This is a genomic window from Arthrobacter sp. 05T423 (assembly GCF_056396245.1).
The window spans coordinates 1-55,443 of record NZ_JBFTLC010000034.1; the positions used below are offsets into that span (position 1 = coordinate 1).

Annotated in this window: 49 protein-coding genes and 2 pseudogenes; 26 read left to right on the plus strand and 25 right to left on the minus strand. The window is 66.7% G+C overall.

Translation table 11 applies throughout. The features are described 5' to 3' along the window. The 3 genes and pseudogenes from AC1DFE_RS19830 to AC1DFE_RS19840 all read right to left on the minus strand — a co-directional run. A pseudogene (locus AC1DFE_RS19830) lies at positions 1-211 on the minus strand (HNH endonuclease signature motif containing protein); the annotation flags it as partial. 402 nt (positions 212-613) lie between these two features. Continuing rightward, positions 614-1,474 (minus strand): NAD-dependent epimerase/dehydratase family protein, encoded by an 861-nt coding sequence (locus tag AC1DFE_RS19835; RefSeq protein WP_476907576.1) that lies wholly within the window; start codon positions 1,472-1,474, stop codon positions 614-616. An 8-nt stretch (positions 1,475-1,482) separates the two neighbouring features. Then, a complete protein-coding gene (locus AC1DFE_RS19840) occupies positions 1,483-2,448 on the minus strand; it encodes an MSMEG_6728 family protein (RefSeq protein ID WP_476907577.1) in 966 nt (321 codons plus the stop codon). Between the two features lie 265 nt (positions 2,449-2,713). Here AC1DFE_RS19840 and AC1DFE_RS19845 point away from each other — a divergent pair, with 265 nt between their 5' ends. Next, complete coding sequence (locus AC1DFE_RS19845) at positions 2,714-3,238, plus strand: hypothetical protein (protein WP_476907624.1); 525 nt, start codon at positions 2,714-2,716, stop codon at positions 3,236-3,238. A 273-nt stretch (positions 3,239-3,511) separates the two neighbouring features. Here AC1DFE_RS19845 and AC1DFE_RS19850 read toward each other — a convergent pair whose 3' ends face one another. Together AC1DFE_RS19850 and AC1DFE_RS19855 are read right to left on the minus strand one after the other, a co-directional pair. Next, positions 3,512-4,192, minus strand: coding sequence for a transglycosylase family protein (locus AC1DFE_RS19850; protein ID WP_476907578.1), 681 nt, complete (start codon positions 4,190-4,192; stop codon positions 3,512-3,514). 299 nt (positions 4,193-4,491) lie between these two features. Further along, complete coding sequence (locus tag AC1DFE_RS19855; RefSeq protein WP_476907579.1) at positions 4,492-7,143, minus strand: excinuclease ABC subunit UvrA; 2,652 nt, start codon at positions 7,141-7,143, stop codon at positions 4,492-4,494. Positions 7,144-7,311: 168 nt separating this feature from the next. On the opposite strand from AC1DFE_RS19855, the gene AC1DFE_RS19860 reads away from it, so the two are divergent. Then, the gene (locus AC1DFE_RS19860; protein WP_476907625.1) at positions 7,312-8,280 is read left to right on the plus strand and encodes an adenosine deaminase; all 969 of its coding nucleotides are present in this window, start codon (positions 7,312-7,314) and stop codon (positions 8,278-8,280) included. A gap of 11 nt (positions 8,281-8,291) precedes the next feature. On the opposite strand, the gene AC1DFE_RS19865 is transcribed toward AC1DFE_RS19860, so the two are convergent. Beyond that, positions 8,292-9,119: a CPBP family intramembrane glutamic endopeptidase gene (locus tag AC1DFE_RS19865; RefSeq protein WP_476907580.1), complete on the minus strand. Its 828-nt coding sequence runs from the start codon at positions 9,117-9,119 to the stop codon at positions 8,292-8,294. A 209-nt stretch (positions 9,120-9,328) separates the two neighbouring features. On the opposite strand from AC1DFE_RS19865, the gene AC1DFE_RS19870 reads away from it, so the two are divergent. Next, positions 9,329-11,650, plus strand: a complete 2,322-nt coding sequence (locus tag AC1DFE_RS19870; protein ID WP_476907581.1) for an FdhF/YdeP family oxidoreductase — start codon at positions 9,329-9,331, stop codon at positions 11,648-11,650. Positions 11,651-11,704: 54 nt separating this feature from the next. Here the strand turns inward: AC1DFE_RS19870 and AC1DFE_RS19875 are convergent, their stop codons facing one another. The 3 genes from AC1DFE_RS19875 to AC1DFE_RS19885 form a co-directional block, all read right to left on the minus strand. After that, positions 11,705-12,070 (minus strand): DUF6457 domain-containing protein, encoded by a 366-nt coding sequence (locus tag AC1DFE_RS19875; RefSeq protein WP_476907582.1) that lies wholly within the window; start codon positions 12,068-12,070, stop codon positions 11,705-11,707. 78 nt (positions 12,071-12,148) lie between these two features. Then, complete coding sequence (locus AC1DFE_RS19880) at positions 12,149-13,123, minus strand: aldo/keto reductase (protein ID WP_476907583.1); 975 nt, start codon at positions 13,121-13,123, stop codon at positions 12,149-12,151. Between the two features lie 214 nt (positions 13,124-13,337). Beyond that, a complete protein-coding gene (locus AC1DFE_RS19885; protein WP_476907584.1) occupies positions 13,338-14,231 on the minus strand; it encodes a glucose 1-dehydrogenase in 894 nt (297 codons plus the stop codon). Positions 14,232-14,536: 305 nt separating this feature from the next. On the opposite strand from AC1DFE_RS19885, the gene AC1DFE_RS19890 reads away from it, so the two are divergent. Beyond that, a complete protein-coding gene (locus AC1DFE_RS19890; RefSeq protein ID WP_476907585.1) occupies positions 14,537-14,836 on the plus strand; it encodes a DUF2630 family protein in 300 nt (99 codons plus the stop codon). Between the two features lie 204 nt (positions 14,837-15,040). Here the strand turns inward: AC1DFE_RS19890 and AC1DFE_RS19895 are convergent, their stop codons facing one another. Beyond that, positions 15,041-15,340, minus strand: a complete 300-nt coding sequence (locus AC1DFE_RS19895) for a hypothetical protein (protein WP_476907586.1) — start codon at positions 15,338-15,340, stop codon at positions 15,041-15,043. Between the two features lie 280 nt (positions 15,341-15,620). Between AC1DFE_RS19895 and AC1DFE_RS19900 the strand changes: the two genes are divergently transcribed. The 3 genes from AC1DFE_RS19900 (at position 15,621) to AC1DFE_RS19910 (ending at position 17,899) form a co-directional block, all read left to right on the plus strand. Continuing rightward, complete coding sequence (locus tag AC1DFE_RS19900; RefSeq protein ID WP_476907587.1) at positions 15,621-16,484, plus strand: pullulanase X25 domain-containing protein; 864 nt, start codon at positions 15,621-15,623, stop codon at positions 16,482-16,484. Between the two features lie 319 nt (positions 16,485-16,803). Beyond that, positions 16,804-17,526 (plus strand): hypothetical protein, encoded by a 723-nt coding sequence (locus tag AC1DFE_RS19905; protein ID WP_476907588.1) that lies wholly within the window; start codon positions 16,804-16,806, stop codon positions 17,524-17,526. Between the two features lie 70 nt (positions 17,527-17,596). Further along, the gene (locus tag AC1DFE_RS19910; protein ID WP_476907589.1) at positions 17,597-17,899 is read left to right on the plus strand and encodes an acylphosphatase; all 303 of its coding nucleotides are present in this window, start codon (positions 17,597-17,599) and stop codon (positions 17,897-17,899) included. Positions 17,900-17,914: 15 nt separating this feature from the next. Here AC1DFE_RS19910 and AC1DFE_RS19915 read toward each other — a convergent pair whose 3' ends face one another. Together AC1DFE_RS19915 and AC1DFE_RS19920 are read right to left on the minus strand one after the other, a co-directional pair. Further along, positions 17,915-21,718, minus strand: a complete 3,804-nt coding sequence (locus tag AC1DFE_RS19915) for a TM0106 family RecB-like putative nuclease (RefSeq protein WP_476907590.1) — start codon at positions 21,716-21,718, stop codon at positions 17,915-17,917. 152 nt (positions 21,719-21,870) lie between these two features. Next, positions 21,871-22,155 carry a DUF1540 domain-containing protein gene (locus AC1DFE_RS19920; RefSeq protein WP_476907591.1) on the minus strand — a complete coding sequence of 95 codons (285 nt, stop codon included), beginning with the start codon at positions 22,153-22,155 and terminating at the stop codon, positions 21,871-21,873. Positions 22,156-22,464: 309 nt separating this feature from the next. Between AC1DFE_RS19920 and fdhA the strand changes: the two genes are divergently transcribed. Both fdhA and AC1DFE_RS19930 read left to right on the plus strand, forming a co-directional pair. After that, positions 22,465-23,676, plus strand: a complete 1,212-nt coding sequence (gene fdhA / locus AC1DFE_RS19925; RefSeq protein WP_476907592.1) for a formaldehyde dehydrogenase, glutathione-independent — start codon at positions 22,465-22,467, stop codon at positions 23,674-23,676. A 132-nt stretch (positions 23,677-23,808) separates the two neighbouring features. Beyond that, positions 23,809-24,108, plus strand: coding sequence for a hypothetical protein (locus tag AC1DFE_RS19930; protein ID WP_476907593.1), 300 nt, complete (start codon positions 23,809-23,811; stop codon positions 24,106-24,108). Between the two features lie 41 nt (positions 24,109-24,149). On the opposite strand, the gene AC1DFE_RS19935 is transcribed toward AC1DFE_RS19930, so the two are convergent. Further along, positions 24,150-24,887, minus strand: coding sequence for an HNH endonuclease family protein (locus AC1DFE_RS19935; RefSeq protein ID WP_476907594.1), 738 nt, complete (start codon positions 24,885-24,887; stop codon positions 24,150-24,152). A 360-nt stretch (positions 24,888-25,247) separates the two neighbouring features. On the opposite strand from AC1DFE_RS19935, the gene AC1DFE_RS19940 reads away from it, so the two are divergent. Further along, complete coding sequence (locus AC1DFE_RS19940; RefSeq protein WP_476907595.1) at positions 25,248-25,793, plus strand: YceI family protein; 546 nt, start codon at positions 25,248-25,250, stop codon at positions 25,791-25,793. A 46-nt stretch (positions 25,794-25,839) separates the two neighbouring features. Here the strand turns inward: AC1DFE_RS19940 and AC1DFE_RS19945 are convergent, their stop codons facing one another. Continuing rightward, positions 25,840-26,571: a GntR family transcriptional regulator gene (locus AC1DFE_RS19945; RefSeq protein WP_476907596.1), complete on the minus strand. Its 732-nt coding sequence runs from the start codon at positions 26,569-26,571 to the stop codon at positions 25,840-25,842. A 151-nt stretch (positions 26,572-26,722) separates the two neighbouring features. Here AC1DFE_RS19945 and AC1DFE_RS19950 point away from each other — a divergent pair, with 151 nt between their 5' ends. The 7 genes from AC1DFE_RS19950 to AC1DFE_RS19980 all read left to right on the plus strand — a co-directional run bounded on the left by AC1DFE_RS19950 (position 26,723) and on the right by AC1DFE_RS19980 (position 33,954). Next, positions 26,723-28,144: an MFS transporter gene (locus AC1DFE_RS19950; RefSeq protein ID WP_476907597.1), complete on the plus strand. Its 1,422-nt coding sequence runs from the start codon at positions 26,723-26,725 to the stop codon at positions 28,142-28,144. Next, entirely contained in the window at positions 28,141-29,166 is a 1,026-nt protein-coding gene (locus tag AC1DFE_RS19955) for an L-idonate 5-dehydrogenase (RefSeq protein WP_476907598.1), read from the plus strand. The genes AC1DFE_RS19950 and AC1DFE_RS19955 overlap by 4 nt, the downstream gene beginning before the upstream one ends. Before the next feature lie 93 nt (positions 29,167-29,259). After that, positions 29,260-30,471, plus strand: coding sequence for a D-mannonate dehydratase ManD (gene manD, locus AC1DFE_RS19960; RefSeq protein ID WP_476907599.1), 1,212 nt, complete (start codon positions 29,260-29,262; stop codon positions 30,469-30,471). Positions 30,472-30,509: 38 nt separating this feature from the next. Further along, on the plus strand, positions 30,510-31,436 hold the full coding sequence (locus tag AC1DFE_RS19965; protein ID WP_476907626.1) for a PfkB family carbohydrate kinase: 927 nt from the start codon (positions 30,510-30,512) through the stop codon (positions 31,434-31,436). Between the two features lie 137 nt (positions 31,437-31,573). Further along, positions 31,574-32,959 (plus strand): mannitol dehydrogenase family protein, encoded by a 1,386-nt coding sequence (locus AC1DFE_RS19970; RefSeq protein ID WP_476907600.1) that lies wholly within the window; start codon positions 31,574-31,576, stop codon positions 32,957-32,959. Next, on the plus strand, positions 32,952-33,656 hold the full coding sequence (gene eda / locus AC1DFE_RS19975; protein WP_476907601.1) for a bifunctional 4-hydroxy-2-oxoglutarate aldolase/2-dehydro-3-deoxy-phosphogluconate aldolase: 705 nt from the start codon (positions 32,952-32,954) through the stop codon (positions 33,654-33,656). The genes AC1DFE_RS19970 and eda overlap by 8 nt, the downstream gene beginning before the upstream one ends. A 100-nt stretch (positions 33,657-33,756) precedes the next feature. After that, positions 33,757-33,954: a hypothetical protein gene (locus tag AC1DFE_RS19980; protein WP_476907602.1), complete on the plus strand. Its 198-nt coding sequence runs from the start codon at positions 33,757-33,759 to the stop codon at positions 33,952-33,954. A gap of 54 nt (positions 33,955-34,008) precedes the next feature. Here the strand turns inward: AC1DFE_RS19980 and AC1DFE_RS19985 are convergent, their stop codons facing one another. Further along, positions 34,009-34,764 carry an ArsR/SmtB family transcription factor gene (locus AC1DFE_RS19985; RefSeq protein ID WP_476907627.1) on the minus strand — a complete coding sequence of 252 codons (756 nt, stop codon included), beginning with the start codon at positions 34,762-34,764 and terminating at the stop codon, positions 34,009-34,011. A gap of 115 nt (positions 34,765-34,879) precedes the next feature. On the opposite strand from AC1DFE_RS19985, the gene AC1DFE_RS19990 reads away from it, so the two are divergent. Further along, the gene (locus tag AC1DFE_RS19990) at positions 34,880-35,182 is read left to right on the plus strand and encodes a putative quinol monooxygenase (protein ID WP_476907603.1); all 303 of its coding nucleotides are present in this window, start codon (positions 34,880-34,882) and stop codon (positions 35,180-35,182) included. A gap of 48 nt (positions 35,183-35,230) precedes the next feature. Here the strand turns inward: AC1DFE_RS19990 and AC1DFE_RS19995 are convergent, their stop codons facing one another. Then, on the minus strand, positions 35,231-36,904 hold the full coding sequence (locus AC1DFE_RS19995) for a thiamine pyrophosphate-binding protein (protein ID WP_476907604.1): 1,674 nt from the start codon (positions 36,902-36,904) through the stop codon (positions 35,231-35,233). A 119-nt stretch (positions 36,905-37,023) separates the two neighbouring features. Then, on the minus strand, positions 37,024-37,527 hold the full coding sequence (locus AC1DFE_RS20000) for an Lrp/AsnC family transcriptional regulator (RefSeq protein ID WP_476907605.1): 504 nt from the start codon (positions 37,525-37,527) through the stop codon (positions 37,024-37,026). Between the two features lie 93 nt (positions 37,528-37,620). On the opposite strand from AC1DFE_RS20000, the gene hisC reads away from it, so the two are divergent. Then, positions 37,621-38,730: a histidinol-phosphate transaminase gene (hisC, locus tag AC1DFE_RS20005; RefSeq protein ID WP_476907606.1), complete on the plus strand. Its 1,110-nt coding sequence runs from the start codon at positions 37,621-37,623 to the stop codon at positions 38,728-38,730. Positions 38,731-38,784: 54 nt separating this feature from the next. Then, complete coding sequence (locus tag AC1DFE_RS20010; protein WP_476907607.1) at positions 38,785-40,215, plus strand: amino acid permease; 1,431 nt, start codon at positions 38,785-38,787, stop codon at positions 40,213-40,215. A gap of 59 nt (positions 40,216-40,274) precedes the next feature. Here AC1DFE_RS20010 and AC1DFE_RS20015 read toward each other — a convergent pair whose 3' ends face one another. Both AC1DFE_RS20015 and AC1DFE_RS20020 read right to left on the minus strand, forming a co-directional pair. Beyond that, a complete protein-coding gene (locus AC1DFE_RS20015) occupies positions 40,275-40,583 on the minus strand; it encodes a hypothetical protein (RefSeq protein WP_476907608.1) in 309 nt (102 codons plus the stop codon). Positions 40,584-40,822: 239 nt separating this feature from the next. Then, complete coding sequence (locus AC1DFE_RS20020; RefSeq protein ID WP_476907609.1) at positions 40,823-41,842, minus strand: AsnC family transcriptional regulator; 1,020 nt, start codon at positions 41,840-41,842, stop codon at positions 40,823-40,825. A 107-nt stretch (positions 41,843-41,949) separates the two neighbouring features. Here AC1DFE_RS20020 and AC1DFE_RS20025 point away from each other — a divergent pair, with 107 nt between their 5' ends. Both AC1DFE_RS20025 and AC1DFE_RS20030 read left to right on the plus strand, forming a co-directional pair. Beyond that, positions 41,950-43,371 carry an MFS transporter gene (locus tag AC1DFE_RS20025; RefSeq protein ID WP_476907610.1) on the plus strand — a complete coding sequence of 474 codons (1,422 nt, stop codon included), beginning with the start codon at positions 41,950-41,952 and terminating at the stop codon, positions 43,369-43,371. Further along, entirely contained in the window at positions 43,368-44,678 is a 1,311-nt protein-coding gene (locus AC1DFE_RS20030) for a M20 family metallopeptidase (RefSeq protein WP_476907611.1), read from the plus strand. The genes AC1DFE_RS20025 and AC1DFE_RS20030 overlap by 4 nt, the downstream gene beginning before the upstream one ends. Here AC1DFE_RS20030 and AC1DFE_RS20035 read toward each other — a convergent pair. Further along, entirely contained in the window at positions 44,593-46,365 is a 1,773-nt protein-coding gene (locus tag AC1DFE_RS20035; protein WP_476907612.1) for a RecQ family ATP-dependent DNA helicase, read from the minus strand. The genes AC1DFE_RS20030 and AC1DFE_RS20035 overlap by 86 nt on opposite strands. Positions 46,366-46,506: 141 nt before the next feature. Further along, entirely contained in the window at positions 46,507-46,812 is a 306-nt protein-coding gene (locus AC1DFE_RS20040; protein WP_476907613.1) for a YegP family protein, read from the minus strand. 492 nt (positions 46,813-47,304) lie between these two features. Between AC1DFE_RS20040 and AC1DFE_RS20045 the strand changes: the two genes are divergently transcribed. After that, positions 47,305-48,384: a TM2 domain-containing protein gene (locus AC1DFE_RS20045; protein ID WP_476907614.1), complete on the plus strand. Its 1,080-nt coding sequence runs from the start codon at positions 47,305-47,307 to the stop codon at positions 48,382-48,384. A 79-nt stretch (positions 48,385-48,463) separates the two neighbouring features. Here AC1DFE_RS20045 and AC1DFE_RS20050 read toward each other — a convergent pair whose 3' ends face one another. The 3 genes and pseudogenes from AC1DFE_RS20050 to AC1DFE_RS20060 all read right to left on the minus strand — a co-directional run. Beyond that, the gene (locus AC1DFE_RS20050; protein ID WP_476907615.1) at positions 48,464-49,168 is read right to left on the minus strand and encodes a haloacid dehalogenase type II; all 705 of its coding nucleotides are present in this window, start codon (positions 49,166-49,168) and stop codon (positions 48,464-48,466) included. A 215-nt stretch (positions 49,169-49,383) separates the two neighbouring features. Further along, on the minus strand, positions 49,384-50,448 hold the full coding sequence (locus tag AC1DFE_RS20055) for a glycerophosphodiester phosphodiesterase family protein (protein WP_476907616.1): 1,065 nt from the start codon (positions 50,446-50,448) through the stop codon (positions 49,384-49,386). Further along, positions 50,441-50,992 (minus strand): annotated as a pseudogene (locus AC1DFE_RS20060) (ISL3 family transposase); the annotation flags it as partial. The gene AC1DFE_RS20055 and the pseudogene AC1DFE_RS20060, both read right to left, overlap by 8 nt. A 156-nt stretch (positions 50,993-51,148) precedes the next feature. Between AC1DFE_RS20060 and AC1DFE_RS20065 the strand changes: the two are divergent. The 3 genes from AC1DFE_RS20065 to AC1DFE_RS20075 are packed head-to-tail and all read left to right on the plus strand — an operon-like array spanning position 51,149 to position 54,308. Then, on the plus strand, positions 51,149-52,372 hold the full coding sequence (locus tag AC1DFE_RS20065) for a site-specific integrase (protein ID WP_476907617.1): 1,224 nt from the start codon (positions 51,149-51,151) through the stop codon (positions 52,370-52,372). Continuing rightward, a complete protein-coding gene (locus AC1DFE_RS20070; RefSeq protein ID WP_476907618.1) occupies positions 52,369-53,325 on the plus strand; it encodes a tyrosine-type recombinase/integrase in 957 nt (318 codons plus the stop codon). Before AC1DFE_RS20065 ends, AC1DFE_RS20070 begins: the two co-directional genes overlap by 4 nt. Then, positions 53,322-54,308 carry a tyrosine-type recombinase/integrase gene (locus AC1DFE_RS20075; protein WP_476907619.1) on the plus strand — a complete coding sequence of 329 codons (987 nt, stop codon included), beginning with the start codon at positions 53,322-53,324 and terminating at the stop codon, positions 54,306-54,308. The genes AC1DFE_RS20070 and AC1DFE_RS20075 overlap by 4 nt, the downstream gene beginning before the upstream one ends. Before the next feature lies 1 nt (position 54,309). Here AC1DFE_RS20075 and AC1DFE_RS20080 read toward each other — a convergent pair whose 3' ends face one another. Continuing rightward, entirely contained in the window at positions 54,310-55,170 is an 861-nt protein-coding gene (locus tag AC1DFE_RS20080) for a transposase (RefSeq protein WP_476907620.1), read from the minus strand. Between the last annotated feature and the right edge of the window lie 273 nt (positions 55,171-55,443).

The window sequence follows — 55,443 nt, forward strand, 5'->3', positions numbered from 1 at the left end:
CGGCCGCGCGGCTGGCGGAACCGGCGGCGTTGATCGCCTCGGTCCGTGTCCGGTCCACCGCCGAGGCGGCCTGGAGCTGAAGGTACTCGATCCGGCGGGAGAGCTCCTCGGTGAGCTCCGCGAAATCGGCTGCCTGAAGGAAGTTGGCTCCGGCCAGCTCCTCCGGTGCCGAAGTGATCGCGGAGTCCAGCAGCGCCAGGGCCGCTTCCAAATCAGTGGTTGCCAGCGCCGGGCACCCCAGCAAAGCAGGTGCAGGCCCAGCTGATGCCGAACCTGGCATTCCGAAAGGCGAAGTGACAGAACCGGAGCCAGCGGCAGCAGCGCCGTCGGACACCCAAGCGTTTACAGGGACACCGGAAAGGGAGCCCGAGGAGGGAACGCTGCGAAGCCCGCGGCCGCGCAGCTGAGCAGCGGCACTAAAGCCGGTGACATCCGTCCCGGCTGAGCTATCCGCTCCGTGCTCCCCAAAGGCTTCCATAGGAAAACTATCTCAACGGGCTCTGACATTTTTAGGGGTGATTAGGGCCACCGAGGACGAAAAGTAAAAAGTTTTTGAACAAACTTTTGGCCCCCGGGTACACATGCGATCCCCCTTCCTACAGCGGTGTCCGTGTCAGGGGTGGCGCACTCCGGCGCCTGCAAGAATGTCGCGGTAGCCCTCACGGAAAGTCGGGTACTTGAACGAAAATCCTGTTCCTCGAAGCAGTGCATTGCTGCACCGCTTGTTGCCGCCGCGCGCGTCACCCGCGTCACCAGTTGGCGGAACGTCCAAGCCCAATTCAACCGCCAGGAAGCGCAGGACGTCGCCCAATTCGGCCGGATCATTGTCCACACCGAGATACACCGGGGCCGGCGCGTCGGGCATGCTGAGCACGTGCACGATGGCACCCGCGGCGTCGTCCCGGTGGATGCGGTTAGTGAATCGTGGCTGGTCCGGAACGACGGCTACGCCGGTACGGACCTGGTCTATGAGCCTGGTCCGCCCCGGTCCGTAGATTCCGCCAAGCCGGAGCACGATAGGTGAGGTGCCGGTTCCGTCGAGCCGCTTCAGCAGGAGTTCCTCAGCCCCACGCAGGACGCGGCCCGAGAATCCCCCGGGTTCCGGCGTCGTGCTTTCATCGATCCATCCGCCTCCGGCGTCGCCATGTACGGCCGTGGACGACACGAAAAGGACACGTTCGGGTGCAACGCGGTCGCGCTCAAGTGCGTCCAGAACATGCGCTACGCCGTCCAGATAGGCGCTTTGGTATGCCCCTTCTGTCGGCGCATCCGCGGCCACAGCAATGACGACTGCGGTTGTGTCGGCCGGGACAAGCGGCAGTTCAGCGGTGCCTAAGTTCGCGGCGACGCCCTCGATCTCAGCCGGCAGCTTGCCTGGTGAGCGGCGCCAGCCAACCACGCGATGCCCGGCGGCGGCGAACCGCAGACCCACCTCCGTGCCGAGGTCGCCACAGCCGGCGAGAAGTATTGTCATGGCAAGGCTCAGAGCGCCGGAACGGGGAAGAAGACGCGCGGGTCCTGCAGCAGCGCCGGGTAATCGAACGCTGACCGGTCGATGATGTCGGTGACCTTGAAGTTGCGGCCGAAGCGGCCGTCCTCGAGCGTGATGGGACGGCCCAGGACCATTCCGACGGCGAACTTGCTGCCGCCGTCGAACGGGACCGCAACCGGCGACTTGCCGGGAAGCGTTGAGAAGGCAGCCTCCTGGCGCTGGCGCTTGCGGGACGGCTTCTTGACCAGCGGCTTGGCCGGCGCTTTCCGGGCCACCTTGGATGGACGGCGCGAGCTTTCCTTCGCGTAGACGAACTGGTAGTCGCCGTCGGCATCCCCTGCGCCAGCACCGGTAGAATCGGCGCCAGCGCCAGCCGAATCACCAGCAGCGGCAGAACCCTGCGCCGCCCGCCCCACGGGAGGCAGCCCAACCTTATCCAGCTGCTCGGGATCACCGTGTCCGACGTGCTCGCGGAGGATCCAGAGAATGTCGCCCTCGGGATCCTCCGGCAGGAACTCGTGCCTTGGCTCCGGCCAGACGTACTCCAGCCCATGCTCGGTGCCGGGGAAGACCTCTTCGTAGAAGCGCGGATCCTTGCGGATCAGGTTGGAGCGGTGGCTCAGGTGGAAGTCCGGATCGCCGAGCCACGGCGGAAGCACAATCTTGGCGGCGTAATCGGGATGCGCGGCCTGTGGTGCAAACTCGCGGATGTTGTCCCGGGTGGTGTCGTCGAAGCCGCGCTTGGTCCATTCGTCCACCATGGCCAGGCCGTACAGGGTGAGGGCAGGAACGTGCCCCATCCACATACGGATGGCGGGGTGTGACTGCCATCCGTATTCCGGGATGACCAGCGCGCGGAGTGTCTGCAGCGCTTCTACGCGCTGCTTGCCCAGGCGGGGAGTGTCCAGCGCGGCCGCGCTTTGCCGGAAATCGGGATAGGGAAGGAAGGTTTGCATCCCATCAGTCTGCCGTCCCTGGCGCGATGTGCCAATTGAAGTGCCGGACGGCACACGGAGTCGCCAAAATGGACAGCCGGGTGTTCACATAGTGGACCTGTGCATACAGAAGGGTGATTAACCCACTAAGATATCCGAAACCTCAACAGCGTCTGGAAGCCAACTCATGACTCTTACCTCCCCCGAGCCCCTGTCCTCCGCCCCCGCGGAAGCGAATTCACACACGTCACAGGAGCCTCAACTGTTCGTCCCGAAGTACGGCCAAATGCTGGGCGCCGACGCGAACGGGATCCTCGTTCTTGACGAGTTTACGCTGGACCCGGCCGCTGCGCGCAAGGACCAGCACCGGTTCCGCACTGCGCTTGCTTCCGTTGCGCTGACCCTGCGCCGGCTCGTCGCCCTGCGCGTTTTCATTGCAGTGGTGGCCGTCGCCAACCTGCCGCTCTTCCTGATGTCCACTGGCTGGTGGATCTACGCGGTCTCGCTGGCCTTGGTAGTAGGCGTCCACGCTGCCGTGAACTGGCTGAACAAGCACGAGCCGCGCGTCAAGCAGCGCCACGAGCTCGAGCTGCACCTGCACCGCGAACGCAGCGACAACTACCGGAAGGTGCGCGACGCCGTGAAATTCGTCGTGGACAGCCCTGCCCGCGTCAACGAGCACCTCTACCTCGAGCTGCTGCACGCCAAGCGCGTTGCACTGCACCTCGCGTCCGGCACGGTGGCCCTCCTGGACACCAGCGACGACGCCGCCTGGAAGGTGCGCATCGTCCGGGAACTTCCCGCGGCCTAAGGACATTCACGGGCGGTTCCTGCCGTCACGCTGTAGGGATCAAATAACGTCGCCGGGCGTCCCCACTTAGGGGGCGCCCGGCGTCACTTAGGGGGCGCCCGGCGTCGTCGTTTCTGGAGTCAAGTACATAAAGCGCCTGACAACCTAAGCGCCTGAAACAAGCAGGCCCGCCACCAGAATGCCGGACACAGAAACGCCGGGCGGCCCCCGAAAGGGGACCGCCCGGCGTCGAGCTTCTTAGGCAGTGCCGCTAAAACGGCCCGACCGGTCAGACTATGCAGGCAACTGCAGGACCTGGCCCACGAACACGAGGTTCGGGTTGCTGACGGTGTCAGCATTGGCGTCGGCGAGGTGCTGCCAGCCGCCCTGGATGCCGAGCTTGTCGGCGATCTTGCTCAGGGTGTCGCCGTCCTGGACGGTGTAGGTCTCGCCGCTTACCGCGATGGCGGCGGCGTGACGGGCCTGGACGGGAGCCTGGGCCGGTGCTGCGGCCACGGGAGCCTGGGCGACCGGAGCGGTCTGAACCGTGGCCTGCACAGGTGCGGCCTGGATGGTCGTGCTCTGGGGCAGGATCTGCGGTGCAGGAGCGCCGCCGCCGCCGTTCAGGCCAAGCTTGGCGGAGCAGGCGGGCCATGCGCCCCAGCCCTGGCTGGCCTGGACCTTTTCGGCCACGGCGATCTGCTGGGCGCGGGAAGCGCCCTGGGGGGAGCCCGTTCCGCCGAAGGCAGCCCAGGTCTGCGGGGTGAACTGCAGGCCGCCGGAGAAGCCGTTGCCGGTGCTGGTGGACCAGTTGCCGCCGCTCTCGCACTGGGCAAGGGCGTCCCAGGTGGAGCCGCTCGTGGCGGTGGGCGCTGCGGCGTTGGCCGCGGTGGCGGAGAGTGCCAAGGTTGCGGCAGAAACGGCGGCCAGGGTGACTCCACGGCGCGCGGCAGTGCTGAAGGTCGATTTTTTCATTTGGGATGCTCCTGAGGCCACCCGCGCTCGGTCCGTCCCCGGACGTTGTCGCGCTACTGCCCGCCCCTGACGAACTAGAGGTCATTTCGGTATCCGCCGGCCGGGCAGTAACTGGTGGTGGCGGCACCGGGCATTCATGGGCCCGCGTCGCGCGGGCATGTATCCCACCCTAAAGGTGTCGCGCGCCGTTATCAAATCGAGATAATTATTGACACTCGAGCGGCTTTAAGGGCAGCCCGGCAACGGCGCATGACCACAAAAGCCGGCAGGACGGGGATTCGCGGGGCCCTTATCCCGCCCTATGAAGTGAGGGCGGATGCCAGATACTTTGCCGTCCGGCTGTCGGGGGAACCGGCGACGGCGGTTGGCGTTCCTGTTGCGACGATCTTGCCGCCGGCGTCTCCGCCGGCCGGTCCGAGGTCGATGACCCAGTCTGCGGCCGCCACGACATCCATTTCGTGTTCCACCACGACCACCGTGTTCCCCGCGTCCACGAGCCGGTGGAGCTGGGCCATGAGGAGCCGGACATCAGCCGGATGCAGCCCGGTTGTGGGCTCGTCCAGCAGGTACAGCGTGTGGCCGCGGCGTGCCCGCTGCAGTTCCGTGGCGAGTTTGATGCGCTGGGCCTCGCCGCCGGACAGCTCGGTGGCGGGCTGTCCGAGCCGCAGGTAGCCCAGCCCGACTTCGCGGAGTGTCTGCAGGCTGCGGGCGGCTGAGGGTACGTCCGCGAGGAAGTCGGCCGCGGCGTCCACCGTCATGCGCAGGACGTCGGCCACTGTCTCGCCGCGGTAGGTCACTTCAAGGGTTTCGGGGTTGTAGCGTGAACCGCCGCATTCCGGGCAGGGGCCGTAGCTGCCGGGCAGGAACAGCAGTTCGACGGCGACGAATCCCTCGCCCTGGCAAGTTTCGCAGCGGCCGCCGGCCACGTTGAAGGAGAAGCGTCCGGCTCCGTATCCCCGGGCCCGGGCCTCGTCCGTGGCGGCGAACTCCTTGCGCACGGCGTCGAACAGTCCGGTGTACGTGGCCAGGTTGGACCGGGGCGTGCGGCCGATCGGTTTCTGGTCCACCGTCACCAGCCGGTCCACGTGGTGCAGTCCTGTCACAGTGCCGACGCTCAGCGGGGTGCCGGGGTCGCCGGCGTCCACGAGCTGGTCCTCATCGGTGCCGGCCAGCTCCGTGCCGACGGACTCTGCACCGGCGGCGCGGTTGCCGTGGAGTTCCGTTCCGACCACCCCGGCCAGGACGTGGCTGACCAGGGTCGACTTGCCCGAGCCGGAGACTCCGGTGACCGCGGTCAGGACCTGCAGCGGGAAGGAGGCGTCGAGGCCACGGAGGTTGTGGCGCGTGATGTCGTTCAGTTCCAGCCATCCAGCGGGTTCCCGACGGCGGCCGGTCCACTCGCTGCCGTCGGGCTCGCCGCCGTCCGGAGCACTGGAACCGTCCGGGACGAGGAACGGTCGCGTGACGGAGGCTTCGACGTCGGCAAGACCGGCGACGGGGCCGCTGTAGAGCACTTCTCCGCCGCCTTCTCCTGCCCGCGGCCCCACGTCGACGAGCCAGTCGGCGCGGCGCACGATGTCCATGTTGTGCTCCACCACGAACACGGAGTTGCCCGCAGACTTCAGCTGCTCCAGCACGGCCAGGAGGGGCTCGGCGTCGGCGGGGTGCAGGCCTGCCGAGGGCTCGTCCAGCACGTAGACCACGCCGAACAGGCCGGAGCGGAGCTGGGTGGCGATCCGGAGGCGCTGCATTTCGCCCGGGGAGAGGGTGGGCGTCGAGCGGCCGAGGGCGAGGTACCCGAGCCCCAGATCCAGCAGAACCGTGATCCGCTGAAGGAGGTCGCGGGTGATGGCGACGGCCACCTCGTTGCTTTCCCCGGATGATTGCATGCCGGAAGTCAGTTTCCGGGAGGCGGTTCCGGCGTCCTTCAACTCGGTCGTCGGCCGGATGATGTCCGCCAGTTCGGCCATGGGAACTGCGTTGAGTTCGGCGATAGTCCGGCCGGCAAAGGTCACAGCCAGGGCCTCGGGTGTGAGGCCGCTGCCGCTGCACCGCTGGCAGGGGCCGGTCTCCATGAAGCGGAGCACCCGTTCACGCATCGTGTTGCTCTTGGAGCCGGCCAGGGTGTGCAGCACGTGGCTCTTGGCGCTCCAGAATTTGCCTTTGTACGGCTTGGCCACACGGTCGCGCTGAGGGGTGATTTCCACCACGGGCTGTTCTTCGGTGAAAAGGATCCAGTCGCGGTCCTTCCGGGGCAGCTTCTGCCAGGGGGTGTCGACGTCGTAGCCGAGGTGGGTGAGGATGTCGCGCAGGTTCTTGCCCTGCCACGCCGTTGGCCAGGCGGCGATGGCTCCCTCCCGGATGCTCAGGGACGGGTCGGGGACCAAGGAGGCTTCGCTGACGGTGTGCGCCACGCCGAGGCCGTGGCACTCGGGGCACGCCCCGGCGGCCGTGTTGGGCGAGAAGGCGTCCGAGTCCAGTGGGCTGGCACCGGCCGGGTAGCTGCCGGCGCGCGAGAAAAGCATGCGGAGCGAGTTGGACAGCGTGGTCACCGTTCCCACCGTGGAACGGCTGCTGGGAGTGCCGCGGCGCTGTTGAAGGGCGACAGCGGGAGGCAACCCGGTGATCATTTCCACCTTGGGATTGTGGCCCTGCTGGATGAGGCGGCGGGCGTACGGCGCCACGGATTCGAAGTACCGGCGCTGGGCTTCGGCATAGATGGTCCCGAAGGCCAGGGAGGACTTGCCCGATCCGGAGACGCCGGTGAAGGCGACGATCGCGTCGCGCGGGACGGCCACGTCCACGTTGCGAAGGTTGTTTTCCCGGGCACCGCGCACCCGGACAAAGCCGTCGGCAGAGTGGTGGGCACCAATGACATGGCCGGCGAGGGGGCCGCCTGCCAGGCCCGGCTCCAGATTGGCCAACGGGTCAGCATACTCTTCAGTCCGCATCTGTTCGACTCTAGCGGTCATGGCCGGTCCGGGGACTATTCTGTCGGGGTGAACACTTACGACGGCGCCGCCGAACCGATCGATCCCACCGCACTTTCAGCTCAAACTCCTCTTTCACATCAGACTGCACTTTCAGCTGAAGAGGAGCTTGCGGCGGCCCCGGCCCCGATGCCGCTGGCGGAGCTCCACCTGCACATCGAAGGGACGCTGGAGCCCGAGCTGATCTTTGCGCTCGCGGAGCGGAACGGGATCGAACTGCCGTACGCGAACCTGGACGGGCTGCGGAGCCGTTACGAGTTCACCGACCTGCAGTCGTTCCTGGACCTGTACTACGCCAACATGGCCGTGCTCCGGACGGAGGAGGACTTCGCGGACATGACCCGGGCCTATCTGACCCGGGCTGCAGCGGCCGGGGTGCGGCACGCGGAGATCATGTTGGACCCGCAGGCGCACCTCTCCCGGGGTGTCTCTTTGGAGACGTGCGTGAATGGCGTGGCCTCGGTGCTTGCCACCTCCGAGGAGGAATTCGGTATTTCCACGCTGCTGATCGCCGCCTTCCTGCGCGACCTGTCCGAGGAATCGGCGCTGGAGGTCCTGGAGAAGCTCCTGGCGATGGGCGCACCGATCGCCGGCATCGGGCTGGATTCCGCAGAGGTTGGCAACCCGCCGTCGAAATTCACGCGCCTGTTTGCCCGGGCCGGCGAAGCAGGCCTGCGGAAGGTTGCGCACGCGGGGGAGGAGGGCCCGCCGTCGTACATTGTGGAAGCGCTGGACGTGCTGGCCGTGGAGCGGATCGACCACGGTATCCGCTGCATGGAGGACCCGGACCTCGTGGAGCGGCTGGTCAATGACCGTGTGCCGCTCACCGTCTGTCCGTTGTCCAACGTCCGGCTGCGCGCCGTGGACATGCTGGCCGCGCACCCGCTGCCGGCCATGCTGGCCGCAGGGCTCAACGTCAGCGTGAACTCGGATGATCCGGCCTATTTCGGCGGCTATGTGGACAGCAACTTTGCCCAGCTCGAATCGGTCCTGGGGCTGTCCGAATTCGACCGGGTCCGGCTCGCAGCCAACTCCATCAGGTCGTCCTTCGCCAGCGAGGAACGGAAGCAGGAGCTGCTGGCCGAGCTGTCGGGCTAGGCATCTGAGGTTTAGGTCTCGGAAGGCCGGGCGTCCGAGCGGAAACGCCCGACGGCGGTGGCCGAGCGGGGTGCCTTGCGCCAGGTACGGCGGTCCAGCAGCACGGTGGCTAGAACGGCGAGGACCACAACCAGGAAGTAGATCAGCTCCGCGCGGCCGGCCTCGGCGGCGGCGAAGCCGAAGGACGCGACGGTGAAGGTGCCCTGGCTGTTGTGGAACAGAAGCGTCAGGAGGACGCTGCCGCCGGTGCGGTTGAACAGCCAAACGTAGAGGAAGGTGATGGCGAAGGTCGTCGGCAGACCGATCATGCTCAGCCCGCCGAAGAGGACAAGCGGCATGTGCCACAGCGCCACGAGCACGCCCAGAATGGCCGCAGACAACAGCGGCGGGCGCGATGCCTGGAGCAGGGGTAGGGCGTAGCCGCGGAAGCCCGGTTCCTCGCCGAGCGGCCCGTCCATCGGATTCACCAGCCGGACGGCGAACACGGTCACGAGCCCGCTCCACGTCAGCCGTCCGAGGCCCGGGGCGGCGGCACCGAGTGCCATGGTGACAAGTCCGGTAACCAGGACGAAAACTGCGGGGAGAAGGAGCGTCACGGCGTACCAGATCCACCCGACACGCCACCGGATCAGCCGCCGTCCCCAGGCGCGGAAGCCATGGCGGCCCTCGGCCAGGGCTATGACGATGACCGCCGCGGCAAGCGGACCCGCCGGCAGGAATTCCATCCGTGGCATCAGACCGGCCGCGAAGAAGGGCCATGAGGCCCAGGAAGTTGTGTAGGCAAGGATGAAGAAAGCCAGAAGCCTGTGGTGTTTTAGCCAGCCCTTCGAACGGCGCATTGTGGCTCCAAACGGTCACTGCGGGTGCTCCAATTGTCCGCCTCTCCGGCGACGGCACGCCAGCGTTGGGCCGCCGGCCCCAGCCCGGCAGCGGCCGGAATGCTTGCAGGCACCCTGCATAACTGCTAGTCCTGTGATGGAGGCACCACTGCGGCGACGACGCCGCGGGCAGCAATGCCGGGACGATGGCGAGCCAAGGAGTGTGCAGCATGCCGCGCAAGAACCCAGACGTGGAAGAGACGGACGAAAAGGACCTCGAAGTAGGCAAGCCCAAGGAATGGGCCGCCGGTATCCCGGGAATCCTTCACTCCATGCAGCCGGCCATCAAACACATGGGCGTGGGCAGGACGGAGAAGACGCTGCTGGCGCTGAACCAGAAGCACGGCTTCGACTGCATGAGCTGCGCCTGGCCGGACCCGGACCACCGCAAGACCTTTGAGTTCTGCGAGAACGGCGCCAAGGCCGTCACCTGGGAAGCCACTCCCGTGGTGATCGAATCGGACTTCTGGGCGGAGCACCCGGTCAGCGAACTGCGCCAGAGGACTGAGTACTGGCTCGGGATGCAGGGCCGCCTCACGGAGCCGGTCTACAAGCCCGCCGGGGAGGACCACTACAGGCCTGTGAGCTGGGACGACGCCTTTGGCATCCTGGGCCGGAAGCTCAACGGACTGGCCAGCCCGGATGAGGCCGCCTTCTACACGAGCGGCCGGACATCGAACGAGGCCGCCTTCATCTACCAGCTGTTTGTGCGGGCCTTCGGCACCAACAACCTGCCGGACTGCTCCAACATGTGCCACGAATCGTCCGGCTGGGCGATGGGCCAGACCATCGGCATCGGCAAGGCCACTATCACTTACGACGACTTCGCCAAGGCGCAGCTGATCATCATCATGGGTCAGAACCCGGGCACCAACCATCCGCGCATGCTCACCGCGCTTGAGGAGGCCAAGGAAGCGGGCGCGGAGATTGTGGCCGTCAACCCGCTGCCGGAAGCCGGGCTGCTGCGGTACAAGAACCCGCAGAAGGTCAAAGGCATCCTTGGGCACGGCACCGACCTCGCGGACCAGTTCCTGCAGATCCGCGTTGGCGGCGACATGGCACTGCTGCAGGCCATTTCGAAGCGGGTCCTGGACGCCGAGGCGAAGAACCCGGGCACCGTGCTGGACCACGAATTCCTGGCGGAGCACTGCGAGGGGCTGGACGAACTCAAAGCGCATCTCGACGGGCTGGACGACGAAGCGGTCCTCGCAGCCACCGGGCTCCGCAGCGACGAGATCGATGAGCTGGCCGGGCGGTATCTGAGGGCGGACCGCGTCATCATCACGTGGGCCATGGGGATCACCCAGCACAAGAAGGGCGTGGCCACCATCAAGGAGATCATTAACCTTCTCCTGCTGCGCGGGAACATCGGTAAGCCCGGTGCCGGAGCCTCGCCCATCCGCGGGCACAGCAATGTGCAGGGGGACCGGACCATGGGCATCTGGGAGCAGATGCCGCCTGCGTTCCTGGACGCACTCGGCAAGGAGTTCAGTTTCGACCCGCCGCGCGAGCACGGCGCAGACGCCGTGGAAACAATCCGGAGAATGCGCGACGGCGGGATCAAGGTTTTCGTGGCATTGGGCGGAAACCTGGTGGCCGCCATCTCGGATACCCACGCTGCGGAAGCGGCAATGGAAAACACCGACCTCACCGTTCAGATCTCAACGAAGCTCAACCGCTCGCACACGGTGACGGGCAAGGAGGCGCTCATCCTGCCCACCATGGGGCGTACGGAAATCGATCTGCAGGAGTCAGGCCCGCAGTTCGTCTCGGTCGAGGACACTGTTTGCGCCGTGCACCCGTCGGCGGGAAGGGTGCAGCCGGTTGCGCCGAACCTGCTGTCCGAGGTGGCGATCGTCTGCCGGATCGCGCGGGAGACGGTGGAGGGAAAGTCCAGCGCGGACTGGGCCGGATTCGAGAAGAACTACGACCTCATCCGCGAGCACATCTCCCGTGTGGTGGCCGGCTGTGAGGACTACAACAGCAAGATCCGTCAGGAAGGCGGCTTCGTCCTGCCCAACGGCCCGAGGGATTCGCGCACTTTCACCACCCCAACCGGCAAGGCCATGCTGACGGTCAACCACCTGGAGAGCCTGGAGCGGCCAGCCGGAACGCTGATCCTGCAGTCCGTCCGTTCGCACGACCAGTTCAACACCACCATCTACGGGCACAATGACCGTTACCGCGGCATCAAGAAGGGCCGGAATGTGGTGTTCGTCAGCCCCGAGGACATTGCCGAGCTCGGCCTCAGCGACGGCCAGTTCGTGGACATCCATGGCGTGTACGAGGACAACGTGGAGCGGGTCATGAGGAAGCTGCGCGTCGTTTCGTATCCCACGGCCAGCGGCTGCGCGGCTGCCTATTACCCGGAGGCGAACGTGCTGGTGCCCCTGGAGAGCGTGGCGGAGGGGAGCAACACACCGGCGTCAAAGGCCGTGATCGTGAGGTTGGAGCCCAGCGCGGAGCAAAGCGTGGCGCCCAGCGGTTCCTGACCGCCGTCCCGGGGACCAAGGTTGCTGGCCGTCGGGGTTATTGGGCGGTCCAGATTATTGGGCGGTGCTTGACCAGCCCTCACTGTCTGGGCCGCCTTCGGCGCCGTGCTCGCAGAGCCGTAGGGCGACGTCGGCCGCCGACTGCACTGCCTCATTCGGCGGGGCGCTGCCGCCGTGTGCCCGGAGGCCGGCTGCGTAGCCAACCAGCAGCGCGCTGACGGGACCGGCCTGCCCGTTCACCGCGCGGGACGACTCGTCGGAGAGGCGTGCCACCAGCTGCTGGTCCACCTTGAGGTCCAGGATCTGCAGCGCCTGGGTGAGCCGCTGGCTCCACTGGGCGAGGTCCTGACTTGTGGCGTCGGCGCCGGTGCCCTCCTCGGGGGAGGCTGCACCGCCGTCGCCCTCTGTAATGCCCGTCATGGGCCTCCCTTTCTGTTGCTGGGCTCTCTAGTCGCGGGTGGTGACGATGCTCCTGCCGGACGCACCAGGGGCCGGATTCTAGGTGTCGATCGTGTTCATGTGCGGGTAGCGCGCCCCCGCGGCAGCTCCGGCGGGGGCCAGTTCATCAAGGCGGGCAAGGTCCTCAGCTGAAAGCTCGACGTCGGCCGCGCCCAGGTTCTCTGCCAGTCGTTCGCGCCTCTTGGTGCCGGGAATGGGGACGATGTGCTCGCCCTGCGCGAGCAGCCAGGCCAGAGCAAGCTGCGCCGGACTGCACTGCTTCTCATCTGCGAGTTCCTTGACCCGGTCCACAAGCTGCAGGTTCCGGGTGAAGTTGTCGCCCTGGAAGCGGGGAGAGTGCCGCCGAAAATCGTCCTCGGCAAAGTCGTCCGGGCTGCGCAGTTGGCCGGTGAGGAAGCCCCGGCCCAGCGGGCTGTAGGGGACAAAGCCGATTCCCAGCTCGGCCAGCACGGGGAAAACCTTCGTCTCCGGCTCCCGCTCCCAGAGTGAATACTCCGTCTGCAATGCAGTTATCGGATGGACGGCGTGCGCCCTGCGGATGGTGTCACCGCTGGCCTCGGACAGCCCCAGATGGCGGACCTTACCGGCCTCGACGAGCTCCGCCATCGCTCCAACGGTGTCCTCGATCGGGACGGTCTTGTCCACCCGGTGCTGGTAGTAGAGGTCGATGTGGTCCACCCCCAGCCGCTGCAGGCTGGCATCGCAGGCGGACCGGACGTACTCGGGGCGGCCGTTGATCCCCACCCAGGAACCGTCCTCCCGCCGCTCGTTGCCGAACTTCGTGGCCACGAGCACGTCGGAGCGCCGGTCCGCGATGGCCCTGCCGACTAACAACTCGTTCGTGAACGGGCCGTACATGTCCGCGGTGTCCAGCAGGGTTCCCCCGGCGTCCAGGAAGGCGTGGATCGTGGCGATGGACTCGCTGTCGTCGCCGGTTCCGTAGAACTCGCTCATGCCCATGCAGCCGAGGCCGAGGGTGGAGACCGAAAGTGTGCCTAGTGTGCGGGATTCCATGGGGCTCTCCTCAGGTAGGTTGCGGGAGTGGCTCTGGGAGGTGCGGTGTAGTCGCCACTATAAGGCGAGTCGCTGCATTTTTGCTCCACTCTTTTTGTGCCGGAACGCTGTCCGCCCCCGGAAGTCCCGCATGCTGACGCGGATTTCCCAAGCTCGGGCGCCGGTGCCATTTTCCGAAAGTGGTGCAGAAATGCGCGGCGCAGCCCGGAAGCTGCTACGGCGTGGGGCTGCCGCCGTTGACGTTCAGGGTTTCGCCCACCACGAAGCTCGACTCCGCCGACGCCAGGAACACATAGGCCGGGGCGAGCTCCGCAGGCTGTCCCGCCCGGCCCAGAGGAGTGTCCTTGCCGAACTCGGGGAGAGCCTCCTTCGGCTGGCCGCTGCTGACCTGCAGGGGAGTCCAGATCGGCCCGGGAGCCACGGCGTTCACCCGGATGCCCTTCGGCGCCAGCTGCTGGGCCAGGCCCTTGGTGAAGTTGTTGATGCTCGCCTTCGTGGTGGCGTAGTCAATGAGCGTCGGCGACGGGTTGTAGGCCTGGATCGACGTGGTGTTGATGATCGTGGAGCCGGCCGGAAGGTGCGGCACCGCGGCCCTCGTGAGCCAGAACATGGCGTACACGTTGGTCTTCTGCGTGTGGTCGAACTGCTCGTCGGTGATGTCGCCGATGTCCTCCTGCGCCACCTGTTTGCCGGCGTTGTTCACGAGGAGGTCCAGCCCGCCCAGTTCCTGCAGTGCGGTGTCCACCAGTTTTTGGCAGGTTGCGGCGTCCTTGAGGTCGCCGGGCACTTTCACGGCTTTGCGGCCTGCCTTTTCAATCAGATTCGCGATCTTCGCGGCGTCTTCTTCCTCCTCAGGAAGGTAAGAGAGTACGACGTCGGCCCCTTCCCGGGCGAAAGCGATCGCCGTCGCTGCGCCGATGCCTGAGTCCGCACCAGTGATGATTGCCTTCCTGCCGTCGAGGCGTCCCGTGCCGCGATAGGTGTCCTCGCCGAGGTCGGCTTTGGGTTCAAGCTTGGCGTCCAGGCCGGGCTCGGGCTGGTGCTGCTTGGGCGGCTCGATGTGCCCGTAGGCGGTGACAGGATTCTTGAAGGTGTACTGGTCGGTCATGGTTCTCCTCCGGGGTGGCGTTGAACGCGGACAGGAACATCAGGCTCCGGGCGGTGCTGGCATCGGGGTAATGCTAAGCATGCTTACCGTCTACCCTAACGAGACGAGGTCGGTGCCGCCAGTGGTCAGTTGGTTGGACTAACAAAGGCGGACTGCTAAAGGCGGCCTGCAGTGAATGGTTGATGCTCACCCCTTCCGCGTACTGCATCGCCTGAATAGGCTGGCAGTCCCAGCCCGGCGGGCCGCGATTGCTAGCGGCGCTCCACAAAGGCAATCCGGGACGCGGCAATGAAGGAGTGTAGGCGATGGACAACCAGGATATTCTTCAGCGCATCCAGGCGCTGGTTGACGAAGAGCATCAGCTCCGCGATCCTGCGGCGTCGGTCTCGGCCAGCGGTTCCGGCGGGGGCGGCTCCGGAGAAAATGATTCCGACGAGGCTGTGGCTGAGCGGGATGAGCGACGAGCCCGCCTGCGGCAGGTGGAAGAGGCTCTGGACCAGTGCTGGGATCTGCTCCGCCAGCGCCGTGCAAAGGCGAAGGCGGGCGAGGATCCCAATGAGGCGGATGCCCGTCCCGTCAATGAGGTGGAAGGCTACGTGCAGTAGGAAAGCAGTTGCAGTGAAAAGCCCTGCGCAGGAAGAGGCGTGGCAGTAAGAGGCCTGGCCCTAAGAAGCCCGGCCCAGCAAGGAGGGCAGTGCCCTCAGTCCCTGCAGCACCAAAGGGCGGCCGCTGCCGGCCGGCGCCCTTCCGTATCGCCGGCGCCCTTTCCGAATCTGTCGGGTTGTGCTGCCGGCGGTTACTCCCAGTGGTTACTGTTCCTGACCGCTGTGCAGTCCGTCGTCGCTGCTGTCTGCGGAAGCTAAGTCGCCCGTGTCGTCGGAAAGGTCCATGTTGCCGCGGGCTTCCTCCATGGTCGGCCCGCCGGAGGGGACGCTGTAGCGCTCCGGGCGGATGCCGTGCGATTGCTCCTCGATGAGCGCCTGCTCTTCACTGAATCGGATGGCGTTGGCCTCATCACCGGCGTCGCCGGGAACGTCGTCGCGGAGCTTCGAAGGGTCCGGAACGATAAAGCCGTCTGCTTTGCTGCTGTGTTCACTCACTGAACTCATCCCTTCCGTTTTAATGTGTCGGTCTACATGGTAAGCCTACTTTCTATTCACGATGCCGGGAAATGACTCGATGAATGCCGGGAGATGACCCCGCGGATGGCTCGGGGAACGGTGTCCGGAAGCGGCTCTGCCGGCCCCCAAAAACCGAGACTTCAAGCTCAATTCGGGTGTAATCCCCGTCATAGTCGGTCACGACACACAATGTTTACCCGCGAAAGTCGCCAGATTCGCCCAGTCCTTGGCAAACTACTGTGGGAACAATCGCTCTGTAAGGGGAACCATGCGCAAGACTGCCGCCGAAAACACCAACATCCGCCTGAAGGCCGTGCTGGACGTTCTGGCAGAGGGGGTGTTGTCCGGTGAGTCGCAGAACGCCGGCGCCGTGCTGGCTGAAGCGCTCGTTCGGGTCCCGTTGAACGCCTACGAGGCTGAACTCCTCAGCGGGGGCATTCCCCGCGGCCACAAATCGCTGACCACCGCCACGGCCAAGCTGGTCAAGGCGGGCTGGCTGGTCAAGGGCCGCTCCGGCTGGACCATCACGGAGGACGGCCAGCGTGCAACGGTCGCTTTCGCGGATGCGGCCAGCTTCTCGGCAGCGCTCGACGCCGGCACTCCGGTCCCGGCCGGCACGCCCCTTCCGGTGGCCGCACCTGCCCAGCCGGCAGCCACGAGGGCCCCGGCAGCAAAGGCTGAGAAGGCGCCGTCCAAGGCAGCGAAGGTTGTGGACAAGGCCGCCAAGCTCATCGAGGACGCAGTTGCTCCTGTGGCCAAGGCCGTGCTGAAGAAGGCGGAGGCCGGCGCCGAAGCGCAGGCTCCGGCCGTCGAAAACTCCGCAGAGGGCATCGACCAGCCCGCTGCCGTGGCCGTGGCAGGCGACTTCAACACCCTGCTGGGCGCCCCGGAGAACTGGGCACCGCAGTACGACGAAGCGCAAATGCAGCTGGACGAACTGGATCAGCTGTGGAAGCTTTCGGCTGAAATCCCGGCTGGCCACTACACGTTCAAGATCGCCCTCAACCGTTCCTGGGATGAGAACTACGGCGCATTCGGCGCATTCGATGGTGCCAACCACGAACTGCACCACTCCGGCGGCCAGCTCACCATCCGCTACAACCACCAGACACGGGACATTACCGTCAACTGATACATCACCGTCAACTGATTCCGTTCAGTCCGAAGCCCCGCTGCAGCATGTTGCAGCGGGGCTTCGCTGTTCCCCAGCCGTTGGTCGGGGCTGAGCCGCCGCTGGTCGGGCCTGTCGGGACCCAGGTGCGCCGCCCCGTTCGCGGGACCTTCGGACCCGGTTGGTTATTGATGGCAACACTTTGGATGCGCTGCTCCCCGATCCCTTACCACTCGATGGACAAAAGCCCAGAATGGTGAGCACGTTCGCAACTCAAGGAGGAGCTTTGCGCTATTCAGGGACTTTGCGCTGTTCAGGGAACGTATCCGCGGCCGCGGTTGTGGCCACCGTCATTGCACTCGCCGGCTGCGGGGCGCCTGCCTCGCCCGGCAGGGGAGGGTCTGCGGCACCGACAACTGCAGCCGTCTCCTCGGATGCGGCCTCCGGAACGGGAAGCGGAACTGCCACGGCCACCGACAGTCCCGCGTCAGCCACTGCCACGCCGTCCGCTACGTTGCCTGAGGGCTGGAAGACGTTTACGACGTCGGACGGGACTTTGGCGTTCGATCTTCCGTCCGTGTGGACCGTCAGGGACCCTGCCGGACAGACGCCGCAGGGCGGCGGCGTGTTCGTGGAAATCCGAAACCCTGCGGGCAAGTCGCTGGCCACGCTGCGCACCAACATGGTGGTGGGTGCGGAATGCTTCAAGAAGCAGCCGTACGGCATGTACGACTCAGAACCGCTCCCGGCTTTGAAGCAGGCGGGCAGCACCCCGCGGTTCACGTTCGAGTCCTGGCAGGATGACACCGCCACCGATCCCGCCAGGATGACGGTGCTGGACTACGGCATCACTTCGGCGCCGGAACCGGCCGGACCCACGGCCTGCCCGATATTCCATTTCTTCAATTGGCCGCCAAGCGGTGCGATGTTCGGTGGCATCTACGACCCGTTCGACACCACGCCAGGAAACCCGCCGAACGTGGACACGCCTGAGGCGTACATGGGAACCCCCGAATACAAGAACATCCGCGCCATGATTACCTCGCTCCGTCCAGCGGGCTAGGTCCGGCGGCTCAGCCCAGTACCGCTGGTCGAGCGTGTGACACCGAGGCCGCCGGAGCTACATTGGTTCCATGACTGACTCGAACGCAGCCGACCCGGACAGCGTCCGCCTCACCGCACGGGTCACCGGAGCGGTCCAGGGCGTGGGCTTCCGGTACTGGACCGCCCGCAAGGCCGACGAGTTGGGGCTGACCGGTTCTGTGAGGAACGACGACGACGGTTCGGTCGCCGTCGTCGCCGAGGGACCGCAGCCGGACATTGTCGAATTCAGGCGTTGGCTTGGCTCATCCCAGGCTCCCGGCAGGGTGGCGCACGTCGACGAGAAGGTCTCCCCGGCCGAAGGCGGGTTCAGGAGCTTTCAGGTCGACGGCTGAGTTCGCCCGGCTGATTTAGCCCCGGCTGAGTTCCCCCGGGCTGAGACCCAGGAAGGCTCCGAGTTCCTCCAGTGCGAACGGCCGTGCCGGCATGTAGTTGGTGAGGTCGGGGGAGCGGACGATCACAGCCCGCCACTGGCCCCGCGAGACAGCCACGTTGATGCGGTTGCGGTTGAGCAGGAACTCGGCGCCGCGCGGTGCCTCGGCAATGGCCGAGCACGCCATGGAGACGAGCACCACCGGAGCTTCCTGGCCTTGGAACTTGTCTACCGTGCCCACCCGCACGTCGGACAGGCCTTCATGGTCCAAGGCGTGCCGGACGGCCTGCACCTGGGCGTTGTACGCAGCCACCACCAGGATGTCCTTGGCTTCCAGCCTGCGGACAGGCTCGTCCTTGCCCGGCGTCCACTTGAGCCCGATATGTTCGCGCGCCTGTCTGACTACCGCGGCCGCCTCTTCCGCCGAACTTGTGGTGTTGCCTGCGTGCTGCACCAGGACAGTTTCCACGCCCGGAGGCACGCCGTCGAGATGTCGCAGTGATGCCGCCGGTGCGGATTCCAGCCTGCCGTCGTAGCTGAGCGCCGACACCTTGCGGCACAGCTCAGGATGCATCCGCCAGGAATCGGCGAGGAAGTAGCCGAGCTCCGCGGGCATGGTGGCGTGCCCGGCTGAGAGCCAGCCGAGCGCCGACTCGTCGACCGGTTCGGGATGGGAGCCCTGGGTCACCTGGGGCAGCTGCTGCGGGTCGCCGAGCAGCAGGAGCCGCTTCGCCGACCTGGCCACGGCCAGCGTGTTGGCCAGCGAATACTGGCCGGCCTCGTCAATGACCAGAAGGTCCAGCGAACCAGCCGGCACGCATTTGCCGGTCATGGTCCAGGCCGTTCCGCCAACCAGGCAACCGCCGTCGGTGTCCAGGAGCCGGGCGATGTCCTCGTCGGCGATGCAGGTCCACGGAACGTCGTGCGGCTGCGCGAGTCTCTTGGCCACCACGCCGGGGTCCACGCCGGCCTTCGCAATCGCCGTGCAGAGCATGTTCTCGACGACGGCATGAGACTGCCCCACCACGCCAACCTTCCATCCGGCCCGCACAAGCCGGGCAATGACGTGGGAGCCCACGAACGTTTTGCCCGTTCCCGGAGGGCCCTGCACCGCGAGGTAGGACCGGTCAAGGTGCTCCAGCGCCCGGGTAATGGCGGACACGTAATCGGCGTGGCCGGCATCGTCGTTGCCGACTGCGGGGAGGCTCGGGAGGCTGGCCAGCCTGGGGGCGGTCCGGCGGAGGATGTCCACGCCGGGATGCTTGGGAAGATCTGGCAGCGAGGAACCGACCAGCTGCGCGAGCTCCGCCAATGCTGCCTCGATGCTGACGGTGGGAATGGGCCGGTCGTCCGTCAGCGCCATGGGCAGCTGAAAGTACGGCGGCACCCTGCCCGTGGACTTCTCCCTGATGGTGATGACGGTCCGGCCGGGCTGATCGGGATGATCCTCGACGCCCTCCACGAGAGTGCTGAAGATGCCGTCGCGGGAAGCGGGCGTGGCCGCTTCCCTGAGTGCTGCAGCCGAGGCAGCCGACGATTCGGCCGCACCAGCCGGCTGGCCGGGCGCGCGCCGCGGGGTCCGCCCGCCGTCGACCTCCCCGAGACCATCCGGCAGGGGGTCCTCGAACATCCGGAACCAGGTGGAACCGGGCTTGAATTCCGAGCCCTCGCTCATGATCCCGGTCAGCCGCAGGGTGCGGGACTCCGTCCGGGCGCGGGCGGGGGGCGGTGCCCAGTCCGACACCACTTCGGCCGCCTCCACGACGAACACGTTTCGCTGGTCCCGCCACCTGTCCACCTCGGATTCAAGGCGGTCGAAGTGCTCCCACCAGAACTGCTTGCGCTCCCGGCGGTGATAGCCGGTAGCCGCGGCGACGAGGGCCACGGCCTGCTCGTCCAGCGTCAGCTGGCGATCCTCTGGAATGGCGTCCAGGAACGCATGCAGGCTTGCCTCCTCCGGCGAAGGTTCCGCATCCAGTGGTGCGTCCGACGGCGGCTGGGAGCCGGCCGCTGTTTGCTCGCCGCCCGTCCCCGCGCCGACGGTCATTTCGGCGCTGGCCGTCCTCTCGGCGGCCACCGGCCCAACGTTGGCGCCGCCGGAAGCGCCGGCTCCCATTGGAGCACCGGATGCACCACCGCCGCGCAGCTGCAGCAGCCAGTCCCGCAGGCGCAGAGTGGAAAGGCAGTCGTACTGGTTGTAGTCGGAGATCGAGGCCAGGATGGCGGCCGCCTCCGCCTGAGTCTCCGGGCCGGCGTCGCGCGCCTCGCAGTAGGCGGCGTAGGCCACCACGGATGAACCGGCGTCCTTGACGTCCCCGGACCGCAGGTGGTCGCCCATGTACAGGGGCTCGAGCTTCTTGATGGAGTACGAGGCCTCGGAGATCCGGAGTGAATGCCGGACTGTGGCATAGAGGTCCACGAGGAGCCCGTCCCGCAGCCACGAATCCACCACGTCCTCCCCGGCCACATGGTTCAGCGACAGGTTGCGCAGGGCCGTTTTCTCGTAGGGTGCGTAGTGGTAGACGTGCATGTCCGGATACCTGGCCCGGCGTTCCTCCACGTAGGCCAGAAAGTCCAGGAACGCCTGCCGCTCGCCCGCGCGCGAATGCGCCCAGAACGGGCGGAAGACCGGTTCCTGACCGGGTGGATCAGTGGGCCGCGGTGCCTCAACCACGCCGAAGAGATACTCCAGCCCCCATTGGCCCGTGGCGGGATCCTGCCACAGGGGGTCGCCTTCGAAGTCGAAGAAGATGTCGCCGTCGCTCGGGGCAGGAATGGCGCCCAGCGCGTTGTCTGCCAGCACCCTGTACGTGACGGTGTGCGGCTGGCCCTCCTTCATGAAGGAGCGTGAACCGTCGGCTGCCTCCCGGCCGGTCTGCATCCTGGCCTGCTCCCGCAGGCGCCGCCGTGAACCCGTGGCCAGATGCAGCGGCAGGTCGGCAAGGGCGTCGATGGTGGTGATGCCATCCGCGACGAGCTTCTTCCGCTGGACGGAGGTCATGCCTGCCACCATCAGAAGGTCACGGTGCCGGGCCACCTGCTCGGCGCAGTAGTCGCATCTGCCGCAGTAGCTGACAGCGGGCTGTTGCCACGCCACGGGGGCTTCCGCGCTGCGGTGCGCCCCGGTGAGCGCACGGAATCGTGCCCGGCGTTCCCGGTACACGGGCAGCAAGTCGGCGAGCGAGTGCGAGCTGCGTTCCATGTTGCCGAGCACCAGAGTGACACGCGGGGCGGGGTCCAGCCCGAGGCTGATCAGTTGGTCGCCGTACGCCGTGAGTTGCAGCAGTGCCCCCACCTTGGCATGCCGCGCCAGCTTGGTGTCCCAAACCGCATAACGTTGGCCCTCCACACCAGGCAGCCCACACTCTTCCCGCACCAGGAAGTCCGCATAGCCGAGGAATTCGCCGTCGAAGAACGTCGCCTGGAAGACGACGTCGGCTCCGGTCCGAAGGGCGGCGGCGGTCTCCCTCGCCTTGTCCGCAAGGTCCGCCCGGTCGGTCGTTCCGCGGTCCACGCAGTAGACCCCCGTACCGCGCGACGAGTCCCAGGGGCCGAACTCGTGGATGAGGTCTGCCAGCACCTTGTGTTCGTGCAGGTCACCAAGCTTGCCGGCCCGTGCCTGCATCTCGTCGGCGGGGAAATCGGCTTTGGGGGAGCGGCCCAGCTTCTCGTCCAAAATCCGCAACGTGCGGTACTCGCACTCGCTGGCGGCCACGAGGTCGCTGGCTGAGAACACCAGGTCAGCCGGCGCTCCAGGTGTGGTTGGGTGGAGCAGGAACATGGGGCCTCCCCATTGGCAGCCTCGCTCCGGGACGGTTCCCGGTGCGCTAATTTGAATCTAGCAAGAGGCTGTGACAATCAAACCGCAGCGGCCGGGAGCTGCGCGAATGGGGGACCCTAGATGCCTGCGCAGGTCAGGTGACGCGCAACCGATTATGCGTGCGAGTAGGTGAGGCAGTCGGCGTTGTCCGGGCCGGGGCCCACGTGGACTTCTGATGCCTTGCACATGAGGTGGTCGTTATGGACGCATTCCCCCCGCTGGCAGGCGCCGACGCCGGCGAGGACCTTGGGCAGGCCGCCATGAATGCCGGTGTCGATGAAGGTGGCGCAGGAGGCGTGGTCTGTGGTGCCGCCAACCGTGATGGCTTCGGCGTTACATTCAGTGTGGTCGTTGAAGGAGCAGTTGGTGACGCTGCAATCGGCTACATGCGTGCTCATGGGGTTCCTCCATGGTTCCGGACGCCCGGTTTGGACGGCTCACTGTTCCCAACGTAGGCCCGACGGGCCCGATCAAAAAGACCCAAATGTGTTGCGTAATTGACGTAATTTGTGGGATCTGTGCCTCCCGCCCCCAGCCCCATAGACCGCGTCCGAACACAGTTCTAGACTGGCAGAACCCTCCACCTTGAAAGGCCCGACGGCGTCGTCCGGCCTATCAAGAGAATGCCCCGGAGGGCGCATCAGATCACTCATGTATTCACCGCCGACCCTTCATGGGGAAGGGTCCGTGACGCCAGGAGGAAAGAGATGGAAGGGAACAAAGCCGTTGCCTACAAGGGACCCGGCAAGGTGGAAGTCATCGATATCGATTACCCCACTTTTGAACTTAAGGACGGGCCGGGCGTAAACCCGGCCAATGTGGGGCGCCAGGTTCCCCACGGTGCAATCATCAAGACGGTGGCCACCAACATCTGCGGCTCGGACCAGCACATGGTCCGAGGACGGACCACGGCGCCGCCGGACCTCGTGCTGGGCCACGAAATCACCGGTGAAGTGGTGGAGGTGGGGCCCGGCGTCGAATTCATCAAGGTCGGCGATATCTGCTCGGTGCCCTTCAACATCTCGTGCGGCCGCTGCAGGAACTGCAAGGAACGCAAGACCGGTATCTGCCTCAACGTGAACCCGGACCGCCCGGGCAGCGCCTACGGCTACGTGGACATGGGCGGCTGGGTGGGCGGCCAGGCTAACTACGTCCTGGTGCCGTACGCGGACTGGAACCTGCTCAAGTTCCCTGACAAGGACAAGGCCATGGAGAAGATCCTGGACCTCGCCATGCTCTCGGACATCTTCCCCACTGGGTACCACGGTGCCGTATCGGCGGGGGTAGGCGTCGGTTCCACCGTATACGTCGCGGGTGCCGGTCCTGTTGGACTGGCAGCGGCGACGAGCGCGCATCTGCTGGGTGCCGCCGTCGTAATTGTGGGTGACATGAACAGTGACCGCCTGGCGCAGGCCCGCAGCTTCGGCTGCGAAACGGTGGACCTCACCAAGGGCGGGCCAGCGGAGCAGATCGAACAGATCCTTGGCGTGCCCGAGGTGGACTGCGGCGTGGATGCCGTGGGCTTCGAGGCGAAGGGCCACGGCCAGGGTGCGCAGGAGGCACCGGCGACTGTGCTGAATTCGCTGATGGACGTCGCGGCGGCCGGCGGCGCGCTGGGCATTCCTGGCCTGTACGTGACAGGCGATCCGGGCGGCATCGACGAGGCTGCCAAGAAGGGCTCGCTGAGCCTGAGCCTCGGCACGGGCTGGGCGAAGTCGCTCAGCTTCACCACAGGGCAGTGTCCGGTGATGAAGTACAACCGGCAGCTGATGATGGCCATCCTCAATGACCGCGTGCAGATCGCCAAGAACGTCAACGCGAAGCCGATCCTGCTGGAGGACGCACCGAAGGGGTACGCCGAGTTCGACGCCGGCGCCGCCACCAAGTACGTGCTGAATCCGAACGGATACCTCAGCTGACATAGCGATGAGTCAACGCGGGGACCGCGTGCCGCCCGGCCCTGAGGGCTGGGCAGCCCGCGGTCCCATTGCCGTCCTCGGGGAGTAGGGCCAGACTCGTGGAAGAACCAACCCAGGCGCAGGAGGAGATCCATGAACAGCCAGCCGGAAGAGACACCCCTGGAAGTGCCGGAGGTTGATGCGTTTGAGCAGCGCCAGCCGGCGGGCGGGGAGTACGCGGACGAAGAACAGCGCCCGTTGCCAGAGGACGTTCCCGAGGCGGACGCCCTGGAGCAGCGGACTCCGCTCAGGTCTAACGGCCAGCCCGCCGCCCCGGACCTCTCCGCGGAGGAAGCGGCCGAGGCCGATGCTATTGAGCAGGCCGCGGGCACGCCGGGCAGCGACGAGGACGACTACCCGTTCGCCGGGGAAGAGGAGCCGGAGCACGGCTGAGGGGCCCTGCGTCCGGGCTGCACCCTGGGCTATCCGGCCGGTTATTTGCTTCCGGCCACCGTGCCGCCGCACTGGGCCAGGACGGCGGCCATCGCGGTGCGTTCGGCCTGGGTCACCCACAGCTTGTACTTCGCCTTGACCGAAATCTGCCGGGCGACGTACGGGCAGCGGAAGGCCTTGCTGCCGGGGAGCCAGGTGGCGGCGTCGCCGTCGGACTTTTGCTGGTTGGCGGGGCCTGAAGCGGCCAGCAGGTTGAGGGGATCGTTGGCGAAGGCGGTCCGCTGTGCCTTGCTGAGGCGCTGGGCGCCCTTCTGCCACGCGTCGCTCAGGGCAACGACGTGGTCGATCTGGACTGCGCTGCTGGTTTTGTTGCCGCGGGTGAAAGCGATGGTGGTGGCGGTGTAGGGATCGGCGAGGGAGCCGTTCAGGACGATGCAGTTCTTCGTTCCGGGCTTGAAGGTTGTGCCTTTGAGGTCGCGTGCGAGGATGTCGTTGCGGGTGTCGCAGCCGTTGTGGTCCGTGTCCGACCAGGCGGGGCCGAATTCCTCCCGGTCGTAACCGGTTTTCGGGGCGCGCCCCTTGACGGGCAGGGTGGCGAGAAGGTCGGCGGCCTTGACGGCGTACCCGGGCGGGTTGCCGGCTGATGCGCCGGGAACAGCGTCCGACGACGGCTGCCGGGTGGCGCTGATGGCCCCGCCGCAGGCGGTGGTTGCCAGGATGGCGGCGGCAAGGGCGCAGGCTGCGAACCAGTTCCTTCGGCGGGGACGTGCTTCGTGCAAGGCGGTTTCTCCCGTGGCTGGTTGTCGATTCAACGATCGATGGTACTGGCCGGCGGGCGGAAGCTGGCGGTGCCACGCGGAGGACGTGCCCGAAACGCAGAGAGCCCCGCACTGCCTGGCGGCTTTGCGGGGCTACTCCTAGCGGCAGGTCCACCCCGGATGGGGGATACGCGGTGGGCCTGGTCCTAGGCTAGAGAAGTTTCCTGAAAATTGGCTAGGAGTTTGCGGGTTTGGCGCTGGACGCCTCTCCGGCGCATTCGTGCCCTCCCGTGAACCGACTGATCCTTGACTTCGCCGCCGGGCTAAACCAGTGTTGAAGTCGCACTGACCAGCAGGTTTTTCCTTCAAAGGAGATGCGTCATGACTCTTCCCGCAGGCCTGACTCCCGGCGTCTGGACACTCGATATGTCCCACAGTGAGATCGGGTTCAGCGTACGGCACGCCGGTATCAGTAAGGTCCGCGGCCGGTTCCGGGAAGCAACCGGCGAAGCCCATGTGCGGGACACCCTCGCCGATTCGTCACTCCACGCCACCGTGAGCACCGCCAGCTTCGATTCCGGTGACGCCAACCGTGATGCCCACGTGCAGGGGGCAGACTTCTTCGACGTCGCGGAATTCCCGGAGATGACGTTCAAGGGCACGCACCTCGAGGGCGACGGCGAGGACTACACGCTGACGGGCGACCTCACCATCAAGGGCATCACCAAGCCCGTCGAGTTGGAAGTTGAGTTCACCGGCGTCGCCGTCGACCCGTTCGGTGCCACCCGTGCGGGGTTCTCCGCCGAGGCCGACATCAGCCGCAAGGAGTTCGGCCTGACTTGGAACGCCGCCTTGGAAGCCGGCGGGCTCCTGGTCAGCGACAAGGTGAAGATCAACCTTGAGGCCGCGCTGGTGAAGCAGGGTTAAACCGCCGGGTTTCGACAGGCGCAACCAACGGACGGCAACCAGCGGACTACGAAAGCCGGGCGATGCTTCTCCGGACTGGGCGGGATGCTGTGCCGTCCGAGAAGAGCTCGGGTGATGATGCCTGGATGCGCTTAACGTCTTCGAAGACGCCGCGCAGGTGGAGCCGCAGTGAGCTGTCCGCTGCGGGGCGGTTGTTGGCTTCGAGCGCGTCCACCACGGCGGTGTGCTGTTCAATCAGCGTGGACACGGGCCGGGTGTCGATCAGGCTGAGCCGCCGCGCGCGGTCGAGGTGCGCTTTGGCCGAGTTGACCGCGGTCCATGCGGACTCGTGTCCTGCCAGGCGAAGGAGCGCGCGGTGGAAGTCCTCGTCGAGCCGGAAGAATTCTTCGACGTCGCTGGCGGCTTCCGCGCCGCGCTGTGCTGCCAGGATTTCGCGCAGCCCGGCCAGGGCGGCGGCGTCCACCACCGCGTCGTTGAGCGAGGCGCATTCAATGGCCTCGCGCACGAACTGGGCCTCAGCCACGCGGCCCAAGTCCACGAGCGAGACGAATGAACCGATCTGCGGGTACACCTGAACCAGGCCCTCCTCACGCAGCAGGATCAGGCTTTCGCGCACCGGTGTCCGGCTGACGCCGAGTTCCTGGGCGAGCTCGTTCTCGGACAGGGGCTCGCCCGGAGGAAGCTGCAGGGAGATGATGCGCCGCCGCAGCGTATCCAGTGTCTGGTCCCGCACGGAAAGCCGCGGTGACTGCCCTTTTTCGGGTTTTCCGGTTGCCATGCATCCAGTCTAGCGATCGTTGACAAACTAGAATGGTAGTGCTTGTATGGTAGTCAGTAAGAGGCCGCAGGGCAGCTCTTCTGTCCACCATCACGGCCACATCCAGGCAGAACTCTCCACCCCTTCTTCATCGCCTGCAAAGGAGCAACTGATGACCGAGAGCATCGCACCGCCCAACACCCCGACCGAAACGAGGACCACTCGCGACCTCGCGAGGGTCGCAGTCTCCGGCTGGCTGGGAACGGCCACGGAATTCATGGACTTCCAGCTCTACTCGCTGGCTGCGGCCATCGTCTTCAACAAGATCTTCTTCCCTGACGTGAGCCCGGTCGTTGGCCTCATCGCAGCGATGGCAACCTACGGCGTCGGCTACGTGGCCCGCCTGGTCGGTGCCGTGTACTTCGGCCGGATGGGTGACAGGATCGGCCGCAAGAAGGTCCTCTTTATCACCATCGCTCTGATGGGTGCTTCCACCACTCTCATCGGTGTGCTGCCCACCTATGCCATGGTCGGAATCTGGGCGCCGATCCTCCTCGTGGCCCTGCGCCTGATCCAGGGCTTCGGTGCTGGCGCCGAAATCGCCGGTGCCACCGTGATGCTGGCGGAATACGCCCCGGCCCGCCGCCGCGGCCTGATCTCCTCGCTCGTCTGCCTGGGCACCAACTCCGGCACCCTGGCCGCCTCCGCGCTCTGGGCCATCCTGGTGGCGGTACTCTCCGAGGACCAGCTGCTGACGTGGGGCTGGCGCCTGCCATTCCTGGCCAGTTTCCTGCTGATGATCTTCGCCATCTGGATCCGGCGCTCCCTCAAGGAGAGCCCGGTCTTCGAACAGCGTGAGGATGTCGTCGACGGCGTCGCCCTCGCTAGGCGCGACCTCGCCACGGAAGCACACACCGGCGAAGCAAGCGAAGCGAACCAGGCCACCCGGAAGCCCCAGTCCACCAGCACGATCGAAGCCGCTCTGCACCAGCGCAAGGGCAAGTCCTTCCTGATCGCCCTCGGCCTCCGCTTCGGACAGGCCGGCAACTCCGGGCTTATCCAGACGTTCCTCATCGGCTACCTCGCCACGGTCCTGCTCATGAACAAGTCCGTTGGCACCACGGCCATCATGATCGGCTCGATCCTCGGCTTCGCCACTATCCCGCTGATCGGCCTCCTGGGCGACCGCTTTGGCCGCAGGCCCCTGTACATCATCCTCAGCGCCATCACCGTTGTCTTCGCGATTCCCATGATGCTTATGGTCACCAGCGGCGACCCGACTCTCGTCACCGTCGCCGTCGTCGCCGGCCTGAACCTGGGCGTGCTGAGCCTCTTCTCGATGGAGAGCGTCACCATGGCCGAGTTCTTTGGAGCCCGCACCCGCTTTACCCAGCTCGCCCTGGCCAAGGAAATCGGCGGCATCCTCGCCACCGCCATCGGCCCGATCCTCGCCGCCACGCTGACCGCCGTTACCGGACACTGGTGGCCGCTGGCCGCCATGCTCATCGGCTACTCGCTCATCACCCTGGTAGCCGCCGTTGTGGGCCCCGAGGTCCGCGGCCGCGACATGGTCCGGCTGGAAGACGCAGCATGAAAGCAGTAGTTGTCCACGGCGCCAACGATCTCCGGATCGACGAACGCCCCGAGCCCGTCGCCGGGCCGGGGGAGGTTGTCCTCGACGTCGAATGGGGCGGGATCTGCGGCTCCGACCTTTCCTACTGGCGCCACGGCGCCTCCGGCACCGCGCAGCTGAAGTCCCCGCTCGTCCTCGGCCACGAGGTGGCCGGCCGCATCGCCCAACTGGGCGACGGCGTCGAAAACCTCGACGTCGGCCAGCCGGTCACCGTCCATCCCGCGGAACTCGTGGGGGACGGGATCATGCCCGAGCGGCTCAGTGGCCGGACCAACCTCTACCCGCAGATCCGGTACTTCGGATCCGCGGCTTTCGATCCGCACACCGACGGCGGGTTCAGCGAACGGAAGCTGGTCCGCGCGTCGCAGATCCGTCCGCTTCCCGACGGCGTGGACACCCTCCGCGGGGCACTTGCTGAACCGCTCGCCGTCGCCCTTCACGCCGTGGGCCGGGCGGGTTCGCTCGCCGGCCGCGACGTGCTGGTCAACGGCGCCGGGCCGATCGGCTCGCTGGTGATCGCGGCGGCCAAGTACGCGGGTGCGCGGACCGTCGTCGCCACGGACATCAACGAGGCGTCGCTGAAGATCGCTGCAGCTATGGGCGCGGACGAAGTCCGCAACCTCTCGGACGGCGCAACCCTGCCGGACGACGTCGAGCTCGTTTTCGAAGCGACCGGCATCCCCGCCGTGCTGGGCGGCATCCTCCGGGCAACCGCCCGCGGCGGCACCATCGTCCAGGTGGGGAACCTGCCCGGCGCCCCCGCCCCGGCCGCAATCGGGGACCTCGTGACCCGGGAAATCACGTGGATCGGCTCCTACCGGTTCGCTGACGAGATCACCGATGCGCTCAAGGCGATGTCCGAGGGCCTGGATGTCTCGCCCGTCATCACCCACAAGTTCGGCATCGACCAGGCCGCGGAAGCCATGCGGGTCTCCGCAGACCCGGCCGCCGGCAGCAGCAAGGTCATGCTCCGCCTCTCCTGACCCAACTGACTCGCAGTAGATGTCGTTTTGAGACCTCAAAACGACATCTACTGCCAGCTACTTGCAATACCGACACACAAAAGGACCCCACCAGTGAAGATCACCGACGCACGCGTAGTGGTTTCGTCGCCAGGACGGAATTACGTCACGCTCGTTATCGAAACCGAGGACGGGATTACCGGCATCGGCGACGCCACCCTCAACGGACGTGAACTGGCCGTGGCGTCCTACCTGTCCGAGCACCTGTGCCCGCTGCTGATCGGCCGCGATGCCCGCCGCATCGAGGACGCCTGGCAGTACTTCTACAAGGGTGCCTACTGGCGCCGCGGGCCGGTGACCATGACCGCGATCGCCGCGATCGACGTCGCACTTTGGGACATCAAGGGCAAGGCCGCCGGCATGCCGGTGTACGAGCTGCTGGGCGGCGCGGCCCGCGAGGGCGTCATGGTCTACGGCCACGCCAGCGGATCATCGCTGGAGGACCTCAGTGCCGACTTCCAGCACCACCTGGACCTCGGCTACAAGGCGATCCGGGCGCAGGCTGCGGTGCCGGGCCTGGAGAAGACCTACGGGATCGCTCCGGTGGACGGCAAGACCTACGAGCCCGCCAGCGGCAACATCCCGCAGGAGGACCTGTGGGAGACGACGGCGTACCTGGACTTTGCGCCGAAGATGATGGCCCACGTGCGGGAACAGTTCGGCTACGGCGTGCACGTCCTGCACGACGTGCACCACCGGCTGACGCCGATCGAGGCCGGCCGGCTGGGCGCCTCGCTGGAGCCGTTCCGCCCGTTCTGGATCGAGGATCCGACTCCGGCCGAGGACCAGTCCGCGTTCCGCCTGATCCGCCAGCACACCACCACGCCGATCGCGGTCGGCGAGGTGTTCAACTCGATCTGGGACTGCCAGCAGCTGATCGCCGAACGTTTGATTGATTACATCCGCACGTCGGTCTCGCACGCCGGCGGCATTACGCACCTGCGCCGCATTTTTTCGCTGGCGGACCTATACGGCGTCCGCTCGGGCTCGCACGGCGCGGGCGACCTTTCGCCGGTGTCCTTCGCCGCGGCGCTGCACGTGGACATGAGCATCCCCAACTTCGGCGTCCAGGAATACATGGGCCACCGCGACCCCGCGAACGAGGTGTTCAAGACCTCCTACACCTTCACCGACGGCTACATGCACCCCGGCGACGCCCCCGGCCTCGGCGTCCAGTTCGACGAGGAGGCGGCCGCCAAGTTCCCGTTCGACGCCAAGTACCTGCCCATCAACCGCCGCCTCGACGGGTCGGTGCATGACTGGTGAGTGACCTGACAAAGACACGGCCGTTCGACGTCGTCGCCATGGGGGAGATCCTCCTCGAGGTGGCCACGGACGTCCCGTTCGGGCACGGCGTTCCGGCGCAGCTCGGCATCTCCGGCGACGCGCTGAACGTCGCGGCGGCTGCCGCGGCGGCCGGTGCCCGCACCGCGCTGCTGGCAGTACTGCCCGACGACGACCTCGGCCAGGCGGTCGCCGCCAGAATCGCTGAACTCGGCATTTCCACCGGACTCCTGAAGTTCCGGCCCGGCCAGCAGGGCGTGTACCTGGTGCACTGCGACCCCGACGGGCAGCGCGAGTTCTCCTACGCGCGCAGCGGCAGTGTCGGCTCCACCCTGGGGCCGGACGACGTCGACCCGGACGTGTTTGCCGCAGCGGGAGCCGTGATCGCCGGCGGCATTGCCTGCGCCATCTCGGCCAGCTCGCGCGCCGCCGTCTTCAAAGCCGCCGGGGTGGCACGCCGCTTCGTCTTTGACCCCAACTACCGTCCGCGGCTCGCCTCCGTGGAGGACGCGACGGCGGCCCTGTTTGAGCTGGCGCCGAAGGCCTTCCTGGTGACGCCTTCGTTCCCGGGCGAGACGTCGGCCCTGCTGGCAACGTCCTCGCCTGCCGAGGCGGCAGGAAAGCTGCGCTCGCTGGGCACGGCCAACGTCGCGGTTACCTGCGGCGCCGAAGGAATCCAGCTGGAGAGCGACTCCGAGTCGGCCTGGATCGAAGCCATCCCCGCACCTGCCGTGGTGGACCAGACCGGGGCCGGCGACGCCTTCGTGGGCACGCTGACAGCACGGCTGGTACTCGGCGACAGCCTTGCCGAAGCAGCCCGGTACGGCGCGGCTGCGGCATCGCTCGTGGTGGGTGGCAAGGGCGGCACGGGCTTCATTCCGAGCTTCGAGCAGACCCGCGCCCACGCCCTGGGGACACCCGAAGGAGAGCTGTCATCGCACGCCTGAGCAGTGCAAACCTGAGCAGTGCCAACCTGAGCGCCGCCAACTCCGGCAACCCCGACTCGAGCAGTGCCAGCCACGGAAACGCGGCGGCAGCATTCCCGGGTGCCGCGCTCCGGGCCAGCGGCCTGAAACCCGGCATCGTGCACCTGGGCCTGGGCGCCTTCGCCCGCGCCCACACCGCCGTGTTCACCGAGAACGCCATGCTGGCCACCGGAGAAACCAGGTGGGGGATCACGGGTGTTACCCAGCGCTCGGACACCGTGGCGCGGCAGCTCGCCCCGCAGGACGGGCTGTTCACCGTGGCCGAACGGGGCGAAGGCGCGGCACCGCTACGCGTGGTGTCGAGCATCGTGGACGCCATCTCGGGACGGGACAACCCGGCCGCCGTGGTTGACCGGATCGCCGCGCCCCAGACACTGGTGGTCACGCTGACCATCACGGAGAAGGGCTACCGGATTGATCCCCGCACCGGATCCCTCAACACAGCAGATGAGGAAGTCCGGGAGGACCTCGAGGGCCGTGCCCCGCTCACGGCCATCGGGCAGATCACCCGGGGCCTGCAGCAGCGTTCGCGCACCGGCTGCGGCCCGCTCACCGTGGTCTCGTGCGACAACCTACCCGGCAACGGCGAACTCACTGGCAAGCTGGTCCGTGCCTTCGCGGCCGCACTGCCGGAGGCTGAAGCCGAACCGTTCGCCGCGTGGCTGGACGCCAATGTCACCTTCCCCAGCACCATGGTGGACCGGATGGTACCGGCCACGACGGCGGGCGACCTGGACGCCGTCGAACGTGAACTGGGGCTGCGGGACGAGGCCGCCGTGGTGGCTGAGCCGTTCATGCAGTGGGTCATCGAGGACAACTTCGCCGCGGGCCGGCCGCGCTGGGAAGAGGCCGGCGCCCTGTTCAGCAGCGACGTTGGGGCCTGGGAGGCGGCGAAACTGCGGCTGCTCAACGCGAGCCACTCGCTGCTGGCCTATCTCGGCCTGGCCGCGGGCAAGGAGACCATCAGCGACGCCGTGGCCGAGGACGCGTTCTTCACTGCCGCCCGGCGCATGATGGCCGAGGACGTCCTGCCCACCATCAAGCTCCCGGAGGGGCTCGACGCGGATGGGTACTGCGCCCAGGTGCTGGCCCGTTTCGCCAACCCCGCGCTCGGCCACACCACGGCCAAGGTGGGCAGCGACGGTTCACAGAAGATCGGCCTGCGCCTGCTCAGTACCGTACGCGGAAACCTCGACGCCGGCCGCTCACCGCGGTGGGCGGCGCTCGCCGTCGCAGCGTGGATGCGGCATGTGGCCAGCACTTCCGTGGACCAGCTAAACGACCCCCTGGCCGCCGAACTGCACGCGGCACTGCCCGCGTCCCGGTCTGCGGCCGACGTCGTCCCCGCCCTGCTGGGCTGCCGCAGCGTCTTCGATAGCGAACTCGCGGAGCACGCCGGGTTCGCAGGCCTCCTCATCCACTGGTACAGCATTATCGACACGCACGGGCTGGACGGCCTGAGAAAAGAGATCAACCATGGCTGACGCCACCAGCGTTTTGAACGTCTCCCCGGTCATCCCCGTGGTGACCATCGAGGACCCGCAGTATGCGGTTCCGGTCGCCCGGGCACTGGCCGACGGCGGCGTCCGGATTATCGAGCTCACGCTGCGGACGGACACGGCGCTCACCTCGCTGAAGGCCATCGCCAACGAGGTACCGGACATCCTGGTGGGTGCCGGCACCATCCTCACTCCCGGCCAGGCCGACGCCGCCGTTGCCGCGGGCGCGCAGTTCCTCGTGAGCCCCGGCGTGACGCCGTCGCTGCTGGACCACATGCTCTCGCTCGGGGTTCCGGTGCTTCCGGGCGTGGCCACGGTGGGCGAGGTGATGGCGGTGCTGGAGCGCGGGCTGGACACGATGAAGTTCTTCCCGGCCGGGCCCGCCGGCGGTCCTGCCTACCTGGCGGCCATTGGGGCGCCCATCCCGCAGGTGACGTTCTGCCCGACGGGAGGCATCAGCCTTTTCACGGCGCCGGAGTACCTCAAGCTGCCCAACGTCAGCTGCGTCGGAGGCAGTTGGCTCACGCCGCGCGCCGCCGTCGAAAGCGGGGACTGGCAGCAGATCACCGAACTGGCGCGGGGAGCGGCAGCGCTCCCCACCAACCCCCTAAGCTCGCAAGCTCACTCAGGGAACCCGGTTGGCGTGGGCCCGGCTCAAGCACCGGGTGCGGCGGACTGCTGAATTGACCATGGATCTGCCTCAGGGACACGCGTAGAGTCGGGAAAGACCGGACCAAAACCCGGTCGCAGCCTGAACAGACGCACAACCAAAGGAGTTCATCATGAACTTGGGCAATATGATCAGGAATGCCGCAGGACGACTCTCCGGACGGACCACGCACGGAACCACCGGAGGATATTCGAGGGGATACACGCGGGGCACCAGGCCCTACACCACGGGACGGACCCCTTCCATGGGCCGCGGCCGCACCGCCGAAGGAATCGGCGACAAGATCCGCCACTTCCTCCACAGGCACTGACGCTGAAGGACCCGCCGCTGTTGGTGGCTGTCCTCCCAACTGCAGGGGCGGCGCTCAGCCGTACATCAGGGAGCCCGGCGTGGTGAGCTTTTCCCCGGTCTCGAGCCAGGTCTTCAGGCCGGAGAGGATCATCGGCCAGCCGCCGTAGAGCTGTTCGTTGGCGCCTTCGCGGAGCTGATCGTGGGTCACGGTGAGATGGCATGAGTCGTCACCGACGGGCTCGATTTCCCAAGTGACCCGCGAAGTGCCCTCTGCCTTGACGTCCTCGCCCCAGAGCGCGCGCATGGTCTGCACCAGCCGGCGCGGGGGATCGACCTCGAGGTTCTCGCCCTCGCCCAGCAGGTCCCCGGCTTTGGGATTGCCCATCTCGAAGCGGGAGCCCGGAGTCCAGTCCGACTTCAGCGTGTTCCCGAACTGGTACTTGCTGCGGATGTCGCTGTCAGTGATGGCTTCCCAGAGCCGTTCCGGAGTGGTCTTGATGTAGATTTCGAAGATCTTTTCCATCGGACTTTCCAATCGGGTCTTGAGGTCGCTAAGCGCAGCGGCCCATGGTTCTGCGTATTTGCTCACCCAGCGGTCGTGGACGAGCCTGATGGGCACCGGATTGAGGAAGTGCAGTTTCTCGCGGCCGTGGCGCCGGGTCACCACGAGGCCCGCCTCTTCCAGGATCTTCAGGTGCTTCATGACGCCGAAACGGGTGATCTCGAACCGCGACTCCAGTGCGCTTAGGGTCTGGCCGTCCTCGCTGAAGAGTGCGTCCAGCAGATCCCTGCGGATGGGGTCGGCGAGTGCCTTGAATACGGCGTCCACACGGCTAGGATAGGTGACCATTTGGTCACATGTCAATGGTCCGTTGGCGCCGCAGCTGTCCTGACACCCCGGAGCATCCGGGCCCCGCGGACCGGCGTCCCGCTAGGGTTGGGCCATGACTTTTGCGAATGTGGGAACGCTCGGTGCTGTCCCCGGGAAGCGCGACGAGTTGGTGCGCCACCTGACTCAGCGCAGCGGGACCCTCCGGCAGATCGGCTGCCTTGCTTACGAGGTTGGAGTGAACGACGACGACCCCGACACCGTGTTTGTCGTGGAGCTGTGGGAGAGCGAGGAGGCGCATCAGTCTTCCCTCGCGTTGCCCGAGGTCCAGGCGTCCATCATCGCCGCACGCCCGCTACTGTCCGGTACGTTCGGAGGGTTTCGATTCCACGTTGTGGGGTCGCCGCTGCGCGACTGAGGTGAACGGTTGAGCCGCACCTCAGCCGCGCTGCCGGTCCAGCTGGCCCTAGCCCGCCACCGTCTCCTTCGCCGCCTGCTTGGCCTTCATCCATTCGCTCATCCACGGGGCCCGGACGCTTGAGGTGATGCGGCAGTCGGCCACGAAGGTTCCCTTGGCGCCGTCGTCAATCCAGTCTTTGAGCGCGGAAAGGTCGGCCAGCGAGCGGATGATCGCCGACTCGGCCCCAAGTGCGCGGGCGATGCCGCTGAAGTCCACTTCGGGGATCAGCATGGGCTTTTCGGTGAGGCCCTGCGAGCCGTACTGATGGATCTCGGCCCCGTACGCGGCGTCGTTGTAAATCACGACGACGGCGCTGCTCGCCGCGCCCACGAGCGATTCCAGGTCGGACAGGCCCATCAGGAATCCGCCGTCGCCCGCCGCCAGCACCAGGGTGTTGCCGTCGTCCACGGCCCGGGCCGCCCCGACGGCGCTGGCGAGGCCGAGCCCGATCGCCTGGTAGGCGGTTCCCACCATGACCAGGTCCTGAGGGCGCGGAATGCGCCAGTACATGGGTGCCCAGCCGAGGAAGTGCCCGCCGTCCTGGACCACGGTGCGGCGTTCCGGCAGGACGGCGTCCAGTGCCGTGGCAAGCGCCCGGGGGTCAAGGCGGCCGTCCGGCGTCTCCGCACTGCCGGGGTGGTGGCCGGGTCCTTCGGCCAGGCGCTTGAGTGCTTCCGCGCGCCACGCATTCGATGCATCGGCCCCGGATGGGGCGGCGGCATCCAGCAGCCGGAGGATCCGGGCTGCGGCGGCCTTCGCGTCGGCACTGACGAACAGGTCCACCCGCGGGTGCGTCGGCTCCATGGCGGTGTCGATCTGGATCACGGTGGCGTCCGGGCCGATCAGGTGGCCGAAGCGCATGGTGAACGGGCTCAGGCTGGCGCCCGCCACGAGGACCACGTCCGCCTCGTCCATGAGCCCGGCGGCGGTATCCGTGCCGAAGCCGCCCGCGACGCCGAGGTATCCCTCGCCCTGCAGCAGGTTCAGCGCCAGCGCGGTCCCGGCCGTGAGCGCGCCGAGGCGGTCGGCCAGGTCCCGGAGTTCGGGGCCGGCCCCGGCGAGGTGCGCACCGCGGCCGGCAAGGATAAGCGGCCGCTTGGCTCCGGCCAGCAATTCGGCCGCCCGTCCGAGTCCGCCTACGACGGCGTCCGCAACCGCAGCTGCCGGCGGTGCAGGAAGCTCTTCCTCCGCTGCTTCGAGTGCCGCCAAGTCGTACGGAATGGCGATGACGACGGCGGTCCGCCGGGCAAGTGCGTACTCCACCGCTTCCTGCGTGATGGAGCCCGCGGCCTCACGGGTGACCGTGAAGGTCGCCGCCCCCAGTCCGGCGGCGATTGCCGCCTGGTCCACGTCCCAGGGCCGGGCGCCGCCGCTCGGAGCGTCCCCCGTGACGAGCACGACGGGGATCTGCGCCTGCACAGCCTCCGCGAGGGCCGTCAGGGCATTGGTGTAGCCGGGACCGTAGGTGGTGGTCCCCACCGCCAGGCGCCCGGATGCCCGGTAGTAGGCGTCCGCCGCCGCGATGGCGGCACCTTCATGGCGTACGGCGGTGAAGCGGAGGCCCTCCTTCTCGGCGGCGTCCAGGAAGTAGACGTTTCCGTTGCCCATCACGCCGAAAACATCGCTGAGATAGCTGCTGAGAACCTGCGCCACGCGGCCGGACACTGTAAGTGAAGTCATGCAGGAATCTTCGGATCCAGCCCGTCGATAGGCAAGAGAGCAGAAATCGCTTGGGATATTTGGCAGGAATCCATAAAAATTATGCGAATATGCGCAGCTGTGGTCCGGATCACCCAAGCTCAGTCCGACGAGCGCGATTCCTGCTGCGACAGCCGGTTCAGCAGGCCGTCGAAGCGGGGCGGCATGAGTTCCAGGACTGAGATGGCCGTGCTGGTCCGCTGGATCCCGTCGATTTCCAGGATCTGGTTGGTGATGCGGTAGAGATCGGCCGTATCCCGGGCCACCACCTTGGCCATGAGGTCCGCGTCCCCCGTGGTGGCATGCACCTCGATGACCTCCGGAATCGCTTCGAGTCCGTGTTCCACCGAGCCCGCGCGGGTCTGGCTGATGGCCAGGGAAAGGAAAGCCATCAGGCCGTAGCCAAAGGCCGCCGGGTCCAGCCTCCGGCTAAAGGACCTGAGGGCGCCGCCGCGCTCGAGCTTCGCCAGGCGCGCATGCACCGTATTCCGTGCGACGCCGAGTGTCCGGGAAAGTGCCAGTGCGCTGGCCTCCGGGTCTTTGTCGAGGGCGAGGATGATCCTGGCATCCAGTGAATCGAAGGTGCGGGGATTCGAGATGGTCATATTTTCATCGCAGACATTAGAAGTTGAGCAAAAGTCCCAAGGCACTCAGAGTATCTTGCAATGTGGTCCGGGTCACTTCCATGATCAAGCCTCATGACCACTGATCAGATCCTGACGCCTGCCGAAACCGCGCTTCCTACCCTGCGTGCGGCGGTTTCCGGACTCCCGTCCTATGTCCCGGGCCGGCGCAGCGCCGGCGCGGACATCGCGGCACTCGCCAGCAACGAAAGCCACCACGAACCCCTGCCCGCGGCCGCCGCTGCGGTGGCCGAAGCGGCCGGCAGGATGAACCGCTATCCGGACATGGCCGCCGTCGAGCTCCGCGAACGGATCGCCAGGCACCTCGCCGTCAGCGCCGGGGAAATCGCGGTGGGACCCGGCAGCGTCGGCGTCCTCCAGCAGATCATCACCGGAATCTGCGACGCCGGGGATGAAGTGATCTTCGCGTGGCGGTCCTTCGAGGCCTACCCCATCCTGGTGGAGCTGGCGGGCGCCCGGCCGGTCCGCGTCCCGCTGGACGATGCCGAGGGCCACGATCTCGACGCCATGGCGGCCGCCGCCACCGAACGGACCAAGGTGGTCCTTCTGTGCACCCCCAACAACCCGACGGGCGTCCCCATCAGCCACCAACGCCTCGGGGCGTTCCTCCGCTCCGTCCGCTCCGACATCCTCGTGGTGATCGATGAGGCCTACGTGGAATACGCCGAGGCGGGCAGCGGGCCCGACTCCCTGGCGCTCTACCGTGAGTACCCGAACGTGTGCATCCTGCGCACCTTCTCGAAGGCCTACGGGCTGGCAGGCCTGCGCGTGGGGTATGCCGTGGCGGCTCCGGACATCGCGGAGGGGCTGCGCCGGACCGCCATTCCGTTTTCGGTGACCGCCCTGGCCCAGAAGGCTGCCGTCGCTTCGCTGGACGCGGCCGACGAGATGCAGGCGAGGGTCGCCGTCGTCAAGGAAGAGCGCTCGCGGTTGGCCGCAAGGCTGGAAGCCCAGGGCTGGAAGCTGCAGCCAAGCCAGGGCAACTTCCTATGGATCCGGGCAGACGATGACCTCACGGCGAGGCTCGTGACCGCATTCGACCAGGCAGACATCCTGGTCCGCGCCTACCGGGGCGACGGCATCCGGATCACCGTTGCCGACCCCGCTTCCAACGATCGCGTGCTGCAGGTTTTGAAAGCCGTCCTGGCAGCCCGCGCGGCCTGAAACCCCCACCCGTTCCACCTTTACCCGTTCGACAGACAACCCAGAGGACTCCCCATGGAACAACAGACAATGACGTCTGCCCCGGCGCTTGGCGCCGCCCTGAAACCCCGCCAGCTCACAATGATGGGACTCGGAAGCGCCATCGGCGCGGGTCTCTTCATCGGTTCGGGCGCCGGCATCCAGGCCGCCGGTCCGGCGGTGCTGATCTCCTACCTGGTCGCCGGCACCCTCATCATCCTGGTGATGTGGGCCCTTGGTGAGATGGCTGCCGCCAACCCGGACAGCGGCGCCTTCTCCGTCTATACCGCCCGGGCCTTCGGGCCCGTGGCCGGCGCCACCGTGGGCTGGCTCTGGTGGCTGCAGCTGGTGGTTGTCATCGCAGCGGAGGCACTTGGTGCGGCAGGCCTGCTGTCCACCATCTTCCCCGCCCTGCCCGTATGGCTGATGGCCTTCGTGTTCATCGCGGTACTCACAGCCGTGAACCTCTCCCGCGTAAAGAACTTCGGCGAAATCGAGTTCTGGTTCGCGCTGCTCAAGGTGGCTGCAATCGTCGGCTTCCTCCTCATCGGCGTCGCCCTCCTCTTCGGCTGGCTGCCCGGTGTCCAGTCGCCGGGCTTGGCCAACTTCAACTTCACCGGAGCCGGTTTCGCCCCGCACGGTTTCGCCGGGATCGCCACGGCGCTCTTCGTGGTGGCTTTCGCCTTCGGCGGGACCGAGATTGTCTCCGTGGCCGCAGCAGAAACCCAGGATCCTGCCCGCAGCGTCGGGAAGGCCGTCCGCACTGTCCTCTGGCGCATCCTCATCTTCTACATCGGCGCGATCTTCATCATCGCGGCCGTGGTTCCCGTGGGATCGCCGGGGCTGAAGAGCCCGTTCGCTGCCGTTCTGGATGCCGCAGGCATGCCCGGTGCAGCAACCGCCATCACTTTCGTTGCCGTCGCGGCACTGCTCTCCGCCCTCAACGCCAACCTCTACGGCGCTTCCCGGATGGCGTTCTCGCTCGCCGAGCGAGGCGAAGCGCCGCGCATCCTCGCCTCCGTGTCGAAGTCGCAGGTCCCGGTCGTCGCTGTCCTGGCCAGCGTCTCCTTCGGCGTCGTCACGGCCGTGCTCGAGGTGGCCTTCCCGGAGAAGGTTCTTCCCCTCCTGCTCAACATCGTGGGTTCGACGTCCCTGCTGGTGTGGACTTCGGCCCTGCTCGCCCAACTTGCACTGCGTCTCCGTGCAGACCGTGAAGGAACCACCCTTCCGCTGCGGATGGCAGGCTTCCCCTGGCTGACGGGCCTTGGCCTGCTCATTCTCGCGGCCATCTTCACGGTCGGCTTCATTGGCGAGGATTCCCGTCCCCAGCTCCTGAGCACCTTCGGCCTCGTGGCGCTCCTGGCGCTGGCGAACTGGCTGCACCACCGTTCCATGAAGAGCTCCGCCAAGGCCCCGGGCCGCGTGGAGTCTACGCAGCGCGCCGAGCCTCCGGTGCTCGTCGACTGAAGCCTCATTGACTGAAGAGCTGCGCTAGGAGCCTGCTGAATTGGCGGGCTCTTAGCGGCTTACGCAACCTGTTCGGTTACGATGCCGTGAATTAACCGCTGGTTGGCTTCTGCCGCCGAATGGTTGGTGCCGATGTCTGCTGCGAGGCCGATCAGAGCCTTCCACAGGGCCCAGCCGCGTGCACGCGCCCAGGCCGCCGCGGCCAGCCCGGTGTCCAGGTGCCCGTCCAGAACTGCCAGGGCGCGCCGAGTCTCATTGTCGTAATGGGCCAGCGGCGCGTCACGGTAGAAGCTGTGTGCTCCAGCCCGCGGCCGCCTGCCGTCGGGACACGCTGAAGTGCAGGATGAATTCGGCGACTGCTGTCGCAAAAGCGGGTAAGTCTTCTATGCGGTGTGGGCTTGCGGTTTCTCCGGGAATCCATTTCCGGACCGATCAGTGGAATGGGAAGCCCTCGGCGGGGTGGCCCTTAACCAGCGGTTCAGGAATGCGCACAGGCAACAGCGGGGCCAGGAACGGAAGCCACCGGTGTTCCTTTTCGATCGCTGGGGCATGGCTTTTGTGGGTCGGCAGGCGGGCCGGCCCAGGCGAAGGGCGCCCCGCGTTATTCCTATGTCGGAGCGCGCCATAGCGGCAAGGGGACGACGTCGTAGTTACGCCCGGATTCGTCGAGGAGATGGCCGAGCCGCTTGTAGGTGCGGATAACGACTTCCCGAGAAATCACGGTACTTCCCGGAGCGCGCGCGGCCAGTTCCCGTTCGTGGCCGTGGACTTCCAAGTAGTCCCTCACCCACAGTGCCACGAGCAGGTTATGGGCACCCAGTACCTGCGCGCTCAATCGGCAACTCGGCAGGGCCGCAAAGTACCGGCCGACGTTCTCCACCTCGGTGGCAGGAACGTTCAGGAGGAGGTTCACTTCACGCAGCCCTGGTTGGACGGCAACAGAGGTATCGCACCGCATGGTCATATAGCCTGCGGCGAGGAAACGCTCCACCCGCCGTTTCGCGGTTTGCGGCGACACCTGGCACGCGTCACCCAAATCGGCCCAGGAAGCCCGCCCGTCGCGGGCCAACTCTGCCAGCAGGGCCGCGTCCAACCCGTCCGGTTCGTACCCCGACGGCGCCGGCCTGGACGTGGGTGTGATGAGCCGGGCCTGCGCTGGGCCCAGGGTGCCACTGCGCCACTCCGAAGCCTGCCGGTAGAGCTCGGTGACAAAGACGACGTCCCGGCCGCTCACCCCGGGCAGGTCGCCGAATGACTTGGTGACGATGTCCATGAGTTCGTCGTGGCTTGAGGCGAAGCAGTCGATCAGCAGATCATGCCCGCCTGAGACCATCGACACGGTGCCGAAGGCAGGCTCGGCACACAGTCGCTGGACGAGGGCAGCGTGCTCGGATGGCAACGAGGACAGGTGAATAAACGCGGACCAGCCGGCACTGAGGTAGCGACGCCCCGGTGCGGGTGTTATCCACGCCAGGCCATGCTCGAAGAGGGCACTCCAGCGGCGCGCAACGGTGGGTCCGGAAACGCCGAGCGCGCCGGCCACATGGCTCCAGTCTGCGCGGGGATTGATCTGGAGGGCATTCACGGTCTCGAGGTCCAGCTCGGAGATCACGGAAGATTCTTTCAAATTTCCTCCTTCTGCGGCGTTTATCTACAGTCTGACGGTGCTACACGGTCCACGCCCTAGCGTAGTGACTCGGCTCACTTAGCAAGCTTTCCAAGAAAAGGAAAACCATGGCAACCAGAACGGTACCCCCGGCAACGGCCGCCCTCACGCGGCGCAGCATCACGGGCATGATCGTGGCAATGGCCCTGATTGAATCCCTCAGCGGCGTCACCCAGGGCTATCTCAATCCCATCCTGCCCGCACTCGGGCCGGCATTCTCCATTGATGACCCGACGATCAACGGTCTCTTCCTCATCTCAAACCTGGGGTTTGCCGTGCTGACCCCGATCATCTCCCGCCTGGGCGACAGCTACGGATACCGGCTGGTGCTGCGCTGGTCAACCGGCACGGTGGTGCTCGGCGTGCTGATGATGGCCCTGGCACCGTCGCTGTGGACCGTGACGGTGGGCGTCGTCCTGATCACCTGCGTCGTGGGGTTCATACCGCTCATGATGGGAATCCTGCGCGTCAGCAGCCCGGCGCACACCCGCACCGGTGTCAGCGTGATGATCGGCCTGCTGATGATAACAGTCGGCATAGGTGGCCTCCTGGCAGGGGTCGTCGGGATCAATAACCCAACCCTTGGGTTCTGGGTCGCGGTGCCGTTCTCCCTTGTTGCGCTGGTCTGTTCCTTCCTGCTTCCCGACGCCGGCACGCCTACCCGGGAGGGGCTCGCCGTCGCGCCGCTCCTGGCCTGCTCGGCGGGCTTGATCAGTTTCGTCCTGGCACTTTCCATGGGACCGGACTGGGGCTGGCTGGACGGCCGGACCCTGGCATCAGGACTGCTCGGCGTCGCGCTGCTGGCCGGCTGGGTCATGCTGGACCGCCGCGGGACGAGGACCGGGAAGAGCTTCATCGATCTGCGCCTGCTCGCCATCCCGCGCGTCCGCGTCGTTTCCCTCGCCACCTTCTTCTTCGGCTTCGCTTCCATCAGTTATTTCGGCACAAACGGCATTTTCCTGCACGCCAATGCCGCCGTCACCGGTTACGGCTTCGGCTTCGGTCCACTGGCCATAGCCATCATGCTGGCCCTCGCGTCCATCCTCTCCCTCTTCTCCTCGCTCGCGACAACCCCTGCCCTCCGGGTGCTGGGTGAACGCGGCACCCTTGTCTTCGCTGCCCTGCTGCTGGCCGGAGGCTTCCTCGTCATGGTGGTGGCGCACGGCTCCTTCGCCGGATATTGCGTCGGGTTCGCGTTGTTCAACCTGAGCCTAGGAATGTACCAAGCCGGAACCCGGGCGCTGTCCGTGGAGGGTGTGCCGGTGGACGAAACCTCAACAGCGGCCGGCCTGAATGAACTGGCGCTGTCCGTCGGAATCGCCGTAGGGGCGGCCGTGGTGCGCCTGCTCTCCGCCTCCTTCGCCGAAGCCGGCCACATCAGCGCAGGAGGCCTTACCGCCATCTGGGGCACACTCGCCGCAGCCGCCCTGATCGCCGCCGCAGCTTCCGCCTGCTATCCGAAGCGGAACACCACGGAGGTCCCCGCATGAACCGGTCCATCCCGACGTTCACAAACACCGGCCACCCCTTGGCCAAGGAGATCGAGCACCGGATCGGCGGGGCGCTGGAGCGCTGGGAGCAGGAGATCATTGCCCTCAGCCATGCCATCCACGCCGATCCCGAACTTGGTGGCGAAGAGGTCCGCGCCGCCCGGCGAACCCGTGCCCTGCTGAAATCCGCCGGATTCGGCTTCGATGCGGTGCAGCCGACCCTGCCCACCGCCTTCGTCGCCCGGTACGGTTCCGGCGATCTCGTCGTCGCACTCTGCGTGGAATACGACGCATTGCCGGACATCGGACATGCCTGCGGGCACAACGTCAACGCTGCCTGCGCGGTGGGGGCAGCCCTGGCGCTGGCCGCCGTCGCGGAGGAGCTCGGCATCACCGTCAAGGTGCTGGGCACGCCTGCCGAGGAAACGACAGGCGGCAAGGTCGAACTCATCAACGAGGGGTACTTTGCGGACGTTTCCCTCGCCATGATGGCGCATGCGGCCGGCGAGGATGTGGCAGGTGGTTCCTCGCTGGCCGTGGCCATGTGGGACGTCCTCTTCGAGGGCCGGCCGGCCCACGCCGCCACAGCGCCATCGCAGGGAGTGAACGCCTTGGACGCACTCGTCATTGCACAAACAGCTGTGGCCCTGGCACGGCAACAGCTTCCGCCGGGATCCATTGTTTCGCTGATCGTCACGGAAGGCGGGAGCGCCGTCAACGTGATTCCCGGCAGGGCGCGGGCCAGCGTGGAAATGCGGTCACCCACGCTGGCGCAGCTGCACGTGATCGAGGAGCGTGTGCGGCGCTGCCTTGAGGCCGGAGCCCACGCCAGCGGCAGCACACTGGACATCAGGTCTGCCGGCAACACCTACGCTGAGCTGCGGCAGGACGATTTTCTCTCCGCCGCCTACCAGGAGGCCATGGTGCTCCGGGGACGGGACGTGCTTCACCGCGAGGAGCCGGTTGCGTCCACGGACATGGGAAACGTCTCCCAGCTGGTGCCCACCATTCATCCCATGGTTGGCTACGATGTGGGCGGAGCCGTCCACCACACGGCCGATTTCGCCGCCCACGGCTCCTCTGCGTCAGCCGACCTGGCTGCGCTGGACGGTGCCTTTGGCCTGGCGATGGCCGCCAGCGTGGCAGCGCTGGAGCCGGAGCAACGGGCGCGCCTGCTCCGGACTCCGGGGGCGCGAATAACACCCAAATCCACCGCCAGACTCAGTCTGCCAGCGTCAGCAGCTTCCCGTCCGTCACGGCCTGGCGGGAGAGCGTCTTGTAACCCTCCTGCTCGAACAGCACGGTGATCACGTCCTCCTCGTGCCGCATCACCAGGCCTGGCCCCCACTCCTTGTGAACAACGGCGGACTGGAGCGGGAACGGTTCCCCGCCCGCGGCAGCCGCGGCGCCGCCGTCGTAATCCTCTTCATAGGCGGAACCGTCGGTGCAGTTATCGCAGTTGCCGCAGGGCTCGGGCAGGTCCTCGCCGAAGTAGCCCAGCAGGAACTGGCGCCGGCAGGCGTCCGTCTCCGCGTAGCCGCGCGCCATCTCGATCCGCGACCGGTCCACGCGCTGGCGTGCTTCGGCGAGTTGGACGGCGTGTTCCACCACCTTGGGCAGCGTGGCGCCGGCTTCCAGCCGGACGCCGCGCTTGAGGGCCTTCACGGACCGGGTCTCCAGCAGTTCGTTGAGCAGCCCGGTGAGCCGGCGCGTGGGGATGCCGGTTTCCTCGGCCAGCGCCTTCTGGGTGATGGGGCCGTCGGCGGCGCGCAGGGCGGTGAGGACAGCGAGCAGCGCGTCCTCGTCCGGCTTGTGGGTGCCGAAGAACTTGCGCAGGCCGAGGTCCTCGGGCCGGTAATGCAGGACGGCGGAGGCCGGCTGCCCGTCGCGGCCGGAGCGTCCGATCTCCTGGTAGTAGGCGTCCAGGGACTCGGGGATGTCGGCGTGGATCACGAAGCGGACGTTGGGCTTGTCGATGCCCATGCCGAACGCCGTGGTCGCCACCACCACGTCGAGTTCGTCGTTCAGGAACTGCTCGTGGACGTCGTCCCGCTCGCTCTGCTTCCGGCCGGCGTGGTACGCCGCGGCACGCAGACCATGCTCGGAGAGCTCGGCGGCGTAGGTTTCGGTGTCCTTGCGGGTGGCGGCGTAGAGCAGGCCGGGCCCCTTCAGCTCGGCCACCTGCTCCACCACAGCGCGCCGCTTGTCCCTCTCCTCGAGGTGGCGAACGACGTCGAGCCGGATGTTGGGCCGGTCGAAGCCGCGGACCAGCACCAGCGGGTCCTTCATGCGCAGGCGCTGCTGGATCTCGTCGCGCACCGGGGGAGAGGCGGTGGCGGTCAGGGCCGCGACGGGCGGGTTGCCGAGCTGGCCGCGGACCTCGCCCAGCCGCAGGTAGTCGGGCCGGAAGTCGTGCCCCCAGGACGAGACGCAGTGGGCCTCGTCCACCACGAACAGCGAGACGTTCATTGCCGCAAGCCGCTCCACCGTCTCGGTCTTGGCCAGCTGCTCAGGGGCGAGGAAGAGGAACGCGGCCTCGCCCCGCTCGGCCGCCTCCCACGCATCCGCCACCTCAGAATCCTTCCGGCCCGAGTTGATCGCAGCGGCAGACTCCCCGCCCAGGTCTTCCAGCAGGCCGTCCAGCTGGTCCTCCTGCAACGCAATCAACGGGGAAACGACGACGGCGGGACCGCGCCTTGCGCTGTCAGCGCCGGACTCCGGGGCCGCACCGCCGGACTCCCCACCGCCGTGGATGAAGCCACCATGGATGAACAGCGCGGCCACCTGGTAGATGGCTGATTTGCCGTAACCGGTGGGCATGACGGCGAGGACGTCCCGGCCCGATGCGAGGGCGGTCATCCCGGCAAGCTGGCCGCCGCGAAGCTGGGGGAGGCCGAGCTTGTCGGCGGCGATGCGGCGGAGGGTGGCCTCGGTATCGGTTGTGCGGCTTCCGGTTGTCGGGCTTCCGGCAGTGGGGGCGAGGGCTTCGGTCATGGTGGCAGCTCCGTAGGGGCGTTCCAGGGCCGGGTGTCTTCAGCCGTGGAACCAACCCTAGTGCGAGGTCCGCCCCACGTCATGTCCCCCTGCTCAGAGCGGGCAGCGTGGACGGGTGTGCGCCGTCACCGGGCCAGCCCGTCAGAGGGAGCGGACCCTTCGGACCTCAGCCCCTCGGTCCGCGGCCGGGAACCGCGTGTGGGAGTGGATCCGCGTGGTGGCGTGGGCAACCCGGGACTTGGGGATGATGATCTCCCCGTGGCCGCCCCGGCTCATGTCGCGGATAAGGCCAGTCCCGGCGACCTCCCTGGTCCAGGAGATCCCTGCGACGGCAGCCTTTTTGGTGAGGTAGTTCACGGAGACCGCCACCAGGCTTCCCGTCCCGTCCAGAAGCCTGACGCGGAAGCCGCCGTCCGGAGCATCGATGATTTCGAAGTAACCGGCCATGACAAATTCCTTCGTTCGTGCTTGTTCTTTTGGCGTGTCCCTTAACCCTATTTTGGCCCTTTCCTGGCCAGGATGGACCGCCGTGCGGCGACCGAATTGGGGAAGCAAAAGTACGACGACGGTGGGCGGCAGCCGCCGCCGTCGGACGTCCCTAACGGCGCGTCTTCCAGGACGCGCCGTGGCGTCCCCGCATGCCCTTCGGAAGGCCTGTATTATCCCTTCAGGGGGCGGTGACGCCAAAGCGTCAAACTGGGGGACAGCAGCAGATGTGCAAGCCATAAAGCCTTAAGCAAAAGGGCTTCCTGAAGCCATGTGCCCGCTGTCCGGCGGCGTGTCATTCACCACAAAATTACGCTCTTGCGGCGTTCGTTTTGCAGGTGGATTTTCCGCTCGACCCACCCTTCCGCGCCACCCCCTTCCGCACTGCCCACCCTCTTTCCTCACTCCGCCACCTCGGCGACCCCTGCCGTCGCCTGCCCTGAAAGGACCGCAATGAGCCACCCCGGCCCAACCCCGCCGCCGCCTTCCGACTACACCACCTACGGCGCGCCGCTGTATGCGAACGGGCAGTTGTTGGATGGGCCGAACGCTGGGCAGGCGTATCCGGGCCAGTTTGGGGCCTTCCCGGGGCAGTACGGTGCGGAACCGCAGAAGTCCTTCCTGGTCACATGGCTGTTCTCCCTGCTCCTTGGCGGACTGGGCGTGGACCGCTTCTACCTTGGCAAGATCGGGACGGGCGTCGCCAAGCTGCTGACGCTGGGTGGCTTCGGCATCTGGTCGCTCGTGGACCTGATCATGACGCTGGCAGGGAGGCAGACGGACAAGAACCGCCGGTCGCTGGCAGGGTATGCGCAGCACAAGAAGGTGGCCGTGCTGGTCACGGTGGTCCTCTTGGCGGTCAACCTCGTGATCGGCGTGTTCAGCGGGATTGCTGCTGTGGCCCTCGTGCAGCAGGCCGCCACACCGCCGATCATCTCGGCCGCACCCGTCACGCAGGAGAGCGCCGCGGGTTCCTCCGCGGAACCGGCAACCACCGGCCAAGCAGCTGCCGGGGAAGACCGGCCGCACCTGGCCGCGCAGACGCTGACGGGCACCGGCGACGCCATCAAGACCGTAGACCTCAAGGGCCTTCCGGCCGTGGTGACGTTCACCTGCAGAGCCTGCAGCGGCAAAACTTCACTGGAAACCAACGGCGCCGAAATACTGCTGGTCAACACCGCCGGCGCCTACGCCGGTTCGCACCTCGTGGACACCAGCGCCGGTGCGCCCACCACCGAGTTCAACATCAGCGCCGACTCCGCCTGGACCCTGAAGATCGAGGACATCGGCAGCGTCCGCTCCTCCACGGAAAAAGTCAGCGGCCACGGTGACAAGGTCCTGTTCTGGGATGTTGCCACCGACAAGGCCGCCATCACCCACAAGGGCAAAGGCAAGTTCGTGGTGCAGGGCTTCGGCAGCGAGGTCCCCGAACTCGCGGTCAATAAGGCCGGCAACTACAGCGGCACCGTGACGCTCACCCCCGGCTTCGTCCAGGTCAACTCCGACGGCGATTGGACCATCGCGCCGAAGTAGCGTCCCCGCATCTCAACAGCAGGCCCCGCGCGCCCAACTGACTCGCAGTTGTTGTCGTTATGAGCGCTCAAAACGACAACTACTGCGAGTTACTTGGGTGCCCGCCGCCGTCGCCAGTCAACGCGTCGGAGAGTTCCCGCAGCGACGTCACCGTGTAGTCCGGCTCGGTGAAGTACGCGGGATAGGGCGCGCCCGCACGGTTGATCCACGCGGTCCCGAGCCCGGCCCGCGCGGCGCCGTGAATGTCCCAGGGGTGGACCGCGACCAGGAGCATCTGCTCGGGACTGGTTCCGCACGCTGTGGCGGCATAGTCGTAAGCTGCACGGGCGGGTTTCCACGCTGGCGCGTCTTCGACGGAGAGCAGGCGATCGAAGCTGTCCCTCATTCCGGCGTCCGTGAAAAGCTTTTCGGCAATGCTGGCGGAGCCGTTGGTCAGCGTGACCAGCCGGTAGCCAGCGGATTTCAGGCCTGCTACGCCTTCGGGCACGTCGGGATGGAGTCCCAGGCTGGCCATGCCCTGCATGATGTGGTCCACGGCAGCGTCGGTCTCCATTCGCAGGTCCGAACCGGCCAGCAGTCCGCGTAGCGCCTCGGCCCCGATTTCTGCGAAGGGCGTGTTGTCGCCCGCCGCGGCAAGGGCGAAGCCGTCCCGCAGCAGGGTGGCGAACCACAGTTTGGCGAGCGACGACGGCGCACCGGTTTCGGCGAAACGGTCGGCCATCGGGGACATATCGGACAGCGTTTCGTTGACATCGAAGACGATGACTGAGGGTCGGGTCGGCACGGGAGCGGCTCCTTCTGCAGCGGCTGGTCCTGCCCAGTCTTTCGTGCGGCGAGGTTCAGCGGTAGCCGTCTAGGACGAACTCTCAGGCCGCCGGGCGGACGTGGACGATGATGACCTGGACCTCCTTCGAGCCGTCGTAGCGGAGGTCGTAGTTCACTCCGACGCCCTGCAAGCTCGATCAGCGGCACCCTGCAGGCTCGATCAGCGGTAGGCGATTAGCCAGCCACCGCGTAAGCCTTCGGCAGCTTCAGGCCGCGCTCGTCCATGAGGGTGCGCAGGCTGGTGGGGTAGTCGGTGATGATGCCGTCCACGCCGATGTCCATCAGGCGCCCCATGTCCGCCGTGGTGTTCACGGTCCACGGGATGACCGGCAGGCCGAACTCGTGCGCTTCGGCGATCATCTTCGGGGTGACGGACGCGAAGTTGGGGGAGATGACGTCGTAGCCCTGGGCCTTTGCGGCCCTGGCGAGGGAACCGTCATAGTCGTCGATGTCGATGCCGCCGAGCTCCGGTGCGGCACCGGGCTTCCCCACCTGCAGCCAGGCGTCGCCGCTGGAGAGTGCCACGACCGGCAGTTGCGGGGCGATCTTCTTCGTCAGGTTCAGCGTGGACCAGTCGAACGACTGCACGGTGGTCCGGCCGGACATGCCCGCCATGTAGATCTCGGTGACCACGGCTTTGGTGAGCGCCACGGAGCCCTCGCCGCCGGCCTGACCGTCCTCCACCTTGGTCTCCACGTTGAAGCGGACCTTCTTGGCGCCGTACTCGTGGACCAGCTGGAACACGTCCTTCAGCTCGGCGATGCGGTTGCCCTCGATCACCTGCTGCCCCGGGAACCCCGGCAGCTGCTGGTAGCCGCAGTTGAGCGTCTTGATCTGGGCCAGCGACAGGTCAGCCACCCGGTCGCCCGCGTAGGGGAACTGCGGATCATTGGGCGTAGCCGGTGCGGTGTCGGTGCACTTGTTGGCCTGCATCGTGTCGTCGTGCCAGACGATCACCTTGCCATCCTTGGTCAGGTGCGTGTCCAGCTCGAGCGTGCTCACGCCCAGCTTCAGCGAGTTCGCGAACGCCGCCAGGGATTCCTCGGTCCACTCGCCGCGGCCGCCGCGGTGCGCCTGCAGGTCGAAGGAGCCGTTGCGCTCGTTCATCTTGACGGGGGAGCCGGCAGGGCCGGCAGCGTTCGACGACGGCGTGCCGGCGTCCGCTGCCGGTGCGGCGACGGCGGGTCCCGCCGTTGAGGCAATGGCGGCGGTGAAAAGTGGCCCTTCGCATTTAGGCATGGTTCGTTTGTTTGATCCGGTAGGGGCGGTGGCCGCCGGCTGCGAGTAGGCACCTGAGTCTGTAGTTGGTGAAGTTCCGAAATCCGCGGGCGATGCGGCGGGTTGTTTCGATGACGCCATTGATCGCTTCCGTGGGGCCGTTGGAGGCTCCTTGGGTGTCGAAATAGGCGAGGATCGCTGCCTTCCATTGTTTGAGTGTCCGGCCCAGCCGTGAGACTTCCGGGATCGGGCAGGACGGGAATGAAGCGATCACTTCATTGACCAGTTCTCTGCCCCGTTCGGGCCTGGCGTGGTAGATGTTGCGGAGCTTCTGGTAGCACTGCCAGGCCAGGGTGACCTCATGGTCGGGGTCCCCGAGGGTGAGCTTCGCGTCGAGTCGGGCGGCTTGTTTGTCGGTGAGGTGCTCGGCGCCAACCTGCAACGTCCGGCGGATGCCGTAGAGCGGGTCGCCCTTGCGGCCACGGTGCCCCAGGGTGTCCTGCTGAACGCGGCGGCGGACCTCATCGACCATGGCTGAGCCGAGCTTCACGACGTGGAAGGCGTTATGCCGACGTCGGCATAATGCCTTTTATTCCGAGGTCCTGGTTATCCCGATGTCCGCGGGTCGGGGCTGCTGGCGTGGGATTCCGGGGGCGGACACCTCGGCATAACGCGTGTGGTGCGGGACGCTGGTTCTTCCCTGATTGGAAGGAGCAGGTTCATGTATTCCACTCCAGATCCGACTCATGTTCGGTTTGACGGCCCATTGTTCCCATTCGCGGGCGGGCTGGCGGAGGAACTCGCACGGCTCGGTTACACGGCGACGTCAGCGGTGGGCGTGTTGCGGTTCGCTGCGCATCTGTCGAGGTGGCTGGACTCCGAGGACATGGGGCTGGGCGACGTGGATGGTTCGGTCATCGAGCGGTTCCTTGCTGTCCGCCGCGCCGCCTACACCAGCCACTATTCGTTGCAGGCGCTGGACCCTGTGCTCGGCTATCTGCGGCGTGAGGGTCTGGTGCCGGTGGAACGGATTCGGATGCCGTCATCACCGATCGAGACGGTGTTGGCCCGATATCGCCTGTATCTGATCGACGATCGCGGGTTGAGCTCCCCGGTCGCTGACGCGTACTCGCATTGGGTTACCCCGTTCGTCCAGGACCTCACCGGCGCCGGGACTGCCGCGGCTCTTGCAGACTTGACCGCCGTTGAGGTCAACGATTTCCTGACCACGCATTTGCCGTCCATGACGCGGAAGACGGCGCAGATGACCGCGTGCGCGCTGCGATCATTCCTTCGCTTCCTGCACGATCAGCGGATCGTTCAGATTGCCCTTGCTGACGCTGTTCCGGCGGTCGCGCACCGCAGACTCTCCGGTCTGCCTCAGCCGTTGGACAACGAGCAGGTCATCGCGCTGCTGGACTCCTGTGATCGGTCTACCCCGGTGGGGCGACGCGATTTCGCGGTGATCACCGTGCTGCACCGGCTGGGCCTGCGTTGCGGGGAGCTCTCCGGGCTGCGACTGGACGACGTGGACTGGGAGGCCGGTCTCCTGACCATTCACGGCAAGGGCGACCGGACGGACAGGATGCCGTTGCCAGTGGATGTCGGAAGCGCCATCGTGGATTACCTGCGCGGCGGGCGACCGGAGACCACAGCCAGGACCTTGTTCGTGAAAGCCGTTGCGCCCCATACGCCTCTGGCGTACTCGGGATTGAGCTGCATCGTCGCCCGCGCGGCGCAGCGCGCAGGGCTGGGCACGATCCACGCTCACCGATTGCGGCATACCGCGGCAAGCCGGGTCCTCAATGCCGGAGCGAGCCTGGAAGAGGTCTCGCACCTGCTCCGGCATGCCAGCCCGGCCACCACGGCGATCTACGCGAAGACTGATCAGACTCGACTGGCCGCGCTGGCACGCCCCTGGCCAGTCGTCGGCGGTGTGTCATGAGCACGGTGTCAGAGGACCTCCCGGGGCTGGTCGGAGACTACTTGCGGGTGCGCCGCGCGCTGGGATACAAACTCGATGGCTCCGAGCACATCCTGAAGCGCTTCGTGGCTTACCTGCATGCCCGCGAGGCGAGCACCATGACCATCAGGGATGCGGTCGGGTTCGCGACGGCACGGCCAGCACGCACGCCCCGCACCCAGGCGCTGCGGCTGTCGGCGATCCGGTGCTTCACCCGCTGGGCCCACTGCCAGGACCCTGAGATCGAGGTCCCGCCGGCCAGGATTCTCCCGGCACGGCCGACCCGGGTCGCCCCTTACATTTATAGCGCCGGGGAGATCCAAGCACTTCTGGACGCCGCCGACGCGCTGAAGCCCGTACTGCGCGCAGCGACTTACCGGACCCTGATCGGGCTGATGGCCGCGACCGGGATCCGCACCGGGGAGGCCATCGCGTTGGATATCGCCAGCTTCGACCCGCACAGCCACACCCTCACGATCACCGGCAAGTACGGCAAGGTACGCATGCTCCCGCTGCACCCGACCGTCGCCGCGGCGCTGACGGACTACCTTGACCGGCGGGACCGGCTGCTTCCCGCGGCGGGTTGTTCGGCACTGCTGATCTCTACCAGAGGCACACGGCTTCAACCGTCCGGTGTTCATCCGACCTTCCGGCGGCTGACGAACGAGGCCGGGCTGAGACCGGCGTCCTCGTCGTGTCGTCCACGGCTCCACGACCTCCGCCACACGTTCGCGGTCTCGACCATGCTCGATGCCTACCGTTCCGGCGCCGACCCGGCCGTCGTGCTGCCGGTCCTGGCAACTTGGCTTGGACACACCGAACCCCGCGACACGTACTGGTATCTCACCGGCACCGCGGAACTACTGGCCGCTGCGACCGAGCGCCTCCAGTCCCTGGCCGCTCCCTCCCAGCCTGGCGGACGGGGCCGGTCATGACCGGGCTCGCACCGATCCTGCAAGCGTTCTTCACGACGCGGCTGTCTGACCAGTACGGCGCGAGCGAGCACACCATTGCCGCTTACCGCGACACCTGGCGGCTGCTGCTTCGATATGCTGCTACCGCGACCGGCACCGCACCGGCGGCCCTGGACCTCTCTCAACTGGATAGCGACCTGATCACCAGATTCCTGACGCACCTCCAAACCGAACGAGGCAACACTGTCAGCACCCGCAACGCGCGGCTGGCGGCAGTGCACTCACTGTTCTCCTACGCCGCGTATCAGCACCCCGAGCACGCCGACACGATCAGCCGTGTCCTCGCGATCCCCGCAAAACGAGCTCGGCGCACCGAGATCACCTACCTCACCCCGCCCGAGGTCATCGCCCTCCTGCACGCACCGGACCAGTCCACCCCTACCGGCCGCCGCGATCACGCTCTGATCCAGGTCGCTGTCACCACCGGAATGCGCGTCTCGGAACTCACCGCACTGACGGTCGGTGATGTTCATCTCGGCACCGGCGCGCACGTCGTCTGCCACGGGAAAGGCAGAAAAGACCGCATCACACCACTTGACCGCCAGACCGTCCAAGTCCTGCGGCACCTCACCGCCCGGGCCAGCGCCGACGCGTTCGTCTTCCCAGCCCGCGAGGGAACGCGGATGAGTCACGATGCCGTCGCCGCCCGGCTGACACTGCAAACGGCGGCCGCGGTCGGCGCCTGCCCGAGCCTGACGAATAAGAACGTCACCGCACATGTCCTGCGGCACACAGCAGCCATGCGGCTCTTGAGTGCCGGGATCGACAGCAGCGTCATCGCGCTCTGGCTCGGTCACGAGAGCATAGAGACCACGCAGATCTACCTGCACGCCAACATGAAGACCAAGGAGGACGCTCTCGCCAGAACCAGACCCACGGGGACCAAGAAAGGACGCTACACCGTCGCCGATGACACCCTCCTGGCGTTCCTGCAAAACCTCTGAGTTATGCCGAGGTGTCCGCCCCCGGAATCCCACGCCAGCAGCCCCCACCCGCGGACATCGGGATAACCAGGACCTCGGAATAAAAGGCATCCAGGACGGTGATGGCTTCGGGCAATTCATCGCGGATCGCGTTCGCATAGCCGCGGAACGGATCCAGCGCCGCCGTTTTGATGCCGGTCGTGAATTCCTCGCCGCGGTCTTTGAGCCAGTCGGCGTAGGCTTTCCCGGACCGGCCTGGAACGAGGTCCAGCAACCGGGCGTGAACTATGCCGTGAGCGTCGCGGGTGTGGTCCACGATCCCGGTGACCATGCCGGATCCGGGCGGGCCGGTGTGTGACCAGACATGCTCGTCGACGCCGAGCGCGTTCACCCCGGCCATCCGGTCCGTGATGCCGATGCGCCTGGTGGCCTCGGCCTTGATGGCGTCCCAGACGGTGTGCCAGGAGACGCCGAGCTGATGGGCCAGGGCTGAGACGGAGGTGTCGAAACGCTGCAGCGCGTCGGTCGCCCATGCCACCGCCCGGGCGGTGAGTTTCGCCCGCGGTCTTGCCAGCGGGTGTTCCTCGGTGAAGGTGTTCCCCGGACAGTCCGGGTCGGGACAGCGCCAGACGCGCTTGGCCCACAGCAGTCGCACCGGCTTCCCGAAACAGGGAATGTCGTGGAGCCGGACGTGGCGGCGTCCGTGGCCGATCGCTATGACGCCGCAGTCCGGGCAGCCGCTGAGGGTCTCGCCTGTTTCGACGTGCAGAACCAGGCCGTGAGCCGTTGCCGTGACGGAGTTGACGTGGAGGCCCTCGACACCGAGCAGAGCATCCGCGCGCGTGCACCAGCGGCCACCGGAACAAGACATAGAGTTATTCATGTCAGGGTCTCTTTGGGTATTGGTTTGCTTGGTCGCAACCAATTCAAAGAGGCCCTGACCTCTTTCCCACCGCACCACGCCGCACCGAAAACATCGCATGCCCGGCGGCGGCAGTCTCAGCCGACCCTAACCACGCTCATCTGCGAAGGGCCTGAAAAGTGCGACGGCGGCCGCTGCGGTCAGGGCTTTGCGCATGGTTTTGGTTCCTCCCGGATGACGGTGGCCGGCGCTGAGCCGCCGACCCGTCCACCGTAGGGACGCCAGGTGACCTGC

What these genes read in the sequence shown, in the direction of transcription:
- AC1DFE_RS20045 (WP_476907614.1), top strand. Translation starts at nt 47,305, where the DNA reads ATGAGCCACCCCGGCCCAACCCCGCCGCCGCCTTCCGACTACACCACC.
- AC1DFE_RS19950 (WP_476907597.1), top strand. Translation starts at nt 26,723, where the DNA reads ATGACCGAGAGCATCGCACCGCCCAACACCCCGACCGAAACGAGGACC.
- AC1DFE_RS19845 (WP_476907624.1), top strand. Translation starts at nt 2,714, where the DNA reads ATGCTGGGCGCCGACGCGAACGGGATCCTCGTTCTTGACGAGTTTACG.
- AC1DFE_RS20055 (WP_476907616.1), bottom strand. Translation starts at nt 50,448, where the DNA reads ATGCCTAAATGCGAAGGGCCACTTTTCACCGCCGCCATTGCCTCAACG.
- AC1DFE_RS19965 (WP_476907626.1), top strand. Translation starts at nt 30,510, where the DNA reads ATGGGGGAGATCCTCCTCGAGGTGGCCACGGACGTCCCGTTCGGGCAC.
- AC1DFE_RS19885 (WP_476907584.1), bottom strand. Translation starts at nt 14,231, where the DNA reads ATGACCGACCAGTACACCTTCAAGAATCCTGTCACCGCCTACGGGCAC.
- AC1DFE_RS19910 (WP_476907589.1), top strand. Translation starts at nt 17,597, where the DNA reads ATGACTGACTCGAACGCAGCCGACCCGGACAGCGTCCGCCTCACCGCA.
- AC1DFE_RS19930 (WP_476907593.1), top strand. Translation starts at nt 23,809, where the DNA reads ATGAACAGCCAGCCGGAAGAGACACCCCTGGAAGTGCCGGAGGTTGAT.
- eda (WP_476907601.1), top strand. Translation starts at nt 32,952, where the DNA reads ATGGCTGACGCCACCAGCGTTTTGAACGTCTCCCCGGTCATCCCCGTG.
- hisC (WP_476907606.1), top strand. Translation starts at nt 37,621, where the DNA reads ATGACCACTGATCAGATCCTGACGCCTGCCGAAACCGCGCTTCCTACC.
- AC1DFE_RS19895 (WP_476907586.1), bottom strand. Translation starts at nt 15,340, where the DNA reads ATGAGTTCAGTGAGTGAACACAGCAGCAAAGCAGACGGCTTTATCGTT.
- AC1DFE_RS19835 (WP_476907576.1), bottom strand. Translation starts at nt 1,474, where the DNA reads ATGACAATACTTCTCGCCGGCTGTGGCGACCTCGGCACGGAGGTGGGT.
- AC1DFE_RS19990 (WP_476907603.1), top strand. Translation starts at nt 34,880, where the DNA reads ATGACTTTTGCGAATGTGGGAACGCTCGGTGCTGTCCCCGGGAAGCGC.
- fdhA (WP_476907592.1), top strand. Translation starts at nt 22,465, where the DNA reads ATGGAAGGGAACAAAGCCGTTGCCTACAAGGGACCCGGCAAGGTGGAA.
- AC1DFE_RS20080 (WP_476907620.1), bottom strand. Translation starts at nt 55,170, where the DNA reads ATGAATAACTCTATGTCTTGTTCCGGTGGCCGCTGGTGCACGCGCGCG.
- AC1DFE_RS19980 (WP_476907602.1), top strand. Translation starts at nt 33,757, where the DNA reads ATGAACTTGGGCAATATGATCAGGAATGCCGCAGGACGACTCTCCGGA.
- AC1DFE_RS19945 (WP_476907596.1), bottom strand. Translation starts at nt 26,571, where the DNA reads ATGGCAACCGGAAAACCCGAAAAAGGGCAGTCACCGCGGCTTTCCGTG.
- AC1DFE_RS20025 (WP_476907610.1), top strand. Translation starts at nt 41,950, where the DNA reads ATGGCAACCAGAACGGTACCCCCGGCAACGGCCGCCCTCACGCGGCGC.
- AC1DFE_RS20075 (WP_476907619.1), top strand. Translation starts at nt 53,322, where the DNA reads ATGACCGGGCTCGCACCGATCCTGCAAGCGTTCTTCACGACGCGGCTG.
- AC1DFE_RS20040 (WP_476907613.1), bottom strand. Translation starts at nt 46,812, where the DNA reads ATGGCCGGTTACTTCGAAATCATCGATGCTCCGGACGGCGGCTTCCGC.
- AC1DFE_RS19850 (WP_476907578.1), bottom strand. Translation starts at nt 4,192, where the DNA reads ATGAAAAAATCGACCTTCAGCACTGCCGCGCGCCGTGGAGTCACCCTG.
- AC1DFE_RS19860 (WP_476907625.1), top strand. Translation starts at nt 7,312, where the DNA reads ATGCCGCTGGCGGAGCTCCACCTGCACATCGAAGGGACGCTGGAGCCC.
- AC1DFE_RS19995 (WP_476907604.1), bottom strand. Translation starts at nt 36,904, where the DNA reads ATGACTTCACTTACAGTGTCCGGCCGCGTGGCGCAGGTTCTCAGCAGC.
- AC1DFE_RS20030 (WP_476907611.1), top strand. Translation starts at nt 43,368, where the DNA reads ATGAACCGGTCCATCCCGACGTTCACAAACACCGGCCACCCCTTGGCC.
- AC1DFE_RS19940 (WP_476907595.1), top strand. Translation starts at nt 25,248, where the DNA reads ATGACTCTTCCCGCAGGCCTGACTCCCGGCGTCTGGACACTCGATATG.
- AC1DFE_RS19865 (WP_476907580.1), bottom strand. Translation starts at nt 9,119, where the DNA reads ATGCGCCGTTCGAAGGGCTGGCTAAAACACCACAGGCTTCTGGCTTTC.
- AC1DFE_RS19875 (WP_476907582.1), bottom strand. Translation starts at nt 12,070, where the DNA reads ATGACGGGCATTACAGAGGGCGACGGCGGTGCAGCCTCCCCCGAGGAG.
- AC1DFE_RS19915 (WP_476907590.1), bottom strand. Translation starts at nt 21,718, where the DNA reads ATGTTCCTGCTCCACCCAACCACACCTGGAGCGCCGGCTGACCTGGTG.
- AC1DFE_RS19900 (WP_476907587.1), top strand. Translation starts at nt 15,621, where the DNA reads ATGCGCAAGACTGCCGCCGAAAACACCAACATCCGCCTGAAGGCCGTG.
- AC1DFE_RS19880 (WP_476907583.1), bottom strand. Translation starts at nt 13,123, where the DNA reads ATGGAATCCCGCACACTAGGCACACTTTCGGTCTCCACCCTCGGCCTC.
- AC1DFE_RS20070 (WP_476907618.1), top strand. Translation starts at nt 52,369, where the DNA reads ATGAGCACGGTGTCAGAGGACCTCCCGGGGCTGGTCGGAGACTACTTG.
- AC1DFE_RS20035 (WP_476907612.1), bottom strand. Translation starts at nt 46,365, where the DNA reads ATGACCGAAGCCCTCGCCCCCACTGCCGGAAGCCCGACAACCGGAAGC.
- AC1DFE_RS19870 (WP_476907581.1), top strand. Translation starts at nt 9,329, where the DNA reads ATGCCGCGCAAGAACCCAGACGTGGAAGAGACGGACGAAAAGGACCTC.
- AC1DFE_RS19840 (WP_476907577.1), bottom strand. Translation starts at nt 2,448, where the DNA reads ATGCAAACCTTCCTTCCCTATCCCGATTTCCGGCAAAGCGCGGCCGCG.
- AC1DFE_RS19920 (WP_476907591.1), bottom strand. Translation starts at nt 22,155, where the DNA reads ATGAGCACGCATGTAGCCGATTGCAGCGTCACCAACTGCTCCTTCAAC.
- AC1DFE_RS19955 (WP_476907598.1), top strand. Translation starts at nt 28,141, where the DNA reads ATGAAAGCAGTAGTTGTCCACGGCGCCAACGATCTCCGGATCGACGAA.
- AC1DFE_RS20065 (WP_476907617.1), top strand. Translation starts at nt 51,149, where the DNA reads ATGTATTCCACTCCAGATCCGACTCATGTTCGGTTTGACGGCCCATTG.
- AC1DFE_RS20000 (WP_476907605.1), bottom strand. Translation starts at nt 37,527, where the DNA reads ATGACCATCTCGAATCCCCGCACCTTCGATTCACTGGATGCCAGGATC.
- AC1DFE_RS19855 (WP_476907579.1), bottom strand. Translation starts at nt 7,143, where the DNA reads ATGCGGACTGAAGAGTATGCTGACCCGTTGGCCAATCTGGAGCCGGGC.
- AC1DFE_RS20010 (WP_476907607.1), top strand. Translation starts at nt 38,785, where the DNA reads ATGGAACAACAGACAATGACGTCTGCCCCGGCGCTTGGCGCCGCCCTG.
- AC1DFE_RS19890 (WP_476907585.1), top strand. Translation starts at nt 14,537, where the DNA reads ATGGACAACCAGGATATTCTTCAGCGCATCCAGGCGCTGGTTGACGAA.